This is a genomic window from Streptosporangium sp. G11, assembly GCF_051192615.1.
GTDB lineage: Bacteria > Actinomycetota > Actinomycetes > Streptosporangiales > Streptosporangiaceae > Streptosporangium.
This window is the reverse complement of record NZ_JBPJUQ010000018.1, coordinates 1-56,856: the sequence shown is the minus strand read 5'-3', so window position 1 is coordinate 56,856 and position 56,856 is coordinate 1. Positions and strand designations below refer to the sequence as shown.

Below are 56,856 nucleotides of genomic sequence, written 5' to 3'. Positions count from 1 at the left end.
AGGTCCTCCTCGGTGGCGGCGCCCGAGGCGAGCGCCTGGCGGGCCATGTCGGACTTCAGGATCCGCTCGGCCCACATGCCGCCCCACCACGCGCGGTCGTCGGGGGTGGCGAAGCACCAGGTCGAGGAGGTGGCCGAGACGTCGGTGAACCCCGCCGCGTGCGCCCACGACAGCAGCCGCCGCCCCGCGTCGGGTTCGCCGCCGTTGGCCCTCGCCACCCTTTGGTACAGGTCCAGCCACTCGTCCAGCTCGGGTATCTCGGGGAACCATGTGAACGCGGCGTAGTCGCTGTCGCGTACCGCGACGATCCCGCCCGGCCGGCAGACCCGCCGCATCTCGCGCAGCGCCCGGACCGGGTCGCCGACGTGCTGCAGCACCTGGTGGGCGTGGACGACGTCGAAGGTGTCGTCGGGGAACTCCAGCGCGTGCGCGTCCGCCACGGCGAACGCGATGTCGGAGCGCCCGCGCTGCTCCGCCTCTGCTCGGGCGAGCCCGAGCGCCTCCTCGGTGATCTCGACCGCGGTGACCGCGCCGGGCGCGATTCGCTCCGCCAGGTCGGCGGTGATGGTGCCCGGCCCGCAGCCCACGTCCAGCAGCGTCATGCCCGGCCTCAGATGCGGCAGGAGGTAGGCCGCCGAGTTCTCCGCCGTGCGCCACCTGTGGGACCTGAGCACGGACTCGTGGTGCCCGTGCGTGTAGACGGCGTCCTCGCCTGTCATGGAAGTCCTCCCCGTTCTCGTCACGCTGGTCGGACCGTATCAGGAGTCTCATATTCCAAGAAGAATGGTCTCACAATATGGTCGTAATGACGGTCCGCGGCATGTCCGCATGGATGACCCCAGGGGGCCCGCGAGCCCCCGGGAGTTCGTGCTCACGGCTTCCCGGCGCGATCGCGCCGGGAAGCCGTGAAGGGACACCTTCGCGACCCTGTCCAGGTCGGAAGGCCGGAAGGGGAGAGGGCGAGAGGTCGGGGACGCCGGGGCGTCAGAGGCGGAAGTCCAGGTCGGGGACGATTTCGGCGACGTCCATCTGGGCCTTCTGGAGCCTGCCCGAGTGGTCCCAGTTCATCGCCTGCCAGCGGGTGAACTGGTCGAGGACCCACATTCCCGACTGGCGGCTGCCGTTGCCCGACTTGCCGTTGCCGCCGAAGGGCAGGTGGGCCTCCGCGCCGGAGGTGGAGTTGTTGACGCTGACCATGCCCGCGCCGATGCCCTCGCGGAAGCGGAAGGCCGACGCCGGATCGGTGGTGTAGATGGAGGAGGAGAGCCCGTAGCCGGGGAGGTTGGCCAGGTCGACGGCCTCGTCCAGCGTGGCGAAGGGCGTCACGCCGACGATGGGACCGAAGGTCTCCTCCAGGAAGAGCCGGTCACCGGGGCGGACGCCGTCCACGACCACCGGGTGGTAGTAGAGGCCGCCCTCTCCGGTGAAGTCGCCACGCGGGTTGTCCGGGGTGATACGGCCGGTGGGACCGGAGACGACCGTGTGGTGCGGCTGGATCCAGCCCAGATACTCCTCGTAGCGCGAGGCGAACCTCTGGTCGAGCAGCGGCCCGCACAGCACGTCCCCCGAGGGGTCGCCGACCGCGGCCCCGGCCACGGCGCGCGCGTACCGGCGGAGGAACTCGTCGTGGACGCTCTCGTGCACGATCACCGTGCCGAGCGACGTGCACCGCTGCCCGGCGGTGCCGAAGCCCGCGAACAGCGCGCCCTCCACGGCCAGGTCGAGGTCGGCGTCGGGCGTGACCACCATCGGGTTCTTGCCGCCCAGCTCCAGGCAGGGAGACTGCAGGTGGCGCCCGCACAGCTCGCCGACGCGGCGGCCCACCTCGGTGGAGCCGGTGAACCCGACCTTGTGCACGGTGCCCTCGGCCAGCGCCGCCTCCAGGCCCCCGAACGTCGCGGCACCGTCGGCGAGGACCAGGTTCAGCACGCCGTCGGGCAGCCCGGCCGCGGTGAACAGCCGGTAGAGCGCGTGCGCGGAGGCCGCCGCGTACTCGGCGGGCTTCCACACCACCGCGTTGCCGCACAGCAGCGCCGGGACGAGATACCACGACGGCACCGCGACCGGGAAGTTGCCCGCGGTGATCACCGCGGCCACCCCCACGGGGACCCGGAAGGTGAACAGGTTCTTGTCCGGCATCTCCGAGGGAACCGTCTGCCCGTACAGCCGCCTGCCCTCGCCGAGGAAGAAGTCGCACGTGTCGACGATCTCGCGCACCTCGCCCAGCGCCTCGGCGTACGGCTTGCCGATCTCGCGGGTGATCAGGCGGGCCAGCTTTTCGGCGTTGGCCTCCACCAGGCGTCCGATCGAGGCGATCACCCGCCCCCGGACGGGCGCGGGGACCCGCGCCCACTCCCGCTGCGCGGCGGCGGCCGTGCGGCACGCGGAGGAGAACGTGCTCGCGTCCGCCAGCCGGACCCGCGCGACCACCTCGTCAACACGAGCCGGGTTGACCGACTCGTAGGCCGCGCCGTTGGACGTTTCTTTTCCGCCGATGACGGAGACGATCTCGCTGGTCACCTTTGACCTCCCGGTGTGGACCTTTGACCGCATTCTCCCCGCGCGGAGGAGGCCGTCACATCGGCCGGGGGGCCGTTCACGTCATTTCCTCACAGCGGCCCGCCCGTCACACCGCCCGTCACGCCGCTTGTCGCCCTGCCGTCCGCGTCGTCGGCCGTCGCGCCGTCTCTCAGACCATGCGGAAGTCGGCGAAGTCGAAGCCGGGGGACACGACGCAGCTCACCAGCACGCCCTCGTCACCGGCGGGACGGGCGGCCTGCCAGGTGCCGCCGGGCACCACGGCCTGGAGGACCTGCCCCTCCTCCACCAGCGGCCCCAGGGTCACGGTGCCGATGGGCTGGCCCTCGTGGCCGCCGAGGATCAGCGTCAGCGGGCCGCCCCGGTGCCAGAACCACACCTCGTCGGAGGCGACCACGTGCGGGCGCGACTCCTCGCCGGGCTCCAGCAGGAAGTAGATCCCGGTGGCGGTGGCCCGCGTACCGGCGTACCCGGGCGGGGTGAGGTCGACGGAGGTCCTCCAGGTCTCGCGGAACCAGCCGCCCTCGGGGTGCGGCAGCAGGTCAAGGGCCTCGGCGAGCGGAGGGCGCGAAGGAGTCGTCACCGCACAGATTCTAGGGACCTGATTCCGGTGAACGTGCCGCGGGACGATTGTGAGGACGGCCCGGATTTGTCGGCGGGGTTGGCTAGGTTCGGGTCCGTGATCGAACGGTGGAACCGGGACCAGGTGCTGGCGCTCGCGCCCGACGCCTCGTCCCAGAAAGCGGCCCGGGGAATCTCCTCCCCCGGCAAGTGGTCGGGATCCGGAGCCACCGCCGACGCGGTGTGGGGCGAGTGCGCGGGCAGCGGCTCCAAGCCCTACCGGGCGTGCGTCGACCTGTCCGAGCCCGCTTACCGGTGCAGCTGCCCCAGCAGGAAGTTCCCGTGCAAACACGCCCTCGGCCTGCTGCTCCTGTGGTCGGCCGACGCCGTTCCCGCCGCAGAGGAGCCCGCCGACTGGGTGGGCGATTGGCTCGACGGGCGACGCGGCCGCGCGGCCAGGGCCGCGGAGGCGGGGGCGGCCCGCGCCGCCAGGACCGCCGAGCCCGGTGCCTCGGACGGCCGCCGGGCCGCACAGCGCGAGCATCGGGTGACCGCGGGGCTGTCGGATCTGGAGCGCTGGCTCGCCGACCAGGTCAGGCAGGGCATCGCCGGGTCGCGGCGCCACGACCAGTGGGACGACCTGGTCAAACGCCTGGTCGACGCCCAGGCGCCCGGCGTCGCGGGCTCGCTGTCCCGCCTCGGCGCGGTGCTGGACGGCGACGACTGGCCCGCTCGCCTGCTCGGTGAGTACGCACTGCTGCACCTGCTCTGCGTGGCCCACCGCCGTCTCTCCGCTCCGGCCGGCGACGGCTCCGGTATCGGTGGTGGCGAGGGTGCCGGTATCGGTGACTCCACTGACCCCGGTGGCCCGGGGGCGGCGGGGCCCGCCGGGGACGCCGGTCACCCGGCCGACGGCCAGGGAGTGCCGGACGGGGGGATGTTCCGGGACACGGTTCCCGCCGGGCTTCTCGAAAGGGTGCGCGACCGGGTCGGCTTCCCGGTGACGAAGGAGGAGGTGCTCGCCCGCGGTGCCGTCCGCGACCTGTGGGACGTGCTGGGACGGCGCGACGAGGAGCACGACCGGCTGATCGCGCGCCGGGTCTGGCTTCGCGGGCGCGCGACGGGCCGGGCGGCGCTGGTGCTCTCGTTCGCCCCGGTCGGGCAGGCCCTCGACGCCTCGCTCGTTACCGGTACGACCATCGACGCGGACCTGGCGTTCTATCCCGGCTCGGCCCCGCTGCGCGCGGTGGTCGCCGCCCGTCACGATCCCGTCCGTGATGACCGCGTCCGTGATGACCCCGCTCACGATGACGGCGTTCGTGATGACCGCGTTCGTGATGACGCCGCTCACGATGTCCCCGCTCACGATGACGCCGCCCGTCACTGTCTCGCCCAGGCCGGTCCGCCGCCCGGATTGACCGTCGAGCAGGCCCTCGACGAGGTGGCCGAGGCCCTGGCGGGTGACCCCTGGCTCGACTCCTGGCCGCTCGTGCTGGAGGGGGTGATTCCAGCGGGGAGCGGTTCGCGGCTCCTGGCCGGGCCCTCCGGCGGGCTGCCGCTCCACCCGTCCGCGGGCACCCCGTGGCGGTTGGTCGCCACCTCGGGGGGCCACCCGCTGACCGTGGCCGCCGAATGGACCCCGAGGGGCCTGCGCCCCCTCACGACCTGGGACGAGGAAGGCCGGGTGATCGTCCTGTGAGCACCTCCGCCGAATGGGAGGACCTGGTGTCCACCGCGCTCGTCGGGACCGACCGGCGCCCTCTGCCCGGGGAGGGGGCGAGCGAGGTCGAGTTGCTCGGGCGCGCGGCCGTGCACACGCTGCGGATGCGCGCGGGGCGGCGGCCGGTCGCCCCGGGCGAGCTTCCGGCCGTCGCGGCACCCGAGGAGCAGCCCGCGGTCTCGCGCGCCGCGGGCGACCGGCTCGCCCGCATCCTCGGCGGTGAGCAGCCGAGGCTGCTTACCGAGTGGCTGGAGACCGCGGCCGCGCGCGGATACCGCCTCTCGCCGCACCTGCTGCCCGAGCTTCTCGACCACGCGGCCAAGGACCGGTCGATCCGCCCGCACCTTGGCGTCCTCGCCGGAAACCGGGGCCGCTGGCTGGCCGGGCTGAACCCGGCGTGGGACTTCCTGCTGGAGGAGGTCACCGGAGTGGCCACCATCGGCTCCGACGGGGCCTCCGAGGTCTGGGAGTTCGGCACCTCCGGTGACCGTCGCGTCCACCTGGGGGCGCTGCGCGCGGCCGACCCGGCGAGGGCAAGGGAGTTGCTCGCCGCCACCTGGGAGAAGGAGACCCCCGACGACAGGGCGGCGTTCCTGGAGGTTCTCATCACCGGGCTCTCGCCCGACGACGAGCCGTTCCTGGAGGCCGCGCTCGACGACCGCCGCCGCGAGGTCCGCCACCAGGCCGCCGACCTGCTCACCCGGCTCCCCGGATCGCGCCTGGCCCTGCGCATGGCCGAGCGGGCCGCCCGGTACGTCAGCGTCGTCGACGGTGAGATCCACGTCAACCCGCCGGTGGCCTGCGACAGCACCATGGAGCGCGACGGTATCCGGGCCAAGGCGCCCCGGGGGACCGGCGAGCGGAGCTGGTGGCTGCAGCAGACCGTGGCCCGCACCCCGCTCGGCGTCTGGCCCCGGCTGCTCGGACGGCCGCCCCGCGAGCTCGTCCGGATGAAGATCGTCGACTGGGGTCGCGAGATCATGGCCGGCTGGGTCAGGGCCTCCGTCCTCCAGGGTGACCCGGAGTGGGCGCTGGAGCTTTTCGCCTCGGATCCGATCGCCGACCTGCTGGCCGCGCTGCCCCGCGACAAGCAGGAGATCGTCGCGGCCGACTTCGTACGGCGGCACGGCCTGGACGGTCAGCTGATCATGGTTCTCGGCGGGGCCGCGGTCCCGTGGGGGCCCGCCCTGGCCACGGCCGTCCTCCAGAAGATCGTCGATGTCTCCGGCACCCAGCCGTGGAACCTCGGGGAGCTGGCCAAGCTCGCCGGCGAACGCATCGACCCCACCCTGCACGGCATGGCCGGGCGGCTCTCGCCGGAGCCGCCCATCCAGGAGGTCGCCGCCCTCCTGCGTTTCCGTGACGACATGTTGAAGGAGCTCGAGTAGTGACAACGGTTCTGCGGGCCCACGCCGAAGACCAGTACGCCGAGGAGCTGGCGATCCTGGCCAAGGGCGACGACCGTGCCCGCCCGCCGGGCTGGAAGCTGTCGCCCTGGGCGGTGACCACCTACGTCCTGGGCGACGGCGACCAGATCACCCCCAAGTACATCGGGCCACGGCGCATCGTCGAGGTGGCCGTGGCGACGCTCGCCACCGACCGCGCGCTGCTGCTGCTCGGCGTGCCCGGCACCGCCAAGACCTGGTTGTCTGAGCACCTGGCCGCCGCGATCAGCGGTGACTCCACCCTCCTGGTGCAGGGGACGGCGGGCACCGCGGAGGAGGCCGTCCGCTACGGCTGGAACTACGCCAGGCTGCTGGCCGAGGGCCCGTCCATGGAGGCGCTCACGCCGAGCCCGGTGATGCGGGCGATGGCCGAGGGGCGGCTCGCCCGCGTGGAGGAGCTGACCCGCATGCCCTCCGACGTCCAGGACGCGCTGATCACCGTGCTGTCGGAGAAGACGCTGCCAATCCCCGAGCTCAACCGGGAGGTCCAGGCCACGCGCGGTTTCAACATCATCGCCACCGCCAACGACCGTGACCGCGGGGTCAACGACCTGTCGAGCGCGCTGCGCCGCCGGTTCAACACCGTCGTGCTGCCGGTCCCCGCCACCGCGGAAGAGGAGGTGGACATCGTCTCCCGGCGGGTCGGTCAACTCGGACGCTCCCTGGAGCTGCCCGAGACCCTCACCGGCCTGGAGGAGATCCGCCGCGTCGTCACGGTCTTCAGGGAGCTGCGCGCCGGCGTCACCGAGGACGGCCGCACCAAGGTCAAGTCACCCAGCGGAACGCTCAGCACCGCCGAGGCCATCTCCGTCCTCACCAACGGCATCGCCCTGGCCGCTCACTTCGGCGACGGGGTGCTCCGCCCCTCCGACGTGGCCTCCGGAATCGTCGGCGCCGTGATCCAGGACCCGGTCTCCGACCGCGTCGTCTGGCGCGAATATCTGGAGACCGTGGTGCGCGAGCGCCAGGACTGGCGTGACTTCTACCGGGCCTGCCGTGACGCGGGCTGAGGCGGCGGCCCCCTGGAGGGGCACGTTCCCGATTCCCGCGCCGCCGGTTTCGCCGGTCGCGGTTTCCTGGCCGGGTGGGGAGCGCCGAATCCCCGTGCCGCCGGTCGCGGTTTCCCGGCCGGGCGGGGAGTACCGAATCCCCGTGCCGCCGGTCGCGGTTTTCCGGTCGGGCGGGGAGCGCCGATGAGCGTCTCCGTGCTGGGGATCCGGCACCACGGCCCGGGGTCGGCGCGATCCCTGCGTGACGAGCTCGAACGCCTCAAGCCGGACGTCGTGCTCATCGAGGGCCCGCCCGAGGCGGACGAGCTGGTCGAGCTGGCCCGCGACCCCGACCTCCAGCCACCGGTCGCGTTGCTCGCCCACGTGCCCGGCGAACCGTCCACGGCCGCGTTCTGGCCGTTCGCGGTGTTCTCCCCCGAGTGGCAGGCGATCCGCCACGCCGTCGCGGCGGGCGTCCCGGTCCGCTTCTGCGACCTGCCCGCCGTGCACAGCCTCGCCTCCCGTCCCGGCGCGACCGGTCACGCCGAGCCGGGGGAGACCGGTGACACCGAATCGGCGGAACCCCAGGAGGGCGCCGGGACGGGAGGACCGGCCGCGAAGACCCCCGGCTCTCGGGGCGAGGCGGCCCACGACGGTGAGACGGATGGTGAGACGGGCGGCGGCACGAGCGGTGAGACGGACGGCGCCACCCCGGAGGCCGTACGGGTCGATCCGATCGGAGCTCTCGCCCGCGCCGCCGGATACGACGACCCGGAGCGGTGGTGGGAGGACGCGGTCGAGCACCGTGGCGACACCCCGTTCCACATGATCGCCGAGGCCATGGAGGCCGTCCGCGAGGGGCACGTCGCCGACGAGTACGAGGCGCGGCGCGAGGCCTTCATGCGGCGCACGATCCGCAGGGCGGTCAGGGACGGGTTCGAGCGGATCGTCGTGGTCTGCGGTGCCTGGCACGTCCCCGCGCTGGTGGGCACGTCGCGGGAGGGGGCGCCCTGGGGAGCCGGGCTGCCCACCGTGAAGGCCGACGACGCGCTGCTCAGGGGCCTGCCCAAGGTCAAGGCCGAGATGACCTGGGTGCCGTGGACGTACGGGCGGCTGGCCGCCTGGAGCGGGTACGGCGCGGGAGTGACCTCCCCGGGCTGGTACCACCACCTGTTCACCTCCCCGGACCGTCCGGTCGAGCGGTGGCTGACCGGGGCGGCCGGGGTGCTCCGCGAGGAGGACCTGCCGGTCTCTTCCGCGCACGTCATCGAGGCTGTACGCCTCGCGGAGAGTCTGGCCGTGCTCAGGGGACGGCCGCTGGCCGGGCTGGCGGAGGTCACCGAGGCGGTCAGGGCGGTGCTGTGCGAGGGCGACGACCTGCCGGTGGAGCTGATCCAGCGACGCATGGTCGTGGGGGAGCGGCTCGGCCAGGTGCCCGACACCACCCCGATGGTCCCTCTCCAGCGCCACCTGCGCGAGGAGCAGCGGCGGGTGAAGCTCAAGCCCGAGGCGCTCGACCGGGAGTACGACCTCGACCTGCGCAAACCCCTCGACCTGGAGCGCAGCAGGCTGCTGCACCGGTTGCGCCTGCTCGGCGTCGGCTGGGGCACTCCCCAGGAGAGCCGGGGCAAGGGCACCTTCCGCGAGTCGTGGTCGCTCGCCTGGCGGCCCGAGTTCGACATCGACCTGATCGAGGCGGGCGCCTGGGGCACGACCGTCCCCGCGGCGGCCGCCGCCCGCGTCCGCGACCTCGCCGACGGGGGAGGGACGCCCGGCACGGCCACCGGAGGCGGCGCGTCCGGCGCGGCGCCCGGTCCGGGAGGCGGCGGCCCGGGGACGGCCGGTCCGGGGAGCGGCGGGCCTGGCGGGTCCGCGGGGCCCGGCGGCATGTCCGGCGGGGTCACGCTGGCCGGGCTCACCGGCCTGGTGGAGCGCTGCCTGCTCGCCGACCTGCCGGAGGCGCTGCCGCACGTGCTCGACGCCCTGTCGGCGCGGGCCGCGCTCGACGGCGACGTCACGCACCTGATGGCCGCGCTCCCGGCGATGGTCCGCGCCCAGCGCTACGGCGACGTGCGAGGCACCCCCGCCACCGGCCTGGTCACCATCGTCGAGGCCATGCTCACCAGGATCTGCGTCGGCCTCGGCGGGGCCGTCACCGGGCTCGACGACGACGCCGCCCGCGACCTGATCCGCCACATCGACGCCGTCCACGCCGCCGTCGCCCTGCTCGACACCGGCCCCGCCCACCCGGACGGTTCCGAGGAGGAGACGCCGCGGGGGCGGTGGCTGGTGGCGCTGCGCGGGGCTTCCGGCCGTGCCGACCTGCACGGGCTCATCGAGGGCAGGCTCACCAGGATCCTGCTGGACGCCGCCGACCTCGACACGGCCGAGGTGGGGCGGCGGATGTCGCGGGCGATGTCGGCGGGGCACCCACCGGCCAGGGCGGCCGCCTGGATCGAGGGGTTCCTGTCGGGGGGCGGGCTGCTGCTCGTGCACGACCCCCGGCTGCTCGGGCTGGTTGACGACTGGCTCACCGGGCTCGCCCCGGAGACCTTCGTCGACGTGCTGCCCCTGCTCCGCAGGACGTTCGGCGCCTTCGCCGCCCCGGAGCGGCGCTCGATCGGCTCGCGCGTCCGCTCCCTGGGCGCGGGCACCGACGCCCTGGCGCCGGACGAGGAAGGCTTCGACGAGGAGCGCGCGGCGGCCGCCGTGCGGACCGTGCTGACGATTCTGGGGCCGACGATCTCGGGAAGGACGGGCAGCGCCGATGGATGAGAGACTCCGCCGCTGGCGGATGGTCCTGGGCGGCGACGCGGACGGCACCGGATGCTCGCTCGCCGGGACCGACGCGCAGATGGACGGCGCGCTGGCCGCGCTGTACAACGGCGGTGGTGGTTCCGCCGAGCGGAGCGGGGGCCTGGGCGCCTCCGCGCCCAGGGTGGCGCGCTGGCTGGGCGACATCCGCTCCTATTTCCCCTCGACCGTCGTCCAGGTCATGCAGAAGGACGCCGTCGAGCGGCTGAACCTGACCCGGTTGCTGATGGAGCCGGAGATGCTGGACGCGGTCGAGCCGGACGTCCACATGGTCGGCACGCTCCTGTCGCTCAACCGGGTGATGCCCGAGAAGGCGCGCGAGTCGGCCAGGGCACTGGTCCGCAAGGTCGTCTCCGAGCTGGAGCGGAAACTCGTGCAGAAGACGAAGGCCGCCGTGACCGGTGCCCTGGACCGTTCGGCCAGGACCCACCGGCCCAAGCGGGTCGCCGACATCGACTGGGACCGTACGATCCGGGCCAACCTGAAGAACTACCTGCCCGAGCGCAACACCGTGATCCCGTCCAGGCTGGTCGGGTACGGCAGGCGGCAGCGGGCGGTCCAGCGCGAGGTCGTGCTCTGCATCGACCAGAGCGGGTCGATGGCCGCCTCCGTCGTTTACTCGAGCGTCTTCGGCGCGGTGCTCGCCTCGATGAGCTCGCTGAGGACCTCGCTGGTCGTCTTCGACACGGCGGTCGTCGACCTCACCGACCAGCTCCACGACCCGGTGGAGCTTTTGTTCGGCACCCAGCTCGGCGGCGGCACCGACATCAACCGGGCCATCGCCTACAGCCAGGGTCTCATCACCCGCCCCAACGACTCGATCTTCATCCTGATCAGCGACCTCTACGAGGGCGGCGTACGGGAGGAGATGCTCCGCAGGGTCGCCCAGATGACCGCGGCCGGTGTCCAGGTGATCGTGCTGCTCGCGCTCTCGGACGAGGGCGCGCCCTTCTACGACCACGACAACGCCGCGGCGCTCGCGACCATGGGGGTGCCCGCCTTCGCCTGCACTCCCGACGCCTTCCCCGACCTGATGGCCGCGGCGATCGAGCGCCGCGACATCGGCCAGTGGGCCGAGCGCCGGCTGGAGCGCGCCGCCACCTGATCCCGTCCCGGCGAGGGCGGCGGGCCACGGGGGCCCGCCCTCGCCGGGACGTCCGGGATCGCGCCGGGCCGTCTCCGCGGGGTCAGCCGGTGGAGAGGGGCCGGGAACGACGGATCACGATGTCGCCGTACTCGGTGTGAGCGCGCACCTTGGCGGCCTCGTCGGACTGTTCGGGGCCCTCGCAGGCGTCCAGGGAGTTGCTGACGGTGCCGTACCGCGTCTGCACGTCCAGCCAGGCGGCGGTGCCCTCACGGATGCCGACCTCCAGCTCGCCGCTCGCGGTCTCGAGCGCGACCGAGCCGCGCACCACCTCGCCGATCCGGACGCTGCCGTGCGCGGACTTGGCACCGATGGAGGCCAGGGCGCGGTCGACGGTGATGTCTCCGTACGCCGTGTTCAGCCGCAGGTCACCGGTCGCCTCGCCGAGGGCGATGTCGCCGTTGGTGGTCCTGATCACCGCCGTTCCGTAGATCTCGCCGATCCGGATCCCGCCGTCCGCGGTGGTGACGTCGGTGTGCCCGACCGAGCGGGCCACCGTGACGTCGCCCGAGGCGGTGGTCAGCTGCAGCTTGTCGGTCTGGTCGAGCCAGATGTCGCCCGCGGCGGTGGTGAACTTGGACTCGCCGAGGCGGCCCTCGCAGCGGAGGTCCGCCGACGTGTTCGCGTCGACGCGGGAGTCCGTCGGCAGGTCGAGCGTCACCTCGACCGAGCCGTCCCTGTCCAGCCACGAACGGGTCTTGTCGCCGGGGGCCTTCACCAGCAGCCTGCCTCCGGAGTACTCGACCCGGATCTGCTCGGCGGCCCGTACGTCGGCGTCGTTGAGCTTGTCGCTGGGACGTATCTCGACGACCGTGTCGGTGCGGTCGCTCGCGGTGATCCGGACGTTGCCGGTCGCGATGACGATGGTGGCGGAGATCGGCTCAGGGGTGTCGAAAGTTGGCATGGCGGTGCCCTCCTGACGGGGTTGGCGGGTGTCCCGGCAGCCGGGACGGGTGACGAGATGGATGACTGGACGAGTGGCGGGCGGGTGGCGGGCGGGTGACGGGCGCTGGTGCGGCCGGGTGTCGCCGATGCTGTGACCGGGAACCTTCACCGGGTTTCCGAGACGGTCCCGGCGTGGGCCGTCGCCGGGGCGGCACGCCGCCGGATCCGGTGAACGTACGCGGTCACGGCGCTAGCGCACCCAGCCGGTGTAGCGCCGCCCGGGTTCCGGCTCCGCGGGCCGGTCGGAGCGGCGGCCCCCACCGCCGGGTTCGAGCGCGGCGGAGACGGCGCGGACGAGCCAGGCGTTGACCGAGAGCCCCTCTCGCCCCGCCGCCTCCTCGATCCGGGGCTTGAGGTGCTCGGGGACACGGAGCGAGATCCGCGACGTACCGCCCTCGTCGGCCTCCGGTGCCGTGGGGGGAGCGGGCGGGACGGGAGGCGCCGGGGGAACCGGCGGGGTGGGCGGTGCCGAGGGAGGGGGCGGCATGGTCTCGTGATGGTTCCCGGACCCGTTCCCGCGCGACCGGCCGGCCATGGGCGGCGTCACGACGAAGCCGGGATCGCGCCCGCGCAGGCGTACGTCGACCGAACCCGGCGCGAGGTCGCGGGTGATCTCAGCGGCGGCGTCGGACAGCGCCCCCAACAGGACGAGCCGGGTGGCCGATTCGAGCGGTGCGGTGAGGCGCTCGGCGAGCGCGCGGGCGTCCTCGCCCCCGGTCGCGGCGGCGACCACGAGCGCGCGGCGGAGATGGTCGACGTACGGTTCCAAGTCCATGACGCCACTATGACGTCATAGTGGCGTCATTGCAAGCCCTGGGCGACTGAATGTGACGTCACTCCTGTCCGTGTCATCCGCGTCACCCGCGCCACCCGAATCACCAAAGTCATCCGAGGCCGGAGCCGATCACCTGCCCGGCCAGGAGGACCAGCCATCGGCCGCACGCGCACCGCGCGTAGCGGACGACCCCCTCCGAGCTGTAGTGGGCGGACGACGGGGCGGACGCCGGTCGTCCGCACGAGGGGCATTCCGGCTGCTGTCTGGCTGAAATCTCACCGATCATGCCTACAGCGTGGTGTCATTGTTCAATGCACTTCAACCCTTACGGAGGGATGGCCGCCGAGCTCGCCGCTGCCCTGGTGAACGCGGACCCCGGCGCGTCGCCCGCGGTGATCACGGAGATCCTGCGAGCGCACGACTACCGGCCCTTCCAGACGCTGGAGGCCGACCAGGCGGCTGAGCTGCTGCGATGGGCCCATCGGCTCCGCCCGATCTTCGTCGGAGCCGACCTGGACCGGCGGGTCGAGGTGATCAACGAGCTGCTGGCCGCCACCGCGAGCCAGCCCCACGTCTCCCGCCATGACGGTCGCGCCCCCCACCTGCACTTCTCCCGCGAACGGGCCCCCGTCGTCGACCGCCTCAAGGCTTACACCGCCACCGGGATCGCCCACGTGATCTGCCAGGACCACACCCGGCTGGGGGTGTGCGACCGCTCCGGCTGCGGTGTGGTCTTCGTCGACACCTCCCGCAACGGCAGGCGGCGGTTCTGCGCCGTTCGCTGCGCCAACCGGGTGTACGTCGCCGACCACCGGAGCCGCCACGCTTAGCGGTGTGATTGTCACGGGTGGCGTCACGCGCGGTCGAGGCCCGCTGCCCGTCGCACGCGCGGGTTCAGGTCGGTCGGTGCCATGACGGACGGTGGCGAAAAGGTGTGACCGACGGATGAGAACGAGTTCCCGGCGGGCCGGTCCGCGGTGCGGTCAGGGCGTGACGGCCAGCAGCTGTTCGAGGGAGTCGCGCAGGGGCTCGCTCATCGGGCTCGGGCGGAGCGTGGCGGGGTCGAGCCTGATCTGGACCCGGCGGCCCTCGGCGTGCACGACGGTGTGGTCGGCCGACAGCACGCGGAAGCCGTACACCACGCTGGTGGTGCCGATGCGGTCCAGCCAGAAGTGCACCGCGGCCTCGCCCACGGTGTTGATCGGCACGTGGTACGTGATGGAGAACTCGCGCACCACGAAGAAGATCTCGGCGAAGTGTGGCTGGGCGGGATCGAAGGGCCAGCCCCGCTCGGCCCAGTAGCCGGACAGGGCCCGTTCGAGAAGCAGGACATAGCGGGCGTTGTGGACGACGCCCATCGCGTCGAGGTCGTCGAAGTGGATCTGGACGGGCTGGATGTGCCCGCTCTGCAGGGTGGTCGTCACGTCATGCCTCCGGGAGGACGCCGGGATCGGTCGAGAGGAAGCGAAGCTGTTCGAGGACGGCCGTGCGGGCGAACCGGTAGCTCTGCTCGCGTTTGAGCAGGTGGGTGTGGACGACCACGACCGAGCCGATCGCCTCGATCTCGAAGGCGAGCCGGGCGGGGTCGGTGCCGGGCCGCAGGTCGCCCAGCTCGACGGCCAGCTCGCCGAGCCGGGTCAGCAGGTTCATCCAGCTGTCGATGGCGTCGGCGATGGCGTCGTGGACCGGGCCGGGACGGTCGTCGAACTCGCCGTCGACGGCACGGAAGAAGCAGCCGCCGGGCAACCGCCCCGACCGGTAGAAGTCGAGGCGGTGCTCGTGCAGGGCCCACAGCCTGCGCACCCCGCGGGGCGCGCGCAGGGCGGGAGCGATGATGTGCTCGGTCCACTGCCGCCGGGCGTGCTCCACGATCGCCAGTTGAAGCGCTTGTTTATCAGGCCAATGAGTGAAAAGTCCGGACTTGCTGACGCCGAGTGTCGCGGTCAGCCGGCTGAGCGACAGGCCGTCGAGCCCCTCGACCGAGGCGAGCTTGACGGAGGCGTCGAGCACAGCCTGGCGAGTGCGCTCCCCCCGCTGGAGCCGTCCGTCGATCATGTCTGGAACTCTAGCAAACAATATGAACGATCGGTCGTTAATATTTTTCTCGCCCGATCCGCCTTCCTCGTACGACCTGGTTTCCGTGTGAGCCAGAGGCCCGGCGGCCCCGAATAACGCGAATAACGCGAATAACGCGAATAACGCGAATAACGCGAATAACGCGAATAACGCGAATAACGCGAATAACGCGAATAACGCGAATAACGCGAATAACGCGAATAACGCGAACGACGCGAACGACGCGAACGACGCGAACGACGCGAACGACGCGAACGACGCGAACGACGCGAACGACGCGAACGGGCGGACCGCCGTGGGCCGCCCGTTCGCCGGTGGGTGTCAGTGCGCGACCTCCTGTTCGGCCCGCGCCCGGCGGGGGAGCAGGAAGGCGGTCACGAAGGTGACGGCGAGCAGGCCCACCTCGACCCAGATCGTCAGCAGCATCGCGTCCTGAAGGCTCCGGCCCTGCTTGACCAGGCCGAAGAAGAGCGTCCCGATCGCCGCCGCGCCCAGGGCGCCGCCGAGCTGCTGGACGGCGGTGAGGGTGCCGGAAGCCGAGCCGGACTCGTGGGGCTCCACCCCGGCCAGCACGATGTCGAAGAACGGCGCCATGATCAGGCTCATCCCGGCACCGGTGAGCAGCAGGGCGGGAGTGAGCTGCCAGGGGGTGACGCTCATGCCCGCGACGCTGAAGGTGAGGGCGACTCCGATGACGCCCCCGGCCATCGCGACCGCGCCGATGTGGATCAGCCTGCGGCCCACCTTCCTGGCCAGTCCCGAGGCGTTGACGAGAACGAAGCCGACCAGGGTGCCGACGGCGTTCGGCAGGCCCGCGAGACCTGCCTTCAGCGGGTCGTAGCCCAGGGCGATCTGGATGTAGAGCCCGAACACCAGGGAGAAGCCGACCATCCCGGAGAAGAAGACGAGACCGGTGAGCAGGCCGCCGGTGAAGGAGCGCTTGCGAAACAGGCTCATCACCACCAGCGGATCGCCGCCCGCGCGCTCCTTGCGGGACTGGTGCGCGCAGAAGAGCGCGAAGACCGGGACGGAGGCGGCCATCAGGGCGAAGGTCCACGCGGGCCAGTCGAGGTCGCGGCCCTGGACCAGGGGGAAGATCAGCAGGAACGAGGCGGCCGAGATGAGCCCGGTGCCGGTCAGGTCCAGGCGTGAGGCGTGCGAGGTCTTCGACGCGGGCAGGTAGCGGAGCGCGCCGAGGAGGGCGATCAGGCCGATCGGCAGGTTGATCAGGAAGATCATGCGCCATCCGGTGCCGAAGAAGTCGCCGTCGACGAGCCAGCCCGCGAGGACGGGCCCCGCCACCGTGGCCAGCGCCATGACCGGGCCGAACGCGCCGAACGCGGCGGCCAGCTCCCTGGGCGGGAAGACCTCCTTGATGATGCCGAGGCCCTGCGGCACCATCACCGCGCCGGCCAGGCCCTGCAGCACCCGTGCGCCGATCAGCATCTCGGGGGAGGTGGCCAGGCCGCACAGCAGCGAGAACAGGGTGAAGCCGAAGGCGCCGACCACGAACATGCGCCTGCGCCCGTAGATGTCGCCGAGGCGGCCCCCGGTGACGAGGCCGATGGCCATCGCCAGGGTGTATCCGGCGCTGAGCCACTGGATCATGCTCGACGAGCCGCCCAGCTCCTTCTGGATGGACGGTGCCGCGATGACCGTGATCATGGCGTCCAGCAGGTCCATCGTCTCGGCGGCGAGGACCACGAAGAGGGCGACCCAGCGCCATCGGTAGGGCTCCGCGCCGGTGTGTGAGGGGCCGGTGTCGACCGTGTGTGTCACGGGGGCTCCGATCGGGGAGGTTCGATGACTGGGGAACACTGTTCGTTTGATGCGAACACCGTTTTATATACGAACTGCGTTTGTGTCAAGTACACAGTTCGTAATGACGAACAGTGTTTGTAGCAAGTACAGTGTTCGCTACCCTGGTTCGCCGCGGTATAGGATCGACGCGTGACCGAGATCCCTGTCCCGCCGTGGCGCAAGACCCGCAAGGTGAGCGCTCCGCGCACCGTCCTGAGCAGGGATCTCATCGTCACCACCGGGTTGCGTCTCCTCGACGCCGAAGGGCTGGACGCGCTGAGCATGCGCCGCGTCGCCCAGGAGCTCGGCACCGGTCCCGCCTCGCTCTACGCCCACGTGGAGAACAAGGAGGATCTGCTCGACCTGATGTACGACAGGGTCATGGCCGAGATCCACGTGCCCGTGCCCGAGCCCGAGCGCTGGCTGGAGCAGCTCAGGGAGCTGGTCCTCGACGCCTTCCGGGTCTTCGGCTCCCACGCCGACATCGCCAGGGTCGGCCTGGCCACCATCCCGACCGGGCCCAACGCGCTGCGGATCGCCGAGGGGCAGCTCGCCATCATGCTCGCGGGCGGAGTGCCGCCCAAGGTGGCCGCCCTGATGATCGACCGCCTCAGCCTGTACGTCTGCTCGGACGCCTACGAGAACTCTCTCTACATCAACCGGCAGCGCGAGAGCGGGATGGATCCGGAGAGCTTCATGAGTGACTTCTTCGGCCAGATCGGCAAGTTCTACCGGAGCCTGCCCGTCGACCGCTTCCCCAACATCGTCGCCCAGGTCGACAACCTGATGGACGGCGACGGGAAGGACCGGTTCGAGTTCGGGCTCGACCTGCTCCTGCGGGCCCTGGCCTCCCACGTCCAGGACAGCGGTCCTACGACCAAGGGCTGATACAGGGGTCCGATGCGAGCCGCCGCGCATCGGCCGTACCGTCAACCTCATGACTACCGTGACGACCGGCGAGCCTCCCGCCGGGATCTTCGCCCGGCGCCACCGTGCCCTGACGGTCGGGATGGTGGCCCTCATCTCTCTGGCCGCCTTCGAGTACCTCGCGGTGGCCACCGCCATGCCGGTCGTGGCCGACGAGCTGGACGGTCACGCGCTGTACGGGCTGGCGTTCAGCGGGGCGCTGGCGGCCGGGGTGATCGCGACGGTGCTGGGCGGGTGGTGGGGCGATCTCAGGGGGCCGGTCGCGCCGCTCTGGACCGGGGTGGCGATCTTCGCCGCCGGGCTGGTCGTCGCTGGGGTGGCGCCGACGATGGACGTGTTCGTCGCGGGCCGGTTCGTCCAGGGTTTCGGTGCGGGCGTCCTGCAGGTCTCGATGTACGTGCTGGTCTCGCGGTCCTACCCGGCGGAGCTTCACCCCCGGGTGTTCTCGATCTTCGCGACCGCCTGGGTGGTGCCCTCCATGGTGGGGCCCGCGATCACCGGCGTCGTGGTGGAGAACGCGGGCTGGCGCTGGGTCTTCACGGGCGTGACGGTGATCCTCCTGCCGGCGGCGCTGCTGCTCTGGCGCGGTCTGGCCTCCGCGCCGATGACGGAGCCGGTGGCGAAACCGGTGACGGAGCCCGAAGCGCGGGCGGTGCCGGTGCCGGGGGCGGAGGCGGGGCCGGGGGTGGTGTCCGGGCCGGTGAGGGAGCCGGTGCTGGAATCGGTACCGGAATCGGCGCCAGGGGGGATGCCGGAGCGGCCGTCCGGTATCCGTTCCCCGATCGCGCGACGGCTGGGCTGGGCGCTGCTCGTCGCGGCCGGAGCGGCGCTCATGCAGTACGGCGCCTCGGCACTGACGCGGTCAGGCGGCACGGTGCCCGGCACCGGGTTCGTCCTGCTCGCCGCCGGTCTGGTCACGCTGGCCGCGGCACTGCCCCGGCTGCTCCCCGCGGGAACCCTGCGCGCGGCCCGCGGCCTGCCCTCGGTGGTCTCCCTGCGGGGCCTCGCGGCGGGCGCGGCCATCGGCGGTGAGGCCTTCCTGCCGCTGATGCTCAACGAGGAGCGCGGCCTTTCGCTGACCATGGCCGGGCTCACCCTGACCGGTGGCGCGCTGAGCTGGTCGTTCGGCTCGTGGGTGGTGGGGCGCCGGCGGTTCGACCGGGTCCTGGTGCTGCGTTCCGGCTCGGTGCTGATCGCCGTGGGCCTCGCGCTGATGGGCCTGGCCGTCTTCGCCGCCGTCCCGGTCGCCACCGCCTTTCTCGGAGAGATCGCCCTGGGGCTCGGCATGGGCATCGTGTACCCGACGCTGTCGGTCCTCATCCTGGAGCTGTCGCCCCCGGGTGAGGAGGGGGCGAACAGCGCGTCACTCGGTGTCGCCGAGTCGGTCTACACGGTCGTCGCGGTGGCGGTCGCCGGAGCGCTCCTGGCGGCCCTGGGCGCCTCCGTCGCCGTCTACGTGCTCTGCTTCGGGCTGGCGGCGCTGATGGCGGCCACCGGAGCCCTGGTCGCCGGCCGCGTCTTCCTCAGAACCTGAGCTCTCCCCGCCCCTCCAAGCCGGCCCGGCCGAAGGTGCCGGAGACGCCGGACCGAATTCCCCCTCCGCGCCGGAGGCATTCACGGGTCACCGTGGCACCATGGGAAGAACGCCGTTCTTCGCGGTGTTGAGGGGGGAGTCCCGCCTCCGGGCGGGATTCGCGTTTCCAGAGCCCGGATCCTCCGAGCCTGGAAAGTCGTCGGAGCCCGGGGTTCTCCGGGCTTCGAGAGGTCGAGGGGGGTCCATGCCGCGCGTCCGTGAGCTTCAGGTGTTCCGGCTGGTCCTGCCGTACGGCAGGAGGCCGGAGAGCATCCTCGTCCGGCTCACCGACTACGGCGGCATGACCGGGTGGGGCGAGGTCGTCGACGCCGACCCCAAGACCTGGGTCGCGCTGGAGGAGGGGCTCGGGCAGGCGCTGATCGGCGTCGACTGGGAGCACCCCGACGAGCTGGGATCCGTCCCCGGCGGGTCCGCCGCCGACATGGCCTGCTGGGACCTGTGGACGAAGATGCGCGGGGTGCCACTGGCCCACGCGCTCGGCGGCACCCGCACCTCCCTCATGGCCACCGTCAGGATCGGCGCCGACCGCAACCTGGAGAGCCTGGTCGCGAGGGTGAACCGGCACGTCTGCGCCGGGTACGCCCACGTCACCATGGACGTCCACCCCGGCTGGGACATCGAGCCGCTGCGCGCCGTCCGCCAGGCGTACCCCGCGCTGGGCATCGGTGTGGACGCCCGCGGCGCCTACACCGACGTCGACGCCCTTGAGGCGCTGGACGCCTACACGCTCTCCGTCATCGAACGCCCCTTCAGCGGTCTCGCGGATCTCGGTAACCACGCCGACCTGCAGGAGCGCGTCGCCGCCCCGGTGCTGCTCGAGGTCTCCTCGGCCGCCGAGCTGGACGAGGCGGTCGCCGCGAGGGCGGGCCGGGCACTGCTGCTGCGGCCCGCGACCCTGGGCTCGCTGCGCGAGGTGCGGCGGGTGCACGACCGCGCGGTGCGCGCCGGATGGGAGATCGCCTGCGCCGGGGGCAAGGGCACCGGGCTGGCCCGCGCGGCCACCGTCGCCGCGGCCAGCCTGCCCGGCTGCGGCCTGCCCTGCGACGTGGCCGAGCCGCCGCGCAGCGCGCAGATCGTCGATCCGCCGGTCGGCGCCTCGGGCGGGGTCGTGGCCGTGCCGCTCACCCAGGCGGGCCTCGGCCACCGCATCGACGAGGACCGGGTCCGCCGCCTGGCCAAGGAGTCGTACTCGGCCTGACCACCGCTCAGCCGTCGCGGGCCGCTCGGGCTTCGCGGCCACTCGGGCCGCGGCCGTTCAGCCGGCGCGGTCTGTTCGGAAAGCCGGTCCGGCCGCTCGGCCGCGCCTCGGCCCGCCCGCCGCCTCGCGAGGGCGGAGGCCGGCCGCCGCTCAGCCGCAGCCGTCGGTGATGCCCTTGGGAGAGGTCGGGTCCGGCTTCGCCGTGGTGCTCGCCCCGGGGCGGGGGGTACGGGTGGCCGTGGCCTTCGGGGTGGCGGTGGGGGCCGCGGTGGCGGTGAGGGGGCGCCGGGTGAGGGCCGAGGAGCGCAGCGCCTTGGCGGTGACCGTGCGGATCTTGGTCCAGTCGGGGTAGCCGGTGTTGATGAGCGGCGGGACGAACTGGACGCTGGTCACCTTCGCGTTCTTGACCTTCACCGCCAGCGGGACCAGGTGTTCCAGCATCGGGCGCGGGATGTCGGTCCGCAGCAGTTCCTTGGTGGCCAGCGCGACCTGGTTGAACCGGGACAGCACGGTCGCCGGGTCCGACTGGGTGAGCAGGGCGCCCAGCACGCAGCGCTGGCGTCCCATCCGGGTGTAGTCGTCGCTGTTGGTGCGCGAGCGGGCGAACCACATCGCGTCGGCGCCGCGCAGCTTGCGGGTTCCCGCCTTGACCAGGCCCTCGTTGTACTTGCCGAAGACCACGTCCTGGGGGACCGTCAGCATCACGCCCCCGATCGCGTCGATCAGCCGGGCGAAGCCCCACATGTTGACCAGGGCGTACCAGTCGATCTTCAGGCCCAGCGTGTAGCCGACCGTGTCGATGAGCGTCTTGGTGCCCTGGTTCTTACGGCCCCCGAAGATCTCCGGGTGCGAGTCGGCGTACTCCCAAACCGCGAAGAGCAGGTCCTCGCGCGAGCCGTCGGGGTTGGCCGGGAGCCGGAATCCGTCGGGGAAGCGTTTCGCCATGGGGGAGCCGGGGACGAAACGGACGTTCTCCAGGTTGCGCGGCAGGCTCAGCAGCACGGTGTTGCCGGACTTGACGTCCACGCTGGCCACGTTGATGCTGTCGGTCCGCACGCCCACCCGGTGGGTGTCGGCGTCGCCGCCGAGCAGCAGGATGTTCACCCGGTTGCGGCCCGCCCACGGGTCCTCCTCGCCGCCGCCCCCGCCGTTCGCGGGACGCGGTGTGGAGGGGGCGCTGAAGACGTCGTCCAGTGCCGACTGCGAGACCGCCGCGTACTGCCCGACCAGGCCGAACGGCAGGAGTACGGCCACCGCGAGCGTTCCCGCCACGCCTCCGGCGATCGCCTGTCCCATGCCGGGCAGCGTGCCGGGGTTCATCACCACGAACGAGTGCACGATCAGGGCGAACCAGGCGGCGCCGAGCACGAGGGAGGCCACCACCGTGACGCCGGTCAACCCGGAGGAGGCGGCCAGCTGCCCGGCGAGCCCGGCGAAGTCGTCGAGGTCGGAGGTGAGCCCGACCCAGAGCAGGGCCAGCAGCAGCGCCGTGTACACGCACAGGATCGCCAGCCCCGTCCTGCGCCATCCGGCGCGCAGGTGCGCGGCGCCCGGGACGATGGCGGCCAGTGCCGTCCAGCCGATGACCGCACCGACGCCGGGCGGCTTTGATCTGTCCCGCAACTGCTCCCCGTTTCCTCGCGCTTGACCGCCGCAGGGAGATGGTAGAGGGGCAAAACCAGGTCGCGGGCGACAAGTCGGTGAACAACTCGGGAAGCTAATGCTCCTATATCGCGTCATTTCTACTGCAATAACTTTTGATCATGGTTTTCTCCGGGGTCGAATCGCGGCGCCGCCCCGGTAATCCTCGATCACCCGCACCGGCCTGGCATGATCGGCAGGCGTCACGGCCTTCCTGGAGAAACGCCCGGCCTCTTTTCCGGGGAGGTCCAGGTGGGGCGTGGCGGAACGCCCGGCCCTCTCTCCGGGAGGTTCCGACGCGGCCCGTGAACACCCGGCTTCTCTCCGCGAGGTTCCGACGCGGCCCGTGAACACCCGGTCTCTTCCCCGGGAGGTCCCGATGCGGCCGGACGATCCGCACGAACTACCCTGACCGTTATGCCCGACGTTCTCGGTCCCGACTACGAGCTCACGGTCCTGCCGATGGCCGATGACGACGAGGGCGCGGTGGTGGCGTCGCTGGTGCGGCGGCGGGCCGCCGAGCCCGCCCGCGGAGCCGTGCTCTACGTGCACGGCTTCACCGACTACTTCTTCCAGACCCACCTGGCCGACCACTTCGTCTCCAGGGGCTTCGACTTCTACGGCCTCGACCTGCGCAAGTACGGCCGCTCGCTGCTGCCGCACCAGACCCGCGGATTCGTGCGCAGCGTCACCGAGTACTTCCCGGAGCTCGACGAGGCGATACGGATCATCCGCGAACGGGACGGGCACGATCACGTCGTCCTCAACGCCCACTCCACCGGAGGCCTGATCGCCCCGCTCTGGGCCGACCGGGTCCGCGGCCGGGGCCTGGTCCAGGCGCTGGTGCTCAACAGCCCCTTCCTCGACCTCAACGTCCCCGCTCCAGTGCGGATCGCCGCCGATCTGCTGCGCGGGCGGCTGTCCAGGCTGCCCGCCCGCGCCGTCCTGCCCATGGTGGCCGCCACCGCGTACGGCGCCAGCCTGCACCGCAGCCACCACGGCGAGTGGGACTTCGACCTGGAGTGGAAGCCCATCGGCGGGTTCCCGGTGCACGCGGCCTGGCTGGGGGCGATCCGCCGGGCGCAGCGCAGGCTGCACGACGGCCTCCGGGTGGACGTGCCGGTGCTGGTGCTCTGCGCGGAGAGGGGCCTGCGGCTGCGCGACTTCGTCCCCGAGGCCCGGGAGGCGGACGTCGTGCTCGACCCTCGGCGGATCGCCCGCTGGTCGACCAGCATCGGCTCGCACGTGACGTGCGTCCGGGTGCCGGGCGGCATGCACGACCTGGTGCTGTCACCCGAGCCGGTCCGCAGGCGCGTCTTCGCCGAGATGGACCGCTGGCTCGACGGCCGCCCCTGACGGCCGCCTCCGCCCCCCGCCTCCCTCGATCCCTTCGCCCCCTCGACCGCCGTGACCTGCCAGGGGGCGCCGGTCACGAGGGAGAGCGGGCAAGGAGCGTCGAGGCCTACCAGTCGAGGCCTACCAGTCGAGGCCTACCGGTCGAGGCCTACCAGGGGAACGAGAACAGGCCGTAGTAGGCGGCGGCCACCAGCAGCAGGCCGGTGCCGCCCAGCACCCCGGCGATCGCGAAGCTCTGCGGGCGCGAGGGCTGCCAGTCCTCGCGCAGCCCCGACACGACGGCCGCCACGCCCGTGACCTCCTGCAGCAGCATCAGCAGCGCCAGGATCCTGATGACCAGCCACCCGGCGAGCACCGCGGGCCACGCCCCGGCCTGGTTGACCGAGAACAGCACGAGCAGCGTGATGAACGCCACCACCGAGACGAGCAGGCCGACCCCGGTCCACGCCATCCGGCGGAACCTCCGCCGGATCGGTGGCCAGACCAGGGCGTTGGCCTCCGCGGACGCCGCCCGGCCGCGCAGTCGCGCGGCCATCTCCGCCACCGGCCCGACCACGTAGCCGACCACGGCCAGGCAGAGCGTCAGGCCGATCACCGTACCCCCGGCGTACCAGGGGGCGGCGGGAACGTCGCTCGCCTCCAGGCGCTGGACCGGCGTGGCACCGGCGATGTGCACCGGCGGCCTGGCCGTGCCCGGCAGGCCCAGCACCCAGTTGGCCAGCGTCCGCAGGTAGTCGGGGACGAGGGGACCGCCGTGGAAGCGCATACCGTGGTCGGCGCGGTCGAGGTAGCGGATCGTGTAGTCGCCGTTGCGGCCCTCGGCGAGCGCGCCGGTCAGCGCCTTGCTGCTCTCCACGAACGGGATCGAGGGATCACGCGTGCCGTACAGGGCCAGGACCGGCTGCCGCATCTCGCGCAGCGCGGGCAGGCCGTCGTAGCGCAGGAAGTCCGCGTCGAAGGCGCCGATCGCGCGGATGAGCAGCTCGCGCACCCCGCTGGGCGCGTACAGCCGCTGGAGCTGCTCGCCCAGCGCCCACGTCACCTGTCTCATGGGGGAGACGTTGGGAGCCGACACCAGCACGGTGAACCCGACGGCGCCGCTCTCGTTGGCGGCGAGGGGCACCACCCAGCTTCCCTCGCTCACCCCCCAGAGGCCGACCCTGGCGGGATCGACGTCCTCACGCGAGTGCAGCTCCTTCAGGACGCGCAGGGCGTCACGGGCGAGGAGGCCGAAGTCGCGCTTGAGGAAGTCGTAGCCCACGGTCCGCTTGTCGTAGACGAGGGTGACGATCCCGGCCCTGGCCAGCCACTCGGCCTGGGTGGTGAACTCGCCCCTGATCCCGGGGCCCGCCCCCTGCACGAAGACCAGCGCCGGGTGCCGCCCCGGGGCCACCGGCGCGCGGATCGTCGCCCCCAGCGGCGTGCCGTCCTCGGCGGTGACGGTGATGTCCTGCGTGGTGATCTGCCTGTTCGCGGCGACCGGCCGGACCTCGGACGGCGGCTGGGGGGGAAGGGTCTGGAAGACCGGATCGACGTGCAGAGGGGTCGGGTCGAACGGCGGTGGCAGGGTGTATCCCACCATCGCGAGAACCACCAGGATCAGACCGGAGGCGACGCTCAGGACACCGCGGCCCACCTGGACACTGACGCGATCCCCGATGGTCACTCGCCTCCGTGATCGTCGTTGCTCCGGTATCGTTCCCCCTGATCTTCAAGCGTACTCACCACCGGAAGCCCCGGACAGAGCGGGGGATCCGCGTGACGCGAGTGGCCACATTTGTCGCTGAGTCCTGTTAGCTTCGTGCGACATGCGGGTGCTGCACACATCGGACTGGCACCTGGGCCGCTCGTTTCACCGGGAGAGTCTCCTGGCCGCCCAGGGCGTCTTCGTCGACCACCTGATCGAGACGGTCAGGTCGGAGCGGATCGACGTGGTCGCGGTCTCCGGTGACGTCTACGACCGGGCGCTTCCCTCGGTCGACGCGGTCGACCTGTGCAACCAGGCGCTGCGCCGGCTGGTCGACGCCCGCGTGCGCACCGTGCTGATCAGCGGCAACCACGACTCGGCCAGGCGCCTCGGCTTCGGCGCCGACCTCATCGACGCGGCGGGCGTCCACCTGCGCACCGACCCGGGACGGGTCGGCGAGCCGGTCGTCGTCGGTGACGTCGCCTTCTACGGCATCCCCTATCTGGAGCCGGAGCTGGTACGCGTCCCCTGGGAGCTGTCCGAGCGCACCCACACCGCCGCGATCGAGCACGCCATGTCCCTGGTCCGCGCCGACCTCGAGCGGCGCGGGCCCCGGTCGGTGGTCCTCGCGCACGCGTTCGTGACCGGGGGGCGGGGCAGCGACAGCGAGCGCGACATCAGCGTGGGAGGCGTCGCGCACGTCCCGGTGCGCGCCTTCGACGGCGTCGACTACGTGGCGCTCGGCCACCTGCACGGCCGCCAGCGGATGAGCGAGATCGCCCGCTACTCGGGCTCCCCGATCGCCTACTCCTTCTCCGAGACCGGCCAGACGAAGGGCTCCTGGGTGGTCGACATCGGCCCCGGCGGATACGAGGGCGCCGAGTTCGTCGAGGCCCCGGTGCCCCGGCCGGTCAGCCGCCTCACCGGCCGCATCGACGAGCTGCTGGCCTCGCCGGAGCACGCCCGCCACGAGGAGCACTGGCTCCAGGTGACGCTCGTCGACCGGATCCGGCCCAAGGGCGCGATGGAGCGGCTCAGGTCCCGCTTCCCGCACACGCTCGCCCTGTCCTTCGAACCCGAGGGCGGGGCCCACGACACCGTGACCCGCGCCAGGGCGGCCGGGCGTCCCGAGATCGACGTCGCCCTCGACTTCGTCCGCGAGGTGCGCGGCGAGGCCGCCGACCCCGACGAGACCCGGCTGCTGCGGGAGGCCGTGGAGTTCTCCCGCATGAAGGAGGCGAAGGCGTAGATGCGCCCGCACCGTCTGTGGATCACCGCGTTCGGTTCCTTCCCCGGTGAGGAGCAGGTCGACTTCGACGCCCTCACCGAGGCAGGGCTGTTCCTGATCCACGGCCCCACCGGCGCGGGCAAGACCACCGTGCTCGACGCGCTCTGCTACGCCCTGTACGGCAGGGTGCCCGGCAGGCGCGACAGCGCCAAGAGCCTGCGCTGCGACCACGCGCCCCCCGGCCGGGGGCCCAGCGTGGCACTGGAGGTCACGGTCAGGGGCCGCCGCCTGAAGATCACCCGGTCACCGGCCTGGCAGCGTCCCAAGCTCAGGGGCACCGGCACGACCAGGGAGAACGAGAAGGCCCTGCTCCAGGAGCTCGCGCCCTCCGGGGAGTGGGTGGGGCTGACGACCAGGGTCGACGAGGCCGGGGAGTTCGTCGGCACCCTCCTCGGCATGAACGCCGAGCAGTTCCTCCAGGTCGCGATGCTGCCCCAGGGAGACTTCGCCAAGTTCCTGCGCGCCGACGGTGAGGATCGCCGCAGGGTCCTGGAGCGCCTGTTCTCGGTGAAGATCTACGCCACCGCCGAGTCCTGGCTCGCCGAGCAGCGCACCGAGGCGTACCGCGAGCAGCAGACCCTCCGCACGGAGGTCGACTTCGCCGTCAAGCGACTGGAGGAGGCCGCAGGGCCCGTCCTCCTGGCCGCGCTTGCCGATCTCCCCGAGCCGGGGGTCTCCGTGGAGGACGACCCGCTGGGGTGGGCCCACGCGCTTGAGGACCTCGCGCGCCTGGAGGCCGCGAGGCTGGGCGGGCAGGGAGCCGAGGGCGAGGCCGTCGTACGGCGGGCGCGCGAGAGCCTGGAGCGCGGCGCCGCGCTGGCCGACCGGCGACGGCGCCACGCCGAGGCGCTGACCAGGAGCCGGGCACTGGAGGAGACGGCCGAGGAGCGGGCGGACCTGGAGACCATCCTGGAGGAGGCGGCCGCCGCCGACCGGGTGCTGCCACTGATCCAGGGCGTCGAGCAGCGTGCCGAGGCCGCGTCCAAGGCCCACCGCCTGGCCGCCGACGCCGTCGCCCGCGCCCTCCCTCTTCTCGGTGCCCCCCTCGACCGGTGGGACGCCGTCCGCGACCACACCGGCACCGGCGGAGACACCGCCCGCCGCGCCGGAGGTACGGGGGACGCGGGCTACGGCGACGATGCCCGTTACCGGGCGGACGACGACGCCCACGACCGCGCGGACGACGACGCCCGTGACGCCACGGAGGTCGGCGCCGACCGCCGTCACGCCGTGCTCGGCCACCTGGCCGCGCTGGAACGCGACCGCCAGAGTGAGATCACCCGCCTGGGCGAGCTGCGCGCGGAGGAGTCACGCCTGGCCGGAATCGTCGGGGAGCGGGAGAGGGCCGCTCGCGAGATCGTCGAGCTGGCCGCCGCGCAGGCCGAGGCCGACGCCCGCCTGGAGGTCCTCCCGGGTCTCCGCCGGGAGCTGGACGAACGCCTCACCGCCGCCCGCCTGGACGCCGCCCGCGTCCCCGCCACCGAGTCGGCGGTGGAGGGCGCCGCCACCCGCCTCCGGGCGGCCGAGCACCGCGACCGCCTCGCCGCCGACCTGGCCGCCGCCCGCGCCGACCTCGCCACCAGGCTGGCCGCCTTCCCCCCGGAGGTTCGTGAGGCCCTTGACCCCGGTGAGACCTTCGACCTCGGTGAGACCCTCGACTCCGGTGAGGCCCTCGACCCCGGCGAGGTCCGCGAGGTCCTCAGCGCCGAGGAGAGGGAGTGCGAGCGAGAGCTGGCCGGCCTGGAGGGGCTGCGGGTCGAGGAGATCCGGCTGGCCGAGCTCGACGGGCTGATCGCCGCGCTCGACGCCGAGCTCCCGGAGACGGCCCGGCAGGAGGCCGAGGTCCTTCGGATCCTGGCGGGACTGCCCGCCGCGTCGGCGGAGGCGTCCGCCCGGCTGGGCGAGGCCAGGGCCGCCGCGGCGGGGATTCCCACGGCGCGGGCGAGCACCGAGACCGCCGCCGCGGTGCTCGCCGCGGCACGGCGCCGCGAGATACTCCGCGTCGATCTGGAGTCCGCGCGCGCCGCGCAGACCGAGGCCACCGACCTCGCCCAGACGCTCCGTGACCGGCACCTGGACATCCGGCAGTCCAGGATCGACGGCATGGCCGCCGAACTCGCCGCCAAGCTCGCCCCCGGCCGCCCCTGCGCGGTCTGCGGCTCACCCGACCACCCCGCCCCCGCCGCACCGGCCGACCAGGCGCCCACCGCCGACGACGAGCGCGCCGCCCAGGGCGCCTACGAGGCGGCCATGGAACGGCGTCAGGCGGCGGGAACCACCGTCACGACGCTGGCCTCCCGTCTCGACGAGGCCCTCGCCGTCGCGGGAGACGTCACCGGGGAGGAGGCGGGGGAGATCCTCGCCGAGGCGGGCCGGAGGCTGGAGGCGCTGACCTCCGTCGCGACCGCCGAGGAGACCCTCGCCGCCGAGGTGGAGCGGATCGCCGCCGAGCTGGACGGCGCGAGGACCCGGGCCGCGGAGATCGCCCGGCGGCTCGCCGAGGGCCACGCCCGCCGTACGGGCTGGCAGGCCGAGCGCGAGCGCCTCACCGCCCGCCTGGACGGCGCGCGGGGCACCGACCCCACGGTGCGGGCCCGCCGCGAGCGCCTGACGCGGGAGGCCGCGCACCTGTCCACCGCGCTCGCCGCCGCGACCCGCGCCATCGAGGTCGCCGCGGCCCACCGCGAGGCGAGCGACAGGACGGACCTGGCCGTACGGGACGCCGCGGACGAACTCGCCGAGGCGGAGCGGGCGCTGGCCGCGCTCCGCGAGTCGGCGGGGGCCGAACCGGCGCTGGCGGCCGAGGCCGGGCGGATCGCCGCCGAGTCCGAGCGGCTCGGGGAGCGCTCGCGCGAGCTCGCCGTCGGGCTGGCCTCCCGCCGTACGAACGTCGAAAGGCTCGGCGCGGAGGCCGAGCGGCTGGCCGGGCGCATCGACGAGGCGCGAGGTCAGGACCCGACGCTGGCCGCGAGGCTGGAGCGGCTGGCCGACGAGGCGGAGCTGCTGCGCGAGGCCGTCGAGGCGGTCAGGGACGAGCGGGTCACCGCCGCCGAGCTCGTGACGGCCCGCGACCGGGCGCTGGGCGCCGTCGTCGAGGCGGGTTTCCTCGGGCTCGACGACGCCCGCGCGGCCGTCCGCTCTCCCGCCGAGCGGGAGGAGAAGGCCGCCCGGCTCCGCGAGCTCGCCCAGGAGGGCGCCGCGGTCGCCGCGATGCTCGCCGACCCCGAGCTGGTCGCCGCCGCGGCCGAGCCGGAACCCGACCTCGCGGGGCTGCGCGACGCGCGGGACGCGGCCGACGCCGCGCACGCCCGCCTGCTGTCGGAGCGGGACCGGGGCGAGGCCCGACTGGCCCGGCTGGCCGCGCTCCGCGTCGAGCTGGACGCCTGCCGGCGACGCTGGCTGCCCGCCGACGAGCGGCATCGCCTGACCGAACGGCTCGCCACCCTGACCGGCGGAAACTCCACCGACAACCGGTGGAAGATGCGGCTGTCGTCCTACGTGCTCGGCGAGCGCCTCAGCCAGGTGGTCGAGTCGGCCAACGAGCGGCTCGACCACATGTCGGGCGGACGTTATCTCCTGGAGCACAACCGTGACCGCTCCGCCGGAGACCGGAGCAGGTCCGGCGGCGGGCTCGGCCTGCACATCCTGGACAGCTGGACCGGCGTGGGCCGCGACCCGGCGACCCTCTCCGGCGGCGAGAGCTTCATCACCTCGCTGGCCCTCGCCCTCGGGCTGGCCGACGTGGTCAGCGCCGAGGCCGGGGGAGTCGACCTCGGCACGCTCTTCGTCGACGAGGGCTTCGGCACCCTGGACGAGGACACCCTCGACGGGGTGCTCGACATCCTCGACGGCCTACGCGACGGCGGCCGGGCGGTCGGCATCGTCAGCCACGTCGCCGAGCTGCGCACCCGGGTGCCCGCGCAGCTGCACATCCGCAAGGAGCGCCGGGGGTCGACCGTCCGGCAGTGACCCGCCCGCCGTCGATGCGTATCAAGCTGGAGAAACCGGGCATCGCATCGTGCCTACAGCAGGCGGGGGCCGAAAGCCTGGAAGGCTTTCAAGAGGGCGTGAACGGCGCCACGTCGATCGGTGCGCCGGCACGCGATGTGGAAGACCACGGGGGCGGCGCCGGTCAGCGTCACCACCCGCAGGCCAGGGCCCAGGAGCGGGGCGATCTCGGCGAAGGTGGCCATCACGGCTGTGCCGTCGACGGTCCGGCGCAGGACACGGGTGAAGTCTCCGGCGTCGATCTCGATCAGGCGGGCCTCACGGCGTGACCGTACGTCCCCGAGCCAGAACTGGTTCATCCACTCGTCGGCGCAGGCCGGGTTGTACAGGATGGGCTGCTTGCTGAAGTCCTCCACGTTCATCGTCTCGGCGTCGGCGAGGGGGTGCCTGGCGGCGACCACGCCGATGCGCGCGCTGGCGCTCAGGGGGTACGAGTCCACGGCGGGATGTCGCACGGGCGCCATGTTCCACAAGACGTCTATCCGGTGTTCGAGCAGGCAGCGGGTGAGTGCGGGCAAGGCGATGTCGTGACGCACCAGCCGGGTCTCGGGGAAGCCTCGGCGGATCTCTCGTGCGATGCCGGCCATGTGGGTTTGCCTGAGGACCGCGCCGAGGCCGGCGGGGACACCGATCCGCAGCGTGTGCCGGGCGGGGGTGTCCCGGGCACTCTCGCGGGCGGCGTCGGCCTGAGCGATCAAGGGTTCGGCGGCGATCGCGAACCGCCGGCCCGCGGGGGTCACGGCGAGCACGCCCGTGGGGCCCCGCTCGACGAGGGCGACCCCGACTTGTCGTTCCAGACGTTGGATGCGCTTGGTCAGCGCCGATGAGGTCAGGTGCAGTCGCCCGGCCGCCCGCCCGTAGTGCTCCTCCCGCACGAGCACCAAGAAATCGGCGACCAGACCGAGATCCAGATCCATGCGCACCTCTGCGGTGTGGATGAGCCGGGCGACCGATTCAAGATTCTGAGTCAGAGATATCGGCTCAGTGGTGGCTACTTTAATTCTCCGGCAGCTGTCAAGGCCCGATTCCTCATCGGAACGAGGAGGGGTCACGCTCCGTCGGCGCGCGTAGAACAAAGCCACCGGTCAAGCCATGAAAAGGATTCGCGGGCGCGACCGTGGGTGCACTCACGCCGACGCCGCCATCGCACTGGCGGCACGCACGGGGGCCACCCAGGCATACAACGCACGTGCACGATACGGATGGTGATCCTCATGAATATCTTGGGCCGTCGTTTCACGGCCTTTCTGGCCGTCGCACTCCTTGTCCTGGGTGTTTCCACGGCTGGATGCGCTGCTGCCCTGCGGCCGATATCGATCGCGCTCCTGGCGGTGGGTGTGATCGGCGACGACCCGTTCACCCGGTCGGCGGCCGACAACATCTCCGGCGTACTGGCCGGTGAGGGGGGCGAGGTCGAGGGCGACGAGCCCGGGTTGTACGGCGGCACGCGCGGGGCCAGGCACTGCGACAAGCAGCGCCTGGTCCGGTATCTGGCCAGGAACCCGGCGAAGGCCCGGGCCTGGGCCGACGTGTTCGCCATTTCGCCGGCGCGAATACGACAGCACGTCCGCGCGCTCACCCCGGTCGTGCTGCGCCGCGACATCCTGGTGAAGAATCACGGTTACAAAAACGGCAAGACCACGGTGTTCCACGCCCTGCTCGAAGCCGGGACCGCGGTGCTCGTCGACCGGTCCGGCAATCCCGTCGTCAAATGTGACTGCGGAAACCCGCTCATCCGGCCCGACACCGACATCGACCTCGAGGAGTCGAAATACCGGGGCAAGAAGTGGAAGGGCTTCTCCAAGAAGAAAGTGACGATCGTCAAATCCGGCGACGAGCAGAAGGCGGTGAGGCTCGTCGGCCTCGCCCCCTCGACCGGCCGGACGACCGGGGAGGCGATCGACCGGCCGGTCGGCTCGGACGGAGACGTCGACAAAGTGGTGGAGGAGGAGACCGTGACGCCGACGGAGACCGCCACCTCGACGTCGTGCCCTGATCCGGCCACTTCCCCGCCGCCGTCGGAGGTGTCGTCCCCGACGTCGTGCCCGGAGGCGTCCACCTCCCCGGTGCCGTCTGACCTGCCATCCGACTCGCCGTCGCCGTCCTCCACCCTCTCCGGCGCCGCGGATCCGGTGAGTTCTCCGGCACCGGTGACAGAGACGGCTGCTCCGGCTTCATGAGGCGCGGGAGGTCCTGTGGAGACCGGCCTTCGCGGGCCCGCTGCTCGCCAGATCGTCACGCCCGCCGTCCGGCTGCTGCGGCCCGGAGGATGATCCGGTAACCGATGGGCATCAGATGCGGTGATATCAGTGACATACGGGATCAATCATCGGGTAGGCATGCCCCATGTCTTCTCCGCGGTACGAAGGGTGGCTGCTGGCCGGGCGGTACCGCCTCCTGGCCGGGCTGGGCAGAGGCGGCACGGCGACGGTGTGGCGCGCCCATGACGATCTTCTCGATCGTGAGGTCGCGGTCAAGGAGGTCGAGGTCCCCGGCCATCTGGCCGGACCCGAGCGCGAGATCCTGCTGGAACGCACGATGAGGGAGGCGCGCCTCGCCGCGCGGCTGAGCCACCCCAACATCGCCGCGGTGTACGACGTGGTGCGGGCCGACGACTCCCTGTGGATCGTGTTGCAGCTCGTGCGCTCACGCAACCTCGCCGAGGTGGTCGCCGAGGAGGGGCCCCTGCCCGCGCCCACCCTCGCGCGGGTCGGGCTGGAGGTGCTGTCGGCGCTGGAGGCCGCCCACGCGGCCGGGGTCATGCACCGAGACGTCAAACCCGCCAACATCCTGCTCACCGACGAGGGGCACGCGATCCTGACCGACTTCGGGCTGGCCGCCGCCGTCGACGAGGACGTGAGTCTCACCAGGACGGGAATGGTGGTGGGCACGCCCGCCTACATCGCCCCCGAGCGCGCCGGCGGTGCCGCCTCGAGCGCCGAGAGCGATCTGTGGTCCTTCGGGGCCACCCTGTACGCCGCCGCGGAGGGCCGCGCCGCGTTCGGGCGCAGCACCGCGCTGGCCACCCTCGCCGCCGTGCTGACGGCCGATCCCGAGCCGTTCCAGCATGCCGGACCCCTGGCGCCCGTCATCGCCGGCCTGCTGGACAAGGATCCCGCCCGGCGCACCGACATCGTCCGTGCCCGGCGACAGTTGGAGGAGGTGGTCACGCTCTCGGAGCGGGGCGCGGACAGCACCGCGGCGCCCTTCCTCGTCACCCGCGTCGCGGTCCCGGCCGCCGACCGGAGCCCCACCGGGCCCACCGAGGCCAGCCGCCGTTCCACGGGGAACCGCTTTCGGGACAGGGCAGGGTTTGTCCCGATACGTCAGCGGATGACCGGGCGCCGGCGCCTGTCAGTGGGTGTCGCGGCTCTGGCCGTCGGCATTCTCACCGGCACCATCGTCGCCGGTGGGTGGCGCGGTGACGAGCCCGGCCGATCGGAGCGGGACGCCCCTTCCGGCGCCGCTCCCGTCACGACGTCACAGCCCACCCGTAGTCCGGAGGCGCGGCAACAGCCCACCCGTACCCCGGAGGCGCGGCAGGTGACCGACGAGCGGCGCTCCACCTCCGCGTCTCGCCGCGGCGGGCGGACCGACGTCGCCCCCAGGACGACGGCCACCGGATCTCCCGGGCCAGGCGCGTCCGGGACCAGTGCGAGGGAGACCAACCCCAACTCCAACAAGTACAAGGACAAGGGCAAGGGCAAGAAATACGGGGTGACGCAGCACGGCAACGGTAAGAAGGATTAGCCGCGCCCGTTCGGGCGTGGTGTTTCGTGCCTGCTCAGGCGTGGTGTTTCGCGCGTACTCAGGCGTGCTGTTTCGCGGCCGAGGCGACGGCACCGGCCGTCCGTTCGCCGAAGGCCGCCTCGGGGCGGCCTGGATACGGGCCTCGACGAGATCGTGGCGGTGGGTCACGCCGCCGCCGACGGCGGCCCGCGTCGTGTCCGCACGGTGCGGCGAGGAGCCGCGAGCTCGATCCCTGGAAAACCGGGAAGCCGACCGGCTCGCGCCGGGACGGCACCTCGCCGCCGGGTCGCGGACGGATGACTCGGAGTGGTCAGCCGAACGTGCCGTTCTTGACGCCGTCGATGAAGGCGGTCCACTCGGTGGCGGTGAAGACCAGCGCGGGGCCGGTGGTGTCCTTGCTGTCGCGGACGGCCCGGCGTCCGCCGGACAGCCCGGCGACCTCGACGCATTCGCCGCCGTTGCTCGCCGAGCGGGTGGACTTGGTCCACGTCGCCTCTGCCAGTTCCCGGTTCAGGTCCATTTCTTGGTCGTCTCCTTGATCAGCTTTAGTGACTCGCGCTGGGACAACGCCTCGACGCGGATCGCCTCGTACCGCAATGCTAGGACGGCGACCTCGTCAGGGCGATCGGTTACCTGACCCGCACCGGCCGACTCGATGTAGGCCGCGTTGACCACCCCCCTGCGTGCGTGCGCGATGACGAAGCCCCCGCTGATGCCGGTCGTCGTGCGCGCGTCGAGGGGAAGGATCTGGATCGCGATGTCGGGGCGCTCACCCACCTCGGCGAGGTGGCGGAGCTGCGCGGCCATCACGCCGTCGTCGCCGACGGGGCGGAGCAGGACGCCCTCGTCGATGACCGCCCAGAGCATGGGACGGTTCGCCCGGTCGAGGATGACCTGGCGGTCCATCCGGGCCGACACGTACTCCTCCAGCTGCTCCGGGGTGATGCGGGGCTCGCCCCGCAGGATCGCCTCGGCGTAGTCGCGGGTCTGGAGCAGGCCCGGAACGATGAGGGGCTGCCAGGCCCGCAGGGTCTCGGCCTCCCGCTCGATCTCGATCCAGGGCCTGAACCAGTCGGGCAGCCGGCTGCCCACGTGGCTGACGAGATCCCACAGGTTCGTCAGGGCGCCGTCGAGCTTCAGGACCTTGTCGATCTTCTCGGTCATCTCCCGGGGAGCCTTCCGGTGGGTGAGCTCCACCATGCTCACCAGGCTGACCGACCACCCGATGCGATCGGCCAGTTCTTTTTGACTGAGTCCTGCCTCTTTGCGACGCCTGCGGAATTCTGTGGCGAAGTATTCCTTTGGGGAGACCGTGGAACCAATGCCCGGGGGGATGGTCATTTTTGTCCTCTCATGAATACACGCCGGGCTCCACACATCCGTGTAGTGACCGTGCGTTCGGAGTCACTACCGACAGTAGTCCTTGTTTGGGATTCTTGGAATACTCGGCGGGTGGTCGCCGGGCTCGGGTCAATGCGGTGAGGAGACCCGGAAGGCGAAAGGGCATTCACGATGCGACCGGCCAGAAAGCCAGGGGAAATCTTCCTGCGGAGAGAACCCGAATCAGTTTCGAGTGCACGCGCGATGGTGCGGGATTTCCTCGGTATCCAGCACCCCGCCTACGAGCAGGTGCGACTCGCCGTCTCCGAAATCACCACGAACGCCGTCGAACACTCCACCCCCGGGCCGGTGGGAGACCTGGTCATGGTCGTCCTGAAGGTGGTCGACGACTTCGTTTACGTGGAGGTCACCGATCCCGGCTCCGCGTCCGGCAAGCCGTCTTTGCGGGACATTCTCTCCCCGGACGCGGAGGACGGCCGAGGGTTGTTCATCGTCAACGAACTCTCAGCGGGAAACTGGGGTGTCCGCGACTTCGGGGCCGGTGGCCGCACGGTGTGGTGCGCCATTCCGGCCGATCCCACGGCTCTCAACGAGGAGGCCGCCATTCTCACCGTACGGCTGGAATAGCGGGTGTGGCGTACCGCGATATCCGCCAATCAGAAGAAACTCGATCCCCACACTCCACAGGAATGGTGTGTACGTCTTACGCGTTTTCTTCACTCGTCCACATAGAGGCAGAACGGGTGCCCGGCGGGATCGAGGAGGACCCGGACGTCGTCCTGTGGCTGGTGGGCGGCGAGTGTCGCGCCCGTCTCCACCGCGTGGGCGACCGCGCCGTAAAGGTCGCCGACCTCCAGGTCGAGGTGCATCATCATCTGCTGGGAGCCGTCGGCGGACGGCCAGACCGGGCGTGCGTAGTCCGGGGACGTCTGGAAGGCCAGGTGCGCGCCTCCGTCGGCCGGCACGACCATGGCCCAGCCGGGTTTGTCCTCGCTGATCCTCCAGTCGAGAAGGCGCGCGTAGAACCGCGCGAGTGCCTGTGCGTCGGGTGCGTCGAGCACCACGCTCCATCGGTGAGAATTCGATCGTCCGCGCATGCCCGCGTCCTGCCCGCGTCCTGCCCGGAAAAACGGCCGGATCACGCCGGGCGCGGATGTCCCCTCTCACGGACCGTCGGCCCTCGCCTCCCGCCGGCGGTGTTCCGACGCCGCGTCGATCACGTCGTCGAGCACGTCACGGGAGTTGGCCAGCTGGGCGATCATCCCGTTGATGCGGTCTCGTTCGGCGGCGAGCTCGGTGGCCAGCAGGGGGGTGGCGATCTCGGACGGGCCGCCGTCGGCGTCCCGCATGCACGGCAGCAGTCGCGCGACCTTCCTGCTGTGCAGTCCCGCGGCGAACAGCTCCTGGATGCGAATGACCCGGTCGACCGCCTGCTCGGGATACTCGCGCTGGCCTCCGGGCGTGCGGTCGGCCGCCAGCAGCCCCTGCTGCTCGTAGTAGCGCAGCGACCGTTCGCTCACCCCGGTGCGTCGCGCGAGTTCACCGATCCGCATCTCGACCCCTCGTACGCCCGGCACTTGAACCTGACATCAATGTTAACTTCTACCGTGTCGGCATGACGAGGACAGCGGAGAACGAGCTCTTCAACTACAGTCCCATCACCGAGCGTCCACCGATCAACTGGCCCGGCGGCGCCAGGGTCGCCGCCTACATCGGGCTCAACATCGAGCATTTCCTGGTCGACCGCCCATCCACCAGCATCTGGCCCGGCACGGCGGATCTGGTCCCCGACGCGCTCAACTACGGCTGGCGCGACTACGGGCTCCGGGTCGGCATCTGGCGCACGATCGAGAGCCTGGACCGGCACGGTATCCGGGCAAGCGTGTTGCTGAACTCCGCGGTCGCCGACCGCTACCCCCAGATCATCAAGGCGGGCGTGGAGCGGAACTGGGCCTGGCTCGCGCACGGGCGGACCAACTCGATCCTTCAGGCCGGCATGACCCGCGACGAGGAGCGCCGCTTTCTCGCCGACGTCGTCGACACCATCACCGCCGCCACCGGACGGCGGCCACGCGGCTGGATGGGACCGGGGCTGACCGAGACGTTCGACACCCCGGCGCTGCTCGCCGAACTCGGCCTGGGCTACGTGCTGGACTGGACCAATGACGACCAGCCCTACCGGTTGAACGTGCCCTCGATGCTCAGCGTCCCCTACTCGGTCGAACTCAACGATCTTCTACTGTTCGGCAGGGGCACCACCGGACCGGAGTTCCTCCAGATCATCAAGGACCAGTACGAGCAACTGCACGCCGACTCCGAGCACAGTGGCCGGGTGATGGCGCTGGCCCTGCACCCCTTCGTGACCGGCCAGCCGTTCCGGGCCAAGTATCTGGACCAGGCCCTGGAGTATCTCGCGGCACAACCGGACATCTGGCTGACCACCAGCGACGAGATCGCCGAACACTACCGGCGCACGCTCGGGGAGAGCGCGTAGGGGACGCGGCCGCAGCACGCCAGGCAGTACGCCAGGCAGTACGCCGGAAGGACACCGCGAGGGCGGCTCGCCGGACGGGGATCCGCTCGGCGAGCTCCGGGGACCCGGCGGAGGTCGGTGGGCACCGGATGCGGAGGTCGGAGGTCGGCGGGCACCGGATGTCGAGAATCGCGACGCAGCTTCTACCACTTCCCGAGGACGCCGTCCGGCTCCAGGAAGAAGTGCATCGTGACTCTCACACCTCCCTCGCCCCACCAGGACGACCGGCTCTCGGCCGCGCCGGCGGGGCGAGCGCTCCCGGCCCGCGCCGCCGGCGTCTCGTCGATCGCGGGCGTCGCGTTCCTGCTCTTGCTGGTCCTGCTCCACCTGATCCGGCCCGACGTCTCGACGAGCTGGCAGACCACGAGCGAATACGCGCTCGGCGAGTTCGGCTGGCTCATGGTGGTGGCGTTCCTGCTGTCCGCGGTCGGCTACGGAGCCCTGGCGATCGCGCTCCTCGTACGGCCCCGGCGGCTCCCCGCCCGGATCGGTGCGGTCATCCTGGCGATCGTGGCCGTCGGCACGGTCGTCGGCGGCGTCTTCGTCACCGACCCCATCGACACTCCGCAGGATCAGCTGTCCACCAGCGGCACGCTGCACGGACTCGGCGCCGGCCTCGCGCTCATGTTCCTTCCGGTCGCGGCGCTGCTGATCACCGCCGGGCTCACCCGCGACAGCGCGTTCTCCACCGTCAAACGCGGGCTGTGGTGGACCGCGGTGCTGCCGCCCGCGGCGCTGGTCATGTTCATGGTCGCCCAGACCGTCCTGCTCAAGGGCGGAGGCTTCGGCCCCGACGTCCCGATCGGATGGCCGGAGCGACTCCTCGTCCTCGCGTACGCCGCGTGGCAGATCATCGTGGCGCGGATCGTCTCGCGCCGGACCGTACGGTGAAACGGGAGCGTTGGACAGCGGTGACCGGCGAGCTCGCCGGGCGGGAGCCTCCTCGTGCCGGGCGACGGCAAACGCCCCCTTTCAATGGGACCCGGCAGAAACCTCAACCATGAGACGGAGATACATCCCGCAGCACCGCGAAGAGGTCAGGGACGTGCTCGCGGAATCCGTCTTCGGTGCCGGACCGTAGCGGTCGCGGCGGCACCTCCGGTACGGAGCCGACGAGGTCCGGCGCCGGTAGTGGTCGCCGCTCCTCCGGTGACTCGAACCCATGCGACCGCGATCTTCCTGACGAAGGGGCGGGGCACGTTCACCGCGGGCCCCGCCGGTCAGCTCTCGTCCGATCCCTGGTCAGGCGGTGGTGAAGGAGATCCACACATCCGGGGGAACGTCGGGCCGGTTCGGCACGGGCCGGCTTTCCTCCCTCCACGCGTCACCGGCGAGCTCGGTGGCGACGCGCCGCCAGAACGCGACGGCCGCCGTGTTCGAGTCCTGGAAGGCGATCTTCCAGGGGCCGGGGTGCCGGGAGATCACCTCCCGCACGACTTTCGTCCCGATCCCGGTCCGGCGCGCGCCGCGTACCACGAAGAAGCTGTTCAGCACGCGCGCCGGGCCGGACACCGCGCGCACGAACGAGAACCCGACGGGCCGGTCGTCGCTGGTGAACAGGTAGGCCGTCCAGTCGTCGTCTTCGAGCGCCGAGCGCAGCCGGTCGCCGTGATAGGTGGCGTCGGGGCCGGGCAGCCCGCCCTGGAACTCCGCCATGTCGTGGCGGAACATGAGCCAGAGCCGTTCGACGATGGGGTGGTCCGCGGCGCTCACGGGCCGCACGGTTACCTGAAAAGTAGTCATACAAACACTTTCCGACCGAAAGCAACTTCCGGCCGGAAAGGTAAAACTATCAGATCGGCCTATGCGGCAGGCTGTCCGGAACCTGCTGGGCGCCGGGCCCAGGTGGCCCAGCGCCAGAGCCATTCCAGCGGGCCCTGGCGGTAGCGGCGCAGCCAGAGCGTGGACACCAGCCACTGGGGGACGAGAACGGCTCCCGCGATCAGGAGCACCGTCGCCGACGTCCAGCCGTCCGGCGGGCTGCCGATGAGGTGGGCGGCCACCAGGACGAGAAGCGTGGCGGACAGGTAGTTGGTCAGCGCCATCCGGCCCAGCGGCGCGAAAGCCGTTTGCAACACCGGCCGGAGCGGCGTTTTGAGCAGGAGCAGCAGGACGCACACGTAGACGCCCGCGATCAGCAACCCGGCGAGGCCGAACCAGGTGTTGAAGTACGCGTCGCCGGCCTCCGTCTCGACCTGCAGCCACACGGCGGGCACCGTCCCTGCCGCGAAGAGCAGGGCCAGCGCGGCCGGGACACGGACGGAGCGCTCCATCCGGTCGATCACGCCGTACCGGGTCAGCGCCGAGCCCAGCAGGAACAGGCCGGGCACCAGCGGCACGCCGTTGCTGTCGAGGATGAGCGGCGCCGCGACGAGGACGGCGGCGAGCCCCGCGACGGCCCGGCGCGGCAGCCAGGTCGAGGGCAGCAGCACCAGCAGGCCGACGACGGCGTAGATGGTCAGGATGTCGCCCCGCCACAGCAGGAACATGTGGGCCAGGCCCACCGCGAGCAGGACCAGGAGCCGGCGCAGCAGGAGCACCCGCGGGCGCGGGGCGTGGCGTCCCGCGGAGTCCAGCAGCAGCGAGAAACCGACGCCGAACAGTACGGAGAAGATCGGGAAGAAGCGCTGGTCGACGAACAGCCCCAGCCCCAGCCAGGAGTCGTCCTGACCCGGGGCCACCACCACGGACCGCGTGACCTGTGTGGTGTGGATCATGTGGGCGATCGGCTTGACGTTGGCCAGCAGGATCCCGCACAGGGCGAACCCGCGCAGCACGTCGAGCGCGGCGACCCGTGGCCGGCCGGAGGACGTCGTCATGGGTCGCCCCGGCCCGGTGGCCTCCGGCGTCGAGGGAAGCGTTTCAGGTGACATGGGACCTCATCCTGCGGACTTCGGCCCGCTCTCATATCGGCAGAAAGCAGGGAAGAGACCGTACTTTCGGCCGGTACAGGCCGGTGGGGTGCCTCACCTAGCCTGGACGCCGTGCGTGTTCCCGATCGGTTCAGGGTGGCGGCCGACGCCGGGCTCGGTGCCGTGTTCGCGGTGGCCGTGGCCTTCCAGGCGTACCAGGTCGCCGGCAGCTGGGGCGCCGAGCACTGGCCGTTCGGCGCGGCGGTCGCCGTCTGGGTGTGCGCGCTCGCCCTGGTGCGCCGCCGCGACCCGCTGTGGACCGCTGTCGCCGGACTGGCCGTGGCCGCGCTCGCCGTCCTTGTCACCCGCTTCGTCCACCTGCCCGCCGAGCCCAGCCCCGCCGCGTCCCTGGGGCTGGCGGTGCTCGTCGGCTCCGCGGTCAGGACGCTGCCCGTCCGTACGGCCTGCGCGGTGGCCGTCGCGGGACTGGCCGTGGTGGCGGGCGGTTTCCTGGCCGGCCCCGGTTCGGCCGTGCCGGTGCTGAGCGGTCTGTTCTGGCTCGCCGCCCTGGTGGCCGGGGCCGGCCTCCGGCTGCTCGCCGTCCGTCGCCGTACCGTCGCCGAGCGGATACGGCGTGCCGAACGCCTTGAGCTGGCCAGGGAGCTGCACGACGTCGTCGCCCACCACGTCACCAGCATCGTGCTCCAGGCCCAGGCCGCCCAGCTCGTCACCGCCAAGCACCCGGAGAAGGCGGCCGGATCCCTCGCGGGCATCGAGACCGCGGGTTCGGAGGCCCTGGCCGCCACCCGCCACGTGGTCGGCCTCCTGCGCGACGCCGCTCCCGCCGCCGAGGGCCACGAACGGCTCGGCGAGCTGATCGAGGGCTTCGAGAGCCACGGCCGCCGGGCGCACCTGCGGCTGGACGCCGAGCCGGCCGGCTGGCCGCCCCAGGTGAGCAGCACCGTGTACCGGATCGTACGGGAGGCGCTGACCAACGTCTCCCGGCACGCCCCGCACGCCCGCGCGGTGACCATCGGCATCACCCAGCACGAGAGGACCGTCACGGTCGAGGTCGAGGACGACGCCCCGCGGGTACCCGCCCGCCGCTACCGCCGCACCGGGTACGGCCTCATCGGACACGGTCTCACCGGTCTCAACGGATACGGCCGCGCTGGGTACGGCCTCATCGGAATGCGTGAACGCCTCGAGGCCCTCGGCGGCACCCTGACCGCCGGTCCCCGCCCCGGCTCCGGCTGGTCCGTCCGCGCCACCATCCCCACCGGCGGACGCCGATGACCCCGCCCGCGCCGCTCGGGAAGCGCCGGTGCCGGGTGACGCCGTCCGCGTTGGTCAGAGGGCGCCGATGCCGGACGATGCCTTCTGTGCCCGCCGGGGAGCGCCGGTGCCTGATGACCCCGTCCGCTTCGGCCGAAAAGCGCCGGCGCCGGGCCGTGGGGGAGCGGCGATGACCATCCGGGTGCTCCTGGCCGACGACCAGGCGATGGTCCGGGCCAGCCTGCGGATCATCCTCGAAGACCAGCCCGACATCACCGTGGTCGCCGAGGCGTGCGACGGTGTCGAGGCGATCGAGCAGGCCCGCAGGACACGCCCGGACGTGTGCCTCGTGGACGTCCAGATGCCCCGCCTCGACGGGATCGAGGTCGCCCGCGCGCTGGCCGAGGCCCCGACCAGGGTGGTCATGGTCACCACGTTCGACCTGGACGAGTACGTCTACGGGGCGCTGCGCTGTGGCGCGGCCGGATTCGTGCTCAAGGACGCGGGTCCGAGGCTGCTGGTCGAGGCCGTGCGGGCCGCGTACACGGGGGACGCGCTCATCTCGCCGTCCATCACGCTGCGGCTGCTGCGTCACCTCGGCGACCGCGGAGCCCGGCGCGAGGCCCGCGCGCCCGCGCGGCCCTTGTCCGGGCGGGAGACCGAGATCGTCCAGGCGATCGGCAGGGGACGCACCAACCAGGAGATCGCCGACGAGCTGTTCATCTCGCTGAGCACGGTCAAGGGATACGTGTCGGGCATCATGGCCAAACTCGGCGCGCGCAACCGGGTCGAGATCGTGGCCTGGGCCTGGGAAAGCCGCACGATGAACACGGGGTAGCGGACGGCGACGTCGGAGCCGGGCATCGAAGTACGACGCGGGGCCGGGCCGGGCAGAGGTGGCATGGAGACTTGATCTCGATCCAGGGCCTGAACCGGTCGGGCAGCCGGCTGCCCGCGGCCTGAAACAGTTCTATTGCTTCAGGTCGTGCGCTCGGTGACGAACACGAACTCGCGACCCGGGCGACCAGGCGCCTCTCGCACGTCCGGCACCTGATAGCCGTTGGCGACCAGGCCCGCCTCCATCTCGTCGTGGCCGCGGAACCGGAGGATGAGTGAAGATCGCATCAGGCACCCGGCGGCCATATCCACCTTCAAGCGCTCCGGCGACAGGTTTTCGGCCGTCACCGGTGCACGCTCATGGCGAATCGCGACCATAACGCGACCGGCAGTCACCGGGCGCCGGCCTCCGCCAGCGCCCAAGAGACCGCGGATCACCAGGCGACGGGGAACGCCGACAGGCCGTACACGACGTTGAACGAGCGGAACTCCGGCTCGCCCGCCTCGCGCAGCCCCGGGAAACGTTCGAACAGGGCGGAGAACGCGATGCGCATCTCCATCCTGGCCAGCGGTGCCCCGATGCAGTGGTGCGCGCCGTAACCGAACGCGACGTGGGCCAGGTCGGGTCGTTCGATGTCGAACCGGTCCGGGTCCTCGGTCAGCGCCGGGTCACGGTTGGCGGCCGGGAGCGAGACCACCACGATGTCGCCCTTCGCGATCGGCACCCCGGCGATCTCGGTGTCGGCCGTGGCCATCTTGGTGGCGCCCTGGTGGATGATCGTCAGCCAGCGCAGCAGTTCCTCGACCACGCCGTCGACCTTGGCCGGGTCCTCGCGGAACCGGTCGAGCTGCTCGGGGTGGCGCAGCAACGCCAGCGTGCCCAGGCCGATCATGTTGGCCGTCGTCTCGTGCCCGGCTATCAGCAACAACCCGCCGATGCCGACCAGCTCGTCGTTCGACAGGTCGTCACCGTGCTCGCGGACCAGCATGCCGATCAGGTCCTCGCCCGGCTCGACCCGTGCCCGCCCGACCAGCCCGGCCATGTAGGCGCTCAACCCCACCTGCGCCTTCCCGCGCTCCTCGGCCGGGCGGTTGAAGTCGAGGATCGCGACGCTGAGAGCCTGGAATTCGTCCCGGTCCTCGTAGGGCACCCCGAGCAGTTCGCAGATGACCAGCGACGGGATCGGGGTGGCGAACCGGGAGACGAGGTCGACCGGCGTGCCGGTACGTTCCATCGCGTCCAGATGGTCGGCGACGATCTCGCGGACCCGGGGTTCCAGACGGCGGATACGGCGCATCGTGAACTCGGGGGTCAGCATGCGGCGTAACCGGGTGTGGTCAGGCGGGTCCATCAGCAGCAGCGCGCCCGCGCGGAGGCGCTTGGCCTGCTCCTCACTCATGGGGGGCAGGTTGACGCCACTGGCGTAGCTGAACAGCTCGGCGTTCCTGAGCACGTCGCGCACGTCGTCGTAACGGGTGACCAGCCAGGCCTGCGTGCCGTAGGGCGTGGAAACACGTTGCAGGCCGGGTTGCTCGCGGGCGACGGCCAGCTCGGGATCGGGGTCGAACTCCTGGCGGCGCATATGAAGGGGCAACATGTCGTCTCCTGAGGGAATCGGGGCTACCCCACAAGATCTCGTCAATGGAACGATCATGCAATCTCGGTGCGATTCAGCCCAGGAGATTTGAACCCCTGACATCCTGCATGCAAAGCAACCCGGGTGAGGGCGAGACCTTCCCGGCCGATCCACAGGTCTCAAGCATCGCTCGCGGAGACGGCCGGCTCGCCGATCCGGCCGGCCATCTTCGTCGTACGGGTCACGCGTGCCGTCACCGGCCTTGACCGTCAGGCAACGCGCGAGGAGGACGCCGTCCAGGTGTTGCAGGAACCGGGATCGCCGCTTTTGAAGCCGCGGTCGAGCCAGTAGGCGATGTTCTTGCCCTTGCCGAAGTAGCGCTTCTTCTTGGAGTTGTGGTCGCCGTTCGCCTTCACGACTTCCAGCAGCGCGGGCCAGCCCTCGCTCCCCTCACCCGCCGTCTTCCAGACGCTTCCCAGAAAGACTCCTGCCAGGCAGCCCGTTTGAAGTGACCAGCGCCGCTCCTTTTCGAAGCGCTCGGCTTCGTTCCTGTGCGGCAATGCATTGAAACCGCCCGCTATGCCGTTGATGTGCTGCAGGTGGTTGCCGTAGAGCCCGGCGACGTACTGGAGGTGGAAGATCTCACGGGTCAGCAGGTAGTAATCCTTGTTCACCAGGAGCGCCATCGTCTTCGTCGTGGGGCAGTAACGGGCGAGGAGACCCTTGCTCCAGCTCTTGCCGCAGAACCGCGTCGGCTTGGTGAGGACGACGAGCTTGGCAGGCGCGAAGGGCAGTCCGGCCCTCTTGGCATGGGCCGACCACGAGGCGTTCAGGCAACGCCACAGCGCGGCCAGCGCGCGCTTCGCGGCCGTGGTGCTCTGGATGCTGAGCGCACCGTCAGGGTATTTCGAGGGCTTGATCTCTTCGCTGCGGTAGAGGCTGTTGTCGGTCAGGGCGGGCACGTCCTGGACGGGATAGGTGAGGGCATCGGCCCTGCCGGAGACGAGGAGGACGCTGAGGAGGTCCGAGGCCACCAGCACGAGGGGTCTGAACACGAAAAAGCACGTTAGAGCAGAGTGTGGTCAAGGATGAAGCCCGGGACATCGCACCGATCGCACGAGCCTGGCCGATCTTGTTCTACTCGGCCACACTCAGCGGCCGTATCTCGGTTCTCGCGGGCGGAACCAGAGAGCTTCGGAGGCCGCGCGGACGGGCGCGATTTCGGAGGCCGCGCGGACGGGCGCGATGGAAGGCTCCGGCGGCAGTAACACGGGTCCGGCCCCTGGCCGTCTCGGAGGTGTGCCGTACTTCTTTTCCGGGTGCCCACCGAATGCGGGGAGAAAGCCGACGTCGCGATCGCCTCCAACGAGAGCTTCGGCAAAGCGCACGTGTTCGCGCGAACCTGTGTCAGGTGGTGCCGAAACAGCGCAGGTTTCAGGGGCGGGCGAAGAAGGCCCGGATGTCGGCGGCCAGGGAGGTCATCTGCTGTCCGCCTTCGATCCAGGTCGTGATGGACGCCTCCCACGCTGCTTGGTGGGAGGACCACGGACGCAGTGTCCAGGTCAGCTCGACGTGACCGCCGGAGTGGAAGACGGCTACGAGCGTGAGCTGGTTGGTATGCCAGGTACGCTCTCCGGTCCAGCCGCGAAAGTCGTCCGCGAGTGTTCGCAGGAAGGAGGCCATGTCACCAGCGCCATCCCAGATCGCGACGGTCGCGCCGGGGATCGTCGCCCGCAGCCCGTCAGCCTGGGCTTCGATGGTGAAAGCGGTTTCGTCGCTGTCGACGAACTCCCTGCCGGTGAGCCGAACGACAAGATCTGGGTCTTGCGAGCAGCGAACCGTCACGTTGAGCGGCCCGGCCTGTTCGTGCTCTTCATGGTCCACGTGAGCAGGGTAGTTCGTACTGGACCTGCTATTGGGTTGAGCCGGGTAGGCGCCCCGCGTCGGCGTGGTCCGCGAGGTAGATCAGATCGTGGATCCTCCGGTGTTCGGGAACGTGCGTCGCTTACCGGGGCTGGGGTCGTAGCCCGTCGAGGGTGAGCTGGGCGAGGTGCGCGGAGCGCTCGCGGCTGGTTTCCGCGCCGGCGTGGCGGATCGCGGCGAAGGCGCCGGCGACCAGTGCCATCACCTCGTCGACGGTGAGGTCGGGGCGGCGCACCGGTTAGGGTTCGCGTCGCTCATCGTGACCCGATCCATCAGCCACGAGCGTGGTGCTCCCAGACGCCGTCATAGCCACACCTGCTCAGCTGCTCACCGGCCCCACCGCCTCACCGGCTCACCGCGGAGGCCAGGGCACGCACCCGCTCGGCGTGCAGGTCGTGGCCGATGACGATCGGCGGCTCGTTGTACGGCATGGCGTCGGAGGAGCGGCGCAGCTTGACGTACTGCCCGCAGGCGTCGACGGCGTAGGGCTCCATGTCGTCCTGCAGCGCGCCGATCACCGTGATCCCGTACGTCTCGCCGATCCGGCGGAACAGCGCCACCGCCTCCCTGCGGTGCTCCTTGCCGAGGTTGCGCCCCAGCTCGTCGAGGACGAGGCACAGGTGCCCGCCGCCTGAGGAGGCGATCGCCGCCGCGCAGACCAGCTTCACCGCCTTCTCGTCCATCAGCGCGGTGTTGGCCCGCCGGTTGTACGGCACGAAACCCTGCCCCTCGCCCCTGCGCCACTTGGGCGTCACCCGCCACGCCCAGCGCTGCTCGGGATCGGCGGGCGCGGGCGGGACGGGGAACTCCAGCGTCGCGCCGTAACCGCCGTAGGAGGTGTCGAGCTTGTCGAACTCCTCGGCCACCCGGGTCAGCCGCGCCCTGATCGCGGCGGTCAGCGCGGCCCGGTGCACGGCGGTGGACTGGGCCGCCTCCTCGGCGCCCCTGGCGGCGGCCGTCAGGTCGCGCTGCCGGGTGGTGATCTGCGTCTCGATCTGGCGGCGCCGGTGCCGCTCGTACTCCTCCTGACCGCGCAGGTAGGAGGCGAGCGCCGAGCACACGCCGGGGAACGTCGCCTGCTCGCGGGCGGTGCGCCCGGCGCCGGGCGCGGCCCGTTCCCTGACCAGGAAGCGCAGCTCCTCGGGCATCTCCTCGTCATCACCGGGGAAGGTGTCGCGCAGCGCCTCGTCCAGGCGGCGCTCGGCGGCCCGCCACCACTCCTCGGACGTCAGCGGGCGTTCCTGCTCGTCCAGGGCGCCCAGCCATTCGCGGGCTCCGTCAACGGTGCCGCCCCACTCACCGGCCAGCGCGTCCAGCCCGAGCGCGTCGCGGTCGGCGGCGATCCTCGCCGCCTGCTCCGCGGCCTGGTCGCGGTCGGACTCGTGCCGGGCCCTGCGGCCCTCCAGACGCTCGATCTCCATGCTTCTCGTACGGGCCCGGAAGTCCAGGCCGCTCGCCCGGCGCTCGGCCTCGTCCGCCTTCGGCGCGATCCCGGCCAGCGCCTCGGACAGCTCGGTGAGCGCGGCCCGCCGCTCGGCCAGCCGCCTCTCGATGTCGGCCAGCTGCACGGACGCCTTCGCCCCCTCGAGCCTCCTGCCCGCCTCGGCCACGGCGTCCTCGGCGGCCCGCACGACCGCCGCCGCGCTCTCCTGCGTGTCGCGCGCCCGGTGCAGGCGCTGCTCGGCCGCCTTGATGCGGGCCTCTCTGCCGGTGACCGCCACCTCGAACGACCCCACGACGGTGACGCCCGCCGCGCTGACCAGCACCGATCCGGGCAGCGCGCCCAGTGCCCGCGCCGCTGCCTCCAGGTCGGCCGCGTCGACGATCACCGCGTGCTCGTGCGGCCACCCGCGTGCTCCCAGCGCGGGCGCCGCCTGACCGCCTCGGCGCGGCACGGCCTCGTCGTCTCGCGCCTGCTCGGCGACGTCGATCGCGTCGAGCAGGCCGGTCGCCCCGACACCCGCCTCGGCGAGCGCGTTGAGCTGGGCCGCCGCCGGGCCGCCCTCGGCGTCGTCCAGCGCGGCCTTCGCCCCCTCGGCCTCCCGGTCGGCCACGCCCAGCGCCTTCAGCGCCTCGTTCAGCCGGGTCCTGGCCTCGGCCAGCTCGGCACCCGCCGTCGCCACATCGCGTCCGTCGGCCAGGCGGCGCTGCTCCTGGAGGCCCGGGATCCAGCCGCGCAGCTCGTCGACCGAGTTTTCCGCCACCGCCCGGTCGGCGTCGAGCTTCGCCGCGCGTGCCTGCAGGGCGGTCAGCTCCTTGCGGGCCTCGGCGAGCCCGCGCTCCAGCGTGTCGTCCTTGAGCGTGGCGATCTCGGCCCTGACCTCGCCGATCGCCTCCGTGGCACGTGCGCCCGCCGCGTGGACCCGCTCCAGCTCGACCGCCAGCGCGTCGTCCCGCTGCCCGGCGTCGGCCAGCCTGCGCGCCAGCCGCCCCCGCCAGGAGCGCATCGCGTCGGCCAGCCGGACACGGGCCCGGTCACGCCTGTCGAAGGTCTCCAGGAGCGTACGGGACTCGTCCTCGAACTCCCGGAGCAGTTCCACGGCCCGCGTCGCCCGCACCCGCCTGGCGTGCTCGTCGCGGCGGGCCTCCCGCTCCTGGTCGAGCTCGGAGTCCAGGCCGGTCAGCGCGGCGATCGCCTCGAAGACCCGCTCGGGGGAGATCTCGTTGAGCGGCTGGGAGAGCAGGTTGGTGGCGACCTTGCTCCGTACCGAGGTCGACAGGAACGACACGCACCTGACACGGTCGCCGTACAGGAACCTGGTCAGGTCGCGCGCCACCACGTCGCGGCGCCCCGCCGAGCGGGGCAGCGCCGCCCACAGCTCGTCGGCCCGCGCCACCCGCTCCGCCTCCGAGGCCGCCGTCGCCAGGCGCACCCCCTGGATCCACCGGATCTCCAGGTGCGGCGCCTCCTGGTTGACCCGCAGCCACACGGTCACCGCGTCGTCCAGGGAACCGGTGCCGGCGGGGACCGCGTCCGAGGAGCCGGTGTCGTCCGGAGAGCCGCCGCCCACGGGATCGCCCTCGACGGGGCCGGTGCCCATGGCGCCGGCGCTCGCGAGGCCGGTGTGCGCGGGGTCGGCGCTTGCGAGGCTGGCGCTTGCGAGGCCGGTGTGTGCGGGGTCGGTGTGTGCGAAGTCGGCGGGCGCGAAGACGCCGATGATGTAGCCGTGGTCGGCGCTGGCCCATGTCCGGCCACCCCCGCCCGCCGCGAGCTCGGCGTTGAACAGCAGCTCCGAGACGGACTTCGCGCCCGAGGCGAAACGCCACTGCTCGTCTCCGAGCAACGCGGTGATCATCGCGATGAACGACGACTTGCCCGCGCCGTTGGAATCCTTCGGCCCCGCGCCCGCGACCACGATCAGCGTGCCCGGCACGGTCGGCACCGGGTGGGTCGAGAGCCGCGAGATGTTGACCGGCTGCACGGCGATCAGCACCCGGTCACCCACCACGTTCTCGCTCGGGGCGGTGGCGCGGGTCGTCTCCACGGGGACCAGGGTCGCCTGCGTCCCGCCCACGTCCTCGGAGGCCCCGGTTCCCCCGCTCCGAGTGCTCTCCGCCCGGCCCTTCCTGGTCCGAGCGGCCCCGGTGGCCTCGGCCCGGGGGTCTCCGGCCCCGACGCCTCCGGTCCCGGCCGTGCCGGTGCGGCTCTCCGTGGCCCTGGCCCGGCCTCCGCGTGAGCTCTTCGCGGCCTGGTTCCGCTCGTCGGTCAACCCCGTCGTTCCTTTCTTCCGTCCTGCTTCCGGCGCCTGGAGCGCCGGGTCTCCCGCACTCCGCCCGGGGTTCGGCTCATCGTGAGCGACGGCCTCTTCGCGCTCACCCGGCGTCCGGGGCGCCGGGGCTCCGGCACCTCGTCGTCGCGGTCCGCTCACCGCCGGTTGGCCCGTACGGCCGCCGCCAGCGGGGTGTGCGGCCCCGCCGCGAGGATCAGCTCCTCCTGCAGGCGGCGCCTGGCCTGCGGGGTCAGCCGGTGGAACTGGGGCCCCGGCACGTAACCTCCGGCCTCCTCGCCCGCCTTCACCTGGGTCACCAGACCCGCGTGGCGCAGGGTGCGCAGCGCGGCGTCCAGCTCGCCGATCGGCAGCCTGGTGTGCCGCCGGAGCTCGTCGACCTGGGCGGGGAACGGCGAGAGCCAGCTGTCGGCGGGCAGCAGGCCGTCGGCCCGGGGGATCGCCACCGAGTGGATCAGCACGAGCACCAGAACCGCCCGCTCGGACTCACCCGGAGCCGCTCCCGCTCCCGTTCCCGAGACCGAACGCGCTCCCGCCCCCGAAGACGAGTCCGACCCCGAACGCGTTCCCGTTCCCGTTCCCGTTCCCGTTCCCGTTCCCGTTCCCGTTCCCGTTCCCGTTCCCGTTCCCGAGACCGAATTCGCTCCCGCCCCCGAAGGCGAGTCCGACCCCGAACGTGCACCCGCTCCCGTGAGCGTCTCGGCCGCGTAGCCCGAGGTCCACGCGTCGCGGTCGTGGATCAGGACCCGGCCGCGACGCTTCAGCATCTCGGTGAGCGCGCGGCGCAGCACCGGGTCACGCAGCGCGGGGAAACGGGCCTCGTGCACCGGCTCGGCCGCGTGCTCCACCGCCATGAAGGCCGCCACGACCTCGGCCCTGCGCCGCTCGTCGAACGGGCCGAGCAGGTCCTCGTCCACCTCCTCGGGGACCGTGACACCGGCCCCCGCCTCCGTGTCGTCAGGCGTGTCTTCGACGACCGGAAGCACCTCCGGACCGCCCGGGACCTCCTCGCCGGAGGGCAGGCGGCGCATCAGCTCCCGCAACTGGACGTGCGACGTGGCGGGCCAGGAGGCGCACCGGGGGCCGAGCCGTACGAAACCGTCGGAGACCTCCAGCCAGGCCGAGTCGTGCAGACGGCGCAGCGCGCCGACCGCCCAGTTGCGCATGAGGTCGTCGCCGCGCCCGATCAGCGCCCGGTACGCCGACAGCACGTCGTCCACCGTCGCCGGGGTGCCGGGCCAGGGGTCGGCGGCCAGGTCGGTCCAGCAGCACCGCAGCGCCGCGGCCAGCACCCGCCGGGTCTCCCCGGAGCGCTCCACCGCCACCGGCGCGACCTGGTATTCCTCCAGGAGCGACGGGGTCGCACCGTCGGGCCAGACCGGCAACGCCAGGCCCGTCCCGTCGCCGCGCCCCAGCCGCGCCATCCCTGCGGGAGCCTCCTCTCCGGCTCCGAGCGGGAGGGGACCGCCCGCTCGGGCGCGGACGTGCGCCATCCGGGACGGCTCGGCGTCGGCCGTCGAGGCCCGCGCGTCAGCCGGCACCGCCGGTCCTTTCGAGATGGCCGTGGGAGAGCCAGGCGGGCTCGCCGCCGGGGTCGGCGGTGAGACCGTCGGACCAGCGCAGGTTGTACGGGGAGTCGGGACGCAGGTCGGCGGAGACGAGGTCGGCCAGCAGGCGGCGGGCGGAGACCCACTCGCCGTCGGCGGTGAGCAGCTCCTCCAGCCGGGCGGTGGAGCGCCCGGCGAGCGCTGCCTCGGCCACGGCGGTCAGGTGGTCGAGCCCGTCGGTGCCGGGGGTGTGAATGTCGGCGGGGCCGGAGTCGGGCAGGGCCGAGCGCGGGGGAGTGGGCTGGGCGGGTGCCGGGCGGGGGCTCTCGTCCACGGCCCTGACGATCGCCGCCGGGTCGTGCCAGGGGGCGGGGGCGTCGAAGACGAAGCCGTCGAGCACCGAGGCCAGGCGCTCCCTGCTCGCGGTCTGCGCGAAGGTGCGCCAGGTCTCCGCGGGCAGCAGCGTCAGGTTTCTCGTGGTGCCCGCGGAGTCGGCCAGGCGCCCGGCGGCGCGGCGCGAGGCGTCACTGTAGGAGTAGATCGCGGCGCGCAGCTCGGTGCAGGTGCGGTCGAGGTCGGGCCAGCGGGTGAGGATGGTGCCGTGCAGGCTCTGCGCCCGCCGGGCGATCTCCTCGGTGCCCCACAGCTTGGGCGCCTGCTCGCGCAGCTCCTCGATGGTGCCCCCGGTCAGGGTGATCAGCTCCAGCGCCCACAGCCGGAAGGCGCGTGACAGGTTCTGCGCGCTGGCGCGGGCCTCCTCCATCGTCGTGCGGGGGTCGGCCACGTTGAGGTCTTCGAGCGCGAGCAGGCGGTGCATCTCCGACTGGCCGCCGTCGTCCATCATCCGGCGGATGAACATCAGCCCCACCACGCTGGTGAACGACGCGCGGTAGCGGAGCTGGTTGGGCTTGGGAAACACCTCGCGGATCGCGCCGAGACCGCGCAGGACCCGGAGCCGGTTCTCGAACCGGTCGAGCGGGTAGGCCCGGCAGACGTGGCGCATCTGCTCGTGGGTCAGCCACTCCTCGCCCGCCTCGGCGAACGCCGCGAACAGCGTCTCGGCGATGTCGACCAGCGTGGGGTCGTCCACCACCGCGCCGCTGTCGCGGGCGAGCGCCGCGAACATGCGGCGGTAGGTCGAGAGCACGGCCTCCTCGGTGAGGGCCGAGTCGAGCGTGATCTCGTGGTTCGTCTCTGGCACGCGCCCTACCGTAAGGCTTGCGCCCGACAATCCTGACCCGGACCGCTGAGAATCGCCCCCGGTCCACGACGGAGCCGAGGCCGCGGACCAGGGAAGACGAGGGTTCACCGGGCACGGTGCCGTCCCACGAGGTCGCCGGGCGGGGAACGCGCCGCGGGCGGACAGCGGACGAATCCGGGGGACGTGATGGGAGCGCGCCCACTATTTTTACAACTATTCGCAACATTTAAGACAGATCGCAACATCCAACGTACTGTTCGGAGAACAACCTCCCCGCGGTGACAAGGTGATGGAGATGGCGACCTCCACAGCACGCATCGACGAGGCCAAAGGCATTCTCGCCGCCAGGCTCAGGGCGCTCCGCGCCGACGCCGGGCTGACAGGGCGAGCGCTGGCGGCGAAGACCGGCCTGGACCACACCAAGATCTCCAAAATCGAGAACGCGGTCCAGATGCCCAACCAGGCGGACATCCGTACGTGGTGCGAGGCCTGCGACGCGGACGAGCAGGTGGTCGACCTCATCGCGGCCGCCCAGAACATCGACGCGATGTACACCGAATGGCGCCGCCTGGAGGAGAGCGGCCTCGGCCACGTCCAGCGCTCGTTCCAGCCGCTGTACGACAAGACCCACCAGTTCCGTGTCTGGCAGCACTCGGCCGTCCCCGGCCTGCTCCAGACCGGGGACTACGCCCGCGGCCACCTGCGCGCCATCATCGACTTCCGGGGCATCCCCGACGACATCGACGCCGCGGTCGCGGCGAGGCTGAAACAGCAGGAGATCCTGCGCAACGGGAGCAAGCGGTTCGCGTTCGTCGTCGGGGAGCAGGCGCTCCGCATGCCGCTGGTCGGCCCCGAGCAGATGGTCGCCCAGCTCGACCGTCTGGCGGAGCTGACCAGCGGCACCGCGAACGTGTCCTTCGGCATCGTCCCCGCGACGATCAGGCCGCCGCTCATGCCGCCGGAGAACTTCTGGATATACGACGCCAACCGGGTCCGTATCGACACCGTGCCCGGCCAGATCCAGCACAAGGCCCCGAGTGACGTGGTCGTGTACGAGAAGGCGTTCCAGGCGCTGAGCGGCGCCGCGGCGTACGGGCAGGAGGCCCGTGACATGCTGCGGGCCGCGGCCGCCGCGTTCCGCGAAAAGTGATGTCCCGCGAGAGGCGATGCTCTGCGAGGAGTGCCGTCCCGCGAGGAGTGGTGCTTCGCGAGAAGCGAACGCGCAACATCGCGCAACATCGTTGAGGCGGGCGTCCCCGGATCCTTACCCTCACCAGCGTGACCGTTGATCACATGACCCCCGAAGACCTCGCGCCTCCCGCAGCCGAACTCCGGGCCCGTGAACTGGCGGCCCTGCTGGCCCGATCCCACAACATCCCGGCGGACGTCCACCGCCTGCCGTCCGGAAAGATCGTCATCTCCGTCTACTACGGCCTGGTCGCCCGTCTGGACGACGCGTGCCGCTTCTGGTGGATCGTCCCGGTCTCCACGGACCGGGACAGGCCGCTGTGGACGAGCGCCGCCACCCCGGGCGCGGCGGCGGCCAGGATCGCCGTTCACTACCGGGAACTACGCGCCCGCCCGCTGGTTCATCTCATACGCGGCGGATACCTGCTGACCGACGTCCTGCTGGAGCACCATGAGGCCGCCGCCCCGGTCTGACCGCGCCCGTCGCGGCGGCGATCCGGTGACGGAACGCAGCCGGAACCGTCTCCCCGGATCTCACCTCCGGCATGTGGCGGACCCGAGACCGGTCGCTCCGGAGAGGGGGCCGTGCCGCCTGCCGTAACCGGTCCGCGCGGCCGATTCGGCCGTTTCGCGCGGTTCGTGCGCACCTTTCGCGGGTGCACCCGCTGATTGCCGGCCCCCAGTGGGCGTACCGCGAAGTCTCCCACCTGCACGAATCGCGGTCCAATGCCGCGTGTTTCGTGTTTAACTCGGACTTGCGGTAGCCACCCGACTTCCTTGGGTAGTGTCCCCGGGCCAGGTGAGAGCGCGCGGTGCAACAAGGGGGAGACGATTCATGATCAGCGTCCTGATCGCCGAGGACATGCATCTCGTCCGAGGGGCCATGGTCGCCCTGCTCTCCACGGAGAGTGACATCAAGGTCGTCGCCGAGGCCGGTCACGGCGACGAGGTGGTCCGCTCCTGCCTGCTTCACCGGCCGGACGTCGCGCTCATCGACATCGGCCTGCCCGGCACCGACGGCCTCACCGCGACGGCGGAGCTGCACCGCAGGCTTCCCGAGTGCGGGACGGTGATCCTGACCGGGCTCGCGACCCCGGCCGCGCTGTGCCGGGCGCTGGACGCCGGAGCGCGCGGCTTCGTCGTCAAGGACGCCCCGGCGGGTCAGCTCGCCGACTGCGTACGCCGGGTGGCCGCCGGCGAGCGGGTCGTCGACCCCGAGCTGGCCGTCGCCGCCCTCAACGCGAAGAGGAACCCGCTCACCGCGCGCGAGCTGGAGGTCCTGCAGGCCGCGGCCGAGGGGGCGCCGGTCGGGGAGATCGCCGACCGTCTGTGCCTGTCCGGAGGCACGGTACGCAACTATCTGGCGCGGATCCTCAACAAGGTCGACGCCCGCACGCGCGTCGAGGCGGTCAGGATCGCCAGGGAGGCGGGCTGGCTATGGTCCGACGACCCGACCAGCCTGGGCCTGACCCGTTACCGCTCGCTCAACTGACCGCCCGGCCCTCCCCTACGGACCGACGTCCTCGCTGGCCCCACGGGCTCCAACCCCGAAACCGCCGTCACCGGCCGGTCCGAAGCGGGAGGGGCGAGGCCCGTGGCGCCTGAGACCGTCTGCCGCTCGCCGCCCGGAGGTCACCGCCGGGCGGTGGCGTCGTAGCGGTGGCGGGCCTCCTCGATGTGATCCAGGTGCCGGCGGGTCCAGCCGCAGATGCCGTTGACGGTGTCCCGCAGGTCCCGGCCCGCGGAGGTCAGGGTGTACTCCACGCGCGGGGGCACCGTCGGGTGGACCACCCGGTCCACGAGACCGTCGCGTTCCAGCCCGCGCAACGTCTGGGTCAGCATCTTGTGACTGATGCCCTCGATCTCGGTGCGCAGTTCGGTGAAGCGCAACGTGCGCTCGCCCATCACGTTGACGATCAGCAGGGCCCACTTGTTGGCGATCCCGATGAAGATCTCGCGTGCCAGCGAGTCGGCGCGGGTCAGGTCCGCCCGGTGCGGCACGGGGCTGAGCTGCTCGGTCACCGCGAGGTGCCTCTCTCTCCGCGAAGTGCGTTCTTCCACGTCAACGCACACTCTCCTACGGTTACCGGGTAACCGCAAAAGAGCACGGCCGGACGGCCCGCCGACAGGGAGAAGCACCATGACGATCGTGAAGACCTATGGCCGCCTGTGGGCCGACGACCTCGACCGGGTCCTGCCCCTGCTGCGGGAGATGGTCGGGGCCGAACCCGACCTGCGGTTCGCCTTCGACGGCGTCGAGCTGGCCGCCATCGGGGACCTCCTCGTCGTGGCAGGTCCGCCGCGGGAGCGCGCGAAGTACGCCCACGCCTCGGCGACCGTCATCGTCTCCGACCTCGACGAGCAGGTCCGCGCCCTGGAAAGGCACGGCGCCGAGATCACCACCGCGATGGGCACGAGCGCCACCGGGCGGTTCCTCTACGCCCGCCACGCCGGAGGGCCGGAGGTGGAGTACGTCGAGTGGGTGCCCGAGCTGGTCGAGCGGATCGCCGGCGGAGCAATCGTCAAGACCTGTGGATCAAGAGTTTTAGGCAGCTGCGGATGGAGCCTGGTCACCGGGTCGTTCGACGAGTTTGCCGC

50 protein-coding genes (1 of these 50 only partly in view) are annotated in these 56,856 nt (G+C 71.9%); 23 read left to right on the top strand and 27 right to left on the bottom strand.

From position 1 onward, the window contains the following. The 3 genes from ACSDR0_RS19130 to ACSDR0_RS19120 all read right to left on the bottom strand — a co-directional run. Positions 1-719, bottom strand: partial view of a class I SAM-dependent methyltransferase gene (locus ACSDR0_RS19130; protein WP_435290188.1) — the 5' portion only. Its footprint begins 91 nt before the window's first position; the window shows 719 of its 810 coding nt (coding positions 1-719); its start codon is at positions 717-719; its stop codon lies off the left edge, out of view. A 265-nt stretch (positions 720-984) separates the two neighbouring features. Beyond that, entirely contained in the window at positions 985-2,520 is a 1,536-nt protein-coding gene (locus ACSDR0_RS19125) for an aldehyde dehydrogenase family protein (RefSeq protein WP_435290187.1), read from the bottom strand. A 169-nt stretch (positions 2,521-2,689) separates the two neighbouring features. Further along, entirely contained in the window at positions 2,690-3,121 is a 432-nt protein-coding gene (locus ACSDR0_RS19120; RefSeq protein WP_435290186.1) for a cupin domain-containing protein, read from the bottom strand. Positions 3,122-3,217: 96 nt separating this feature from the next. Between ACSDR0_RS19120 and ACSDR0_RS19115 the strand changes: the two genes are divergently transcribed. From ACSDR0_RS19115 to ACSDR0_RS19095, 5 genes are all read left to right on the top strand, one after another. After that, on the top strand, positions 3,218-4,798 hold the full coding sequence (locus ACSDR0_RS19115; RefSeq protein WP_435290185.1) for an SWIM zinc finger family protein: 1,581 nt from the start codon (positions 3,218-3,220) through the stop codon (positions 4,796-4,798). After that, complete coding sequence (locus ACSDR0_RS19110; protein WP_435290184.1) at positions 4,795-6,207, top strand: DUF5691 domain-containing protein; 1,413 nt, start codon at positions 4,795-4,797, stop codon at positions 6,205-6,207. The genes ACSDR0_RS19115 and ACSDR0_RS19110 overlap by 4 nt, the downstream gene beginning before the upstream one ends. Beyond that, positions 6,207-7,274 carry an ATP-binding protein gene (locus ACSDR0_RS19105; RefSeq protein ID WP_435290183.1) on the top strand — a complete coding sequence of 356 codons (1,068 nt, stop codon included), beginning with the start codon at positions 6,207-6,209 and terminating at the stop codon, positions 7,272-7,274. The genes ACSDR0_RS19110 and ACSDR0_RS19105 overlap by 1 nt, the downstream gene beginning before the upstream one ends. Before the next feature lie 183 nt (positions 7,275-7,457). Next, on the top strand, positions 7,458-10,028 hold the full coding sequence (locus tag ACSDR0_RS19100; protein WP_435290182.1) for a DUF5682 family protein: 2,571 nt from the start codon (positions 7,458-7,460) through the stop codon (positions 10,026-10,028). Next, positions 10,021-11,172 (top strand): VWA domain-containing protein, encoded by a 1,152-nt coding sequence (locus ACSDR0_RS19095; protein WP_435290181.1) that lies wholly within the window; start codon positions 10,021-10,023, stop codon positions 11,170-11,172. Before ACSDR0_RS19100 ends, ACSDR0_RS19095 begins: the two co-directional genes overlap by 8 nt. An 82-nt stretch (positions 11,173-11,254) precedes the next feature. Here ACSDR0_RS19095 and ACSDR0_RS19090 read toward each other — a convergent pair whose 3' ends face one another. The 3 genes from ACSDR0_RS19090 to ACSDR0_RS19080 all read right to left on the bottom strand — a co-directional run bounded on the left by ACSDR0_RS19090 (position 11,255) and on the right by ACSDR0_RS19080 (position 13,217). Beyond that, positions 11,255-12,115, bottom strand: coding sequence for a DUF4097 family beta strand repeat-containing protein (locus ACSDR0_RS19090; RefSeq protein WP_435290180.1), 861 nt, complete (start codon positions 12,113-12,115; stop codon positions 11,255-11,257). 231 nt (positions 12,116-12,346) lie between these two features. Next, positions 12,347-12,931, bottom strand: a complete 585-nt coding sequence (locus ACSDR0_RS19085; RefSeq protein ID WP_435290179.1) for a hypothetical protein — start codon at positions 12,929-12,931, stop codon at positions 12,347-12,349. A gap of 109 nt (positions 12,932-13,040) precedes the next feature. Further along, entirely contained in the window at positions 13,041-13,217 is a 177-nt protein-coding gene (locus ACSDR0_RS19080; RefSeq protein ID WP_435290178.1) for a hypothetical protein, read from the bottom strand. A gap of 25 nt (positions 13,218-13,242) precedes the next feature. Between ACSDR0_RS19080 and ACSDR0_RS19075 the strand changes: the two genes are divergently transcribed. After that, entirely contained in the window at positions 13,243-13,761 is a 519-nt protein-coding gene (locus ACSDR0_RS19075; RefSeq protein WP_435290177.1) for a CGNR zinc finger domain-containing protein, read from the top strand. Between the two features lie 153 nt (positions 13,762-13,914). On the opposite strand, the gene ACSDR0_RS19070 is transcribed toward ACSDR0_RS19075, so the two are convergent. The 3 genes from ACSDR0_RS19070 to ACSDR0_RS19060 all read right to left on the bottom strand — a co-directional run bounded on the left by ACSDR0_RS19070 (position 13,915) and on the right by ACSDR0_RS19060 (position 16,786). After that, positions 13,915-14,355, bottom strand: a complete 441-nt coding sequence (locus ACSDR0_RS19070) for an acyl-CoA thioesterase (protein ID WP_435290176.1) — start codon at positions 14,353-14,355, stop codon at positions 13,915-13,917. 1 nt (position 14,356) lies between these two features. Continuing rightward, entirely contained in the window at positions 14,357-14,986 is a 630-nt protein-coding gene (locus ACSDR0_RS19065) for a TetR/AcrR family transcriptional regulator (RefSeq protein WP_435290175.1), read from the bottom strand. A 342-nt stretch (positions 14,987-15,328) separates the two neighbouring features. Next, the gene (locus ACSDR0_RS19060; RefSeq protein WP_435290174.1) at positions 15,329-16,786 is read right to left on the bottom strand and encodes an MFS transporter; all 1,458 of its coding nucleotides are present in this window, start codon (positions 16,784-16,786) and stop codon (positions 15,329-15,331) included. A 171-nt stretch (positions 16,787-16,957) separates the two neighbouring features. Between ACSDR0_RS19060 and ACSDR0_RS19055 the strand changes: the two genes are divergently transcribed. The 3 genes from ACSDR0_RS19055 (at position 16,958) to ACSDR0_RS19045 (ending at position 20,526) form a co-directional block, all read left to right on the top strand. Beyond that, entirely contained in the window at positions 16,958-17,695 is a 738-nt protein-coding gene (locus ACSDR0_RS19055; protein WP_435290173.1) for a TetR/AcrR family transcriptional regulator, read from the top strand. A gap of 49 nt (positions 17,696-17,744) precedes the next feature. Continuing rightward, entirely contained in the window at positions 17,745-19,268 is a 1,524-nt protein-coding gene (locus tag ACSDR0_RS19050; protein ID WP_435290172.1) for an MFS transporter, read from the top strand. A 244-nt stretch (positions 19,269-19,512) separates the two neighbouring features. Next, the gene (locus tag ACSDR0_RS19045) at positions 19,513-20,526 is read left to right on the top strand and encodes an enolase C-terminal domain-like protein (protein ID WP_435290171.1); all 1,014 of its coding nucleotides are present in this window, start codon (positions 19,513-19,515) and stop codon (positions 20,524-20,526) included. A 150-nt stretch (positions 20,527-20,676) separates the two neighbouring features. On the opposite strand, the gene ACSDR0_RS19040 is transcribed toward ACSDR0_RS19045, so the two are convergent. After that, the gene (locus ACSDR0_RS19040) at positions 20,677-22,149 is read right to left on the bottom strand and encodes an LCP family protein (RefSeq protein WP_435290170.1); all 1,473 of its coding nucleotides are present in this window, start codon (positions 22,147-22,149) and stop codon (positions 20,677-20,679) included. A gap of 435 nt (positions 22,150-22,584) precedes the next feature. Here ACSDR0_RS19040 and ACSDR0_RS19035 point away from each other — a divergent pair, with 435 nt between their 5' ends. Continuing rightward, a complete protein-coding gene (locus ACSDR0_RS19035; RefSeq protein ID WP_435290169.1) occupies positions 22,585-23,523 on the top strand; it encodes an alpha/beta hydrolase in 939 nt (312 codons plus the stop codon). 148 nt (positions 23,524-23,671) lie between these two features. Here the strand turns inward: ACSDR0_RS19035 and ACSDR0_RS19030 are convergent, their stop codons facing one another. Then, a complete protein-coding gene (locus tag ACSDR0_RS19030; RefSeq protein ID WP_435290168.1) occupies positions 23,672-25,189 on the bottom strand; it encodes an alpha/beta hydrolase family protein in 1,518 nt (505 codons plus the stop codon). A gap of 142 nt (positions 25,190-25,331) precedes the next feature. Here ACSDR0_RS19030 and ACSDR0_RS19025 point away from each other — a divergent pair, with 142 nt between their 5' ends. After that, positions 25,332-26,459 (top strand): exonuclease SbcCD subunit D, encoded by a 1,128-nt coding sequence (locus ACSDR0_RS19025; protein ID WP_435290167.1) that lies wholly within the window; start codon positions 25,332-25,334, stop codon positions 26,457-26,459. Next, positions 26,460-30,467, top strand: a complete 4,008-nt coding sequence (locus ACSDR0_RS19020) for an AAA family ATPase (RefSeq protein WP_435290166.1) — start codon at positions 26,460-26,462, stop codon at positions 30,465-30,467. It begins immediately after the preceding gene. 53 nt (positions 30,468-30,520) lie between these two features. On the opposite strand, the gene ACSDR0_RS19015 is transcribed toward ACSDR0_RS19020, so the two are convergent. Further along, on the bottom strand, positions 30,521-31,423 hold the full coding sequence (locus tag ACSDR0_RS19015; RefSeq protein ID WP_435290165.1) for a LysR family transcriptional regulator: 903 nt from the start codon (positions 31,421-31,423) through the stop codon (positions 30,521-30,523). 297 nt (positions 31,424-31,720) lie between these two features. Between ACSDR0_RS19015 and ACSDR0_RS19010 the strand changes: the two genes are divergently transcribed. After that, positions 31,721-32,686 (top strand): DUF6777 domain-containing protein, encoded by a 966-nt coding sequence (locus ACSDR0_RS19010; RefSeq protein ID WP_435290164.1) that lies wholly within the window; start codon positions 31,721-31,723, stop codon positions 32,684-32,686. 166 nt (positions 32,687-32,852) lie between these two features. Continuing rightward, on the top strand, positions 32,853-34,256 hold the full coding sequence (locus ACSDR0_RS19005; RefSeq protein WP_435290163.1) for a serine/threonine-protein kinase: 1,404 nt from the start codon (positions 32,853-32,855) through the stop codon (positions 34,254-34,256). A gap of 310 nt (positions 34,257-34,566) precedes the next feature. On the opposite strand, the gene ACSDR0_RS19000 is transcribed toward ACSDR0_RS19005, so the two are convergent. Together ACSDR0_RS19000 and ACSDR0_RS18995 are read right to left on the bottom strand one after the other, a co-directional pair. After that, entirely contained in the window at positions 34,567-34,776 is a 210-nt protein-coding gene (locus ACSDR0_RS19000; protein ID WP_435290162.1) for a DUF397 domain-containing protein, read from the bottom strand. Then, complete coding sequence (locus tag ACSDR0_RS18995; RefSeq protein WP_435290161.1) at positions 34,767-35,597, bottom strand: helix-turn-helix domain-containing protein; 831 nt, start codon at positions 35,595-35,597, stop codon at positions 34,767-34,769. The genes ACSDR0_RS19000 and ACSDR0_RS18995 overlap by 10 nt, the downstream gene beginning before the upstream one ends. A 171-nt stretch (positions 35,598-35,768) precedes the next feature. Between ACSDR0_RS18995 and ACSDR0_RS18990 the strand changes: the two genes are divergently transcribed. Further along, complete coding sequence (locus tag ACSDR0_RS18990; protein ID WP_435290160.1) at positions 35,769-36,224, top strand: ATP-binding protein; 456 nt, start codon at positions 35,769-35,771, stop codon at positions 36,222-36,224. An 89-nt stretch (positions 36,225-36,313) separates the two neighbouring features. Here the strand turns inward: ACSDR0_RS18990 and ACSDR0_RS18985 are convergent, their stop codons facing one another. Next, positions 36,314-36,658 carry a VOC family protein gene (locus ACSDR0_RS18985; RefSeq protein WP_435290159.1) on the bottom strand — a complete coding sequence of 115 codons (345 nt, stop codon included), beginning with the start codon at positions 36,656-36,658 and terminating at the stop codon, positions 36,314-36,316. A gap of 102 nt (positions 36,659-36,760) precedes the next feature. Next, on the bottom strand, positions 36,761-37,150 hold the full coding sequence (locus ACSDR0_RS18980) for a MerR family transcriptional regulator (RefSeq protein ID WP_435290158.1): 390 nt from the start codon (positions 37,148-37,150) through the stop codon (positions 36,761-36,763). A 62-nt stretch (positions 37,151-37,212) separates the two neighbouring features. On the opposite strand from ACSDR0_RS18980, the gene ACSDR0_RS18975 reads away from it, so the two are divergent. Then, the gene (locus tag ACSDR0_RS18975) at positions 37,213-38,091 is read left to right on the top strand and encodes a polysaccharide deacetylase family protein (protein ID WP_435290157.1); all 879 of its coding nucleotides are present in this window, start codon (positions 37,213-37,215) and stop codon (positions 38,089-38,091) included. A gap of 228 nt (positions 38,092-38,319) precedes the next feature. Beyond that, positions 38,320-39,021, top strand: a complete 702-nt coding sequence (locus tag ACSDR0_RS18970) for a DUF998 domain-containing protein (protein WP_435290156.1) — start codon at positions 38,320-38,322, stop codon at positions 39,019-39,021. A gap of 351 nt (positions 39,022-39,372) precedes the next feature. On the opposite strand, the gene ACSDR0_RS18965 is transcribed toward ACSDR0_RS18970, so the two are convergent. After that, positions 39,373-39,843 (bottom strand): GNAT family N-acetyltransferase, encoded by a 471-nt coding sequence (locus tag ACSDR0_RS18965; protein WP_435290155.1) that lies wholly within the window; start codon positions 39,841-39,843, stop codon positions 39,373-39,375. Positions 39,844-39,932: 89 nt separating this feature from the next. After that, the gene (locus tag ACSDR0_RS18960; RefSeq protein ID WP_435290154.1) at positions 39,933-41,003 is read right to left on the bottom strand and encodes a DUF418 domain-containing protein; all 1,071 of its coding nucleotides are present in this window, start codon (positions 41,001-41,003) and stop codon (positions 39,933-39,935) included. Between the two features lie 111 nt (positions 41,004-41,114). Between ACSDR0_RS18960 and ACSDR0_RS18955 the strand changes: the two genes are divergently transcribed. Together ACSDR0_RS18955 and ACSDR0_RS18950 are read left to right on the top strand one after the other, a co-directional pair. Further along, positions 41,115-42,278 carry a sensor histidine kinase gene (locus ACSDR0_RS18955; protein ID WP_435290153.1) on the top strand — a complete coding sequence of 388 codons (1,164 nt, stop codon included), beginning with the start codon at positions 41,115-41,117 and terminating at the stop codon, positions 42,276-42,278. Between the two features lie 169 nt (positions 42,279-42,447). Beyond that, positions 42,448-43,095 carry a response regulator gene (locus ACSDR0_RS18950; RefSeq protein WP_435290152.1) on the top strand — a complete coding sequence of 216 codons (648 nt, stop codon included), beginning with the start codon at positions 42,448-42,450 and terminating at the stop codon, positions 43,093-43,095. A gap of 140 nt (positions 43,096-43,235) precedes the next feature. Here ACSDR0_RS18950 and ACSDR0_RS18945 read toward each other — a convergent pair whose 3' ends face one another. The 8 genes from ACSDR0_RS18945 to ACSDR0_RS18910 form a co-directional block, all read right to left on the bottom strand. Next, positions 43,236-43,472 carry a hypothetical protein gene (locus tag ACSDR0_RS18945; protein ID WP_435290151.1) on the bottom strand — a complete coding sequence of 79 codons (237 nt, stop codon included), beginning with the start codon at positions 43,470-43,472 and terminating at the stop codon, positions 43,236-43,238. A gap of 56 nt (positions 43,473-43,528) precedes the next feature. Beyond that, entirely contained in the window at positions 43,529-44,692 is a 1,164-nt protein-coding gene (locus ACSDR0_RS18940; protein ID WP_435290150.1) for a cytochrome P450, read from the bottom strand. 248 nt (positions 44,693-44,940) lie between these two features. Then, entirely contained in the window at positions 44,941-45,726 is a 786-nt protein-coding gene (locus ACSDR0_RS18935; protein WP_435290149.1) for a neutral zinc metallopeptidase, read from the bottom strand. A gap of 379 nt (positions 45,727-46,105) precedes the next feature. After that, on the bottom strand, positions 46,106-46,555 hold the full coding sequence (locus ACSDR0_RS18930; protein ID WP_435290148.1) for a DUF6228 family protein: 450 nt from the start codon (positions 46,553-46,555) through the stop codon (positions 46,106-46,108). 121 nt (positions 46,556-46,676) lie between these two features. Then, positions 46,677-46,829: a hypothetical protein gene (locus ACSDR0_RS18925; protein WP_435290147.1), complete on the bottom strand. Its 153-nt coding sequence runs from the start codon at positions 46,827-46,829 to the stop codon at positions 46,677-46,679. A 109-nt stretch (positions 46,830-46,938) separates the two neighbouring features. Beyond that, the gene (locus ACSDR0_RS18920; protein WP_435290146.1) at positions 46,939-50,304 is read right to left on the bottom strand and encodes a chromosome partitioning protein ParA; all 3,366 of its coding nucleotides are present in this window, start codon (positions 50,302-50,304) and stop codon (positions 46,939-46,941) included. A 155-nt stretch (positions 50,305-50,459) separates the two neighbouring features. Beyond that, complete coding sequence (locus tag ACSDR0_RS18915) at positions 50,460-51,863, bottom strand: hypothetical protein (RefSeq protein ID WP_435290145.1); 1,404 nt, start codon at positions 51,861-51,863, stop codon at positions 50,460-50,462. Next, positions 51,853-53,070, bottom strand: a complete 1,218-nt coding sequence (locus ACSDR0_RS18910) for a hypothetical protein (protein WP_435290144.1) — start codon at positions 53,068-53,070, stop codon at positions 51,853-51,855. Before ACSDR0_RS18910 ends, ACSDR0_RS18915 begins: the two co-directional genes overlap by 11 nt. A gap of 295 nt (positions 53,071-53,365) precedes the next feature. On the opposite strand from ACSDR0_RS18910, the gene ACSDR0_RS18905 reads away from it, so the two are divergent. The 3 genes from ACSDR0_RS18905 to ACSDR0_RS18895 all read left to right on the top strand — a co-directional run bounded on the left by ACSDR0_RS18905 (position 53,366) and on the right by ACSDR0_RS18895 (position 55,750). Beyond that, a complete protein-coding gene (locus tag ACSDR0_RS18905; RefSeq protein WP_435290143.1) occupies positions 53,366-54,220 on the top strand; it encodes a helix-turn-helix domain-containing protein in 855 nt (284 codons plus the stop codon). 128 nt (positions 54,221-54,348) lie between these two features. Further along, complete coding sequence (locus ACSDR0_RS18900; RefSeq protein WP_435290142.1) at positions 54,349-54,732, top strand: hypothetical protein; 384 nt, start codon at positions 54,349-54,351, stop codon at positions 54,730-54,732. 361 nt (positions 54,733-55,093) lie between these two features. After that, entirely contained in the window at positions 55,094-55,750 is a 657-nt protein-coding gene (locus ACSDR0_RS18895; RefSeq protein ID WP_435290141.1) for a response regulator transcription factor, read from the top strand. A 140-nt stretch (positions 55,751-55,890) separates the two neighbouring features. On the opposite strand, the gene ACSDR0_RS18890 is transcribed toward ACSDR0_RS18895, so the two are convergent. Next, positions 55,891-56,319 (bottom strand): winged helix-turn-helix transcriptional regulator, encoded by a 429-nt coding sequence (locus ACSDR0_RS18890; RefSeq protein WP_435290140.1) that lies wholly within the window; start codon positions 56,317-56,319, stop codon positions 55,891-55,893. Positions 56,320-56,398: 79 nt separating this feature from the next. Here ACSDR0_RS18890 and ACSDR0_RS18885 point away from each other — a divergent pair. After that, positions 56,399-56,856, top strand: a 458-nt coding sequence (locus tag ACSDR0_RS18885; protein ID WP_435290139.1) for a hypothetical protein, incomplete at its 3' end; no start/stop codon positions are given.

Excerpts from the sequence above, each read along its gene's own strand:
- ACSDR0_RS18960 (WP_435290154.1), bottom strand. The coding sequence starts at position 41,003 with ATGTCACCTGAAACGCTTCCCTCGACGCCGGAGGCCACCGGGCCGGGG.
- ACSDR0_RS18995 (WP_435290161.1), bottom strand. The coding sequence starts at position 35,597 with ATGACCATCCCCCCGGGCATTGGTTCCACGGTCTCCCCAAAGGAATAC.
- ACSDR0_RS19050 (WP_435290172.1), top strand. The coding sequence starts at position 17,745 with ATGACTACCGTGACGACCGGCGAGCCTCCCGCCGGGATCTTCGCCCGG.
- ACSDR0_RS19100 (WP_435290182.1), top strand. The coding sequence starts at position 7,458 with ATGAGCGTCTCCGTGCTGGGGATCCGGCACCACGGCCCGGGGTCGGCG.
- ACSDR0_RS19065 (WP_435290175.1), bottom strand. The coding sequence starts at position 14,986 with ATGATCGACGGACGGCTCCAGCGGGGGGAGCGCACTCGCCAGGCTGTG.
- ACSDR0_RS18950 (WP_435290152.1), top strand. The coding sequence starts at position 42,448 with ATGACCATCCGGGTGCTCCTGGCCGACGACCAGGCGATGGTCCGGGCC.
- ACSDR0_RS19080 (WP_435290178.1), bottom strand. The coding sequence starts at position 13,217 with ATGATCGGTGAGATTTCAGCCAGACAGCAGCCGGAATGCCCCTCGTGC.
- ACSDR0_RS19035 (WP_435290169.1), top strand. The coding sequence starts at position 22,585 with ATGCCCGACGTTCTCGGTCCCGACTACGAGCTCACGGTCCTGCCGATG.
- ACSDR0_RS19025 (WP_435290167.1), top strand. The coding sequence starts at position 25,332 with ATGCGGGTGCTGCACACATCGGACTGGCACCTGGGCCGCTCGTTTCAC.
- ACSDR0_RS19075 (WP_435290177.1), top strand. The coding sequence starts at position 13,243 with ATGCACTTCAACCCTTACGGAGGGATGGCCGCCGAGCTCGCCGCTGCC.
- ACSDR0_RS19015 (WP_435290165.1), bottom strand. The coding sequence starts at position 31,423 with ATGGATCTGGATCTCGGTCTGGTCGCCGATTTCTTGGTGCTCGTGCGG.
- ACSDR0_RS19005 (WP_435290163.1), top strand. The coding sequence starts at position 32,853 with ATGTCTTCTCCGCGGTACGAAGGGTGGCTGCTGGCCGGGCGGTACCGC.
- ACSDR0_RS19090 (WP_435290180.1), bottom strand. The coding sequence starts at position 12,115 with ATGCCAACTTTCGACACCCCTGAGCCGATCTCCGCCACCATCGTCATC.
- ACSDR0_RS19045 (WP_435290171.1), top strand. The coding sequence starts at position 19,513 with ATGCCGCGCGTCCGTGAGCTTCAGGTGTTCCGGCTGGTCCTGCCGTAC.
- ACSDR0_RS19020 (WP_435290166.1), top strand. The coding sequence starts at position 26,460 with ATGCGCCCGCACCGTCTGTGGATCACCGCGTTCGGTTCCTTCCCCGGT.
- ACSDR0_RS19085 (WP_435290179.1), bottom strand. The coding sequence starts at position 12,931 with ATGGACTTGGAACCGTACGTCGACCATCTCCGCCGCGCGCTCGTGGTC.
- ACSDR0_RS18940 (WP_435290150.1), bottom strand. The coding sequence starts at position 44,692 with ATGTTGCCCCTTCATATGCGCCGCCAGGAGTTCGACCCCGATCCCGAG.
- ACSDR0_RS18980 (WP_435290158.1), bottom strand. The coding sequence starts at position 37,150 with ATGCGGATCGGTGAACTCGCGCGACGCACCGGGGTGAGCGAACGGTCG.
- ACSDR0_RS19010 (WP_435290164.1), top strand. The coding sequence starts at position 31,721 with ATGAATATCTTGGGCCGTCGTTTCACGGCCTTTCTGGCCGTCGCACTC.
- ACSDR0_RS18895 (WP_435290141.1), top strand. The coding sequence starts at position 55,094 with ATGATCAGCGTCCTGATCGCCGAGGACATGCATCTCGTCCGAGGGGCC.
- ACSDR0_RS18905 (WP_435290143.1), top strand. The coding sequence starts at position 53,366 with ATGGCGACCTCCACAGCACGCATCGACGAGGCCAAAGGCATTCTCGCC.
- ACSDR0_RS19095 (WP_435290181.1), top strand. The coding sequence starts at position 10,021 with ATGGATGAGAGACTCCGCCGCTGGCGGATGGTCCTGGGCGGCGACGCG.
- ACSDR0_RS19000 (WP_435290162.1), bottom strand. The coding sequence starts at position 34,776 with ATGGACCTGAACCGGGAACTGGCAGAGGCGACGTGGACCAAGTCCACC.
- ACSDR0_RS18945 (WP_435290151.1), bottom strand. The coding sequence starts at position 43,472 with ATGGTCGCGATTCGCCATGAGCGTGCACCGGTGACGGCCGAAAACCTG.
- ACSDR0_RS18975 (WP_435290157.1), top strand. The coding sequence starts at position 37,213 with ATGACGAGGACAGCGGAGAACGAGCTCTTCAACTACAGTCCCATCACC.
- ACSDR0_RS18990 (WP_435290160.1), top strand. The coding sequence starts at position 35,769 with ATGCGACCGGCCAGAAAGCCAGGGGAAATCTTCCTGCGGAGAGAACCC.